This window comes from Absiella sp. AM29-15 (assembly GCF_003434225.1).
GTDB lineage: Bacteria > Bacillota_I > Bacilli_A > Erysipelotrichales > Erysipelotrichaceae > Hoskinsella > Hoskinsella hominis.
Genome location: NZ_QVFL01000023.1, coordinates 710 through 52,743, shown reverse-complemented (window position 1 = coordinate 52,743; position 52,034 = coordinate 710). Strand labels below are relative to the sequence as shown.

Annotated in this window: 46 protein-coding genes and 7 tRNA genes; 6 read left to right on the top strand and 47 right to left on the bottom strand. The window is 35.3% G+C overall.

The features are described 5' to 3' along the window. Positions 1-3: 3 nt before the first annotated feature. From DW761_RS19105 to DW761_RS19005, 21 genes are all read right to left on the bottom strand, one after another. Positions 4-798 carry a hypothetical protein gene (locus DW761_RS19105; RefSeq protein WP_117519061.1) on the bottom strand — a complete coding sequence of 265 codons (795 nt, stop codon included), beginning with the start codon at positions 796-798 and terminating at the stop codon, positions 4-6. 79 nt (positions 799-877) lie between these two features. Then, complete coding sequence (locus DW761_RS19100) at positions 878-1,999, bottom strand: glycosyltransferase (RefSeq protein WP_117519060.1); 1,122 nt, start codon at positions 1,997-1,999, stop codon at positions 878-880. 23 nt (positions 2,000-2,022) lie between these two features. Beyond that, entirely contained in the window at positions 2,023-2,976 is a 954-nt protein-coding gene (locus DW761_RS19095) for an EpsG family protein (protein ID WP_233513133.1), read from the bottom strand. 61 nt (positions 2,977-3,037) lie between these two features. Beyond that, the gene (locus DW761_RS19090) at positions 3,038-4,252 is read right to left on the bottom strand and encodes a glycosyltransferase (protein WP_117519058.1); all 1,215 of its coding nucleotides are present in this window, start codon (positions 4,250-4,252) and stop codon (positions 3,038-3,040) included. After that, on the bottom strand, positions 4,253-5,500 hold the full coding sequence (locus DW761_RS19085) for a glycosyltransferase (RefSeq protein ID WP_117519057.1): 1,248 nt from the start codon (positions 5,498-5,500) through the stop codon (positions 4,253-4,255). A 73-nt stretch (positions 5,501-5,573) separates the two neighbouring features. Then, on the bottom strand, positions 5,574-6,353 hold the full coding sequence (locus DW761_RS19080; protein WP_117519056.1) for a glycosyltransferase: 780 nt from the start codon (positions 6,351-6,353) through the stop codon (positions 5,574-5,576). Next, the gene (locus DW761_RS19075; protein ID WP_233513132.1) at positions 6,341-7,648 is read right to left on the bottom strand and encodes a nucleotide sugar dehydrogenase; all 1,308 of its coding nucleotides are present in this window, start codon (positions 7,646-7,648) and stop codon (positions 6,341-6,343) included. The genes DW761_RS19080 and DW761_RS19075 overlap by 13 nt, the downstream gene beginning before the upstream one ends. A 2-nt stretch (positions 7,649-7,650) precedes the next feature. After that, on the bottom strand, positions 7,651-8,406 hold the full coding sequence (locus DW761_RS19070; protein WP_117519054.1) for a glycosyltransferase family 2 protein: 756 nt from the start codon (positions 8,404-8,406) through the stop codon (positions 7,651-7,653). After that, positions 8,403-9,740 carry an exopolysaccharide biosynthesis polyprenyl glycosylphosphotransferase gene (locus DW761_RS19065; RefSeq protein WP_158553853.1) on the bottom strand — a complete coding sequence of 446 codons (1,338 nt, stop codon included), beginning with the start codon at positions 9,738-9,740 and terminating at the stop codon, positions 8,403-8,405. Before DW761_RS19065 ends, DW761_RS19070 begins: the two co-directional genes overlap by 4 nt. A gap of 120 nt (positions 9,741-9,860) precedes the next feature. Further along, positions 9,861-10,397, bottom strand: coding sequence for a transcription termination/antitermination NusG family protein (locus DW761_RS19060; protein ID WP_117519052.1), 537 nt, complete (start codon positions 10,395-10,397; stop codon positions 9,861-9,863). Then, positions 10,384-11,115, bottom strand: a complete 732-nt coding sequence (locus DW761_RS19055; RefSeq protein ID WP_117519051.1) for a CpsD/CapB family tyrosine-protein kinase — start codon at positions 11,113-11,115, stop codon at positions 10,384-10,386. The genes DW761_RS19060 and DW761_RS19055 overlap by 14 nt, the downstream gene beginning before the upstream one ends. A gap of 1 nt (position 11,116) precedes the next feature. Next, the gene (locus tag DW761_RS19050) at positions 11,117-11,902 is read right to left on the bottom strand and encodes a tyrosine-protein phosphatase (protein WP_117519050.1); all 786 of its coding nucleotides are present in this window, start codon (positions 11,900-11,902) and stop codon (positions 11,117-11,119) included. Positions 11,903-11,908: 6 nt separating this feature from the next. Next, complete coding sequence (locus DW761_RS19045) at positions 11,909-12,586, bottom strand: YveK family protein (RefSeq protein WP_158552283.1); 678 nt, start codon at positions 12,584-12,586, stop codon at positions 11,909-11,911. A 492-nt stretch (positions 12,587-13,078) separates the two neighbouring features. After that, a complete protein-coding gene (locus tag DW761_RS19040; protein ID WP_117519049.1) occupies positions 13,079-14,284 on the bottom strand; it encodes an AI-2E family transporter in 1,206 nt (401 codons plus the stop codon). 66 nt (positions 14,285-14,350) lie between these two features. After that, on the bottom strand, positions 14,351-15,631 hold the full coding sequence (locus DW761_RS19035; RefSeq protein ID WP_117519048.1) for a patatin-like phospholipase family protein: 1,281 nt from the start codon (positions 15,629-15,631) through the stop codon (positions 14,351-14,353). Further along, positions 15,628-16,185 (bottom strand): glycerol-3-phosphate responsive antiterminator, encoded by a 558-nt coding sequence (locus DW761_RS19030; protein WP_117451867.1) that lies wholly within the window; start codon positions 16,183-16,185, stop codon positions 15,628-15,630. Before DW761_RS19030 ends, DW761_RS19035 begins: the two co-directional genes overlap by 4 nt. 4 nt (positions 16,186-16,189) lie before the next feature. Beyond that, the gene (locus DW761_RS19025) at positions 16,190-16,552 is read right to left on the bottom strand and encodes a DUF1667 domain-containing protein (RefSeq protein WP_117451865.1); all 363 of its coding nucleotides are present in this window, start codon (positions 16,550-16,552) and stop codon (positions 16,190-16,192) included. Continuing rightward, entirely contained in the window at positions 16,549-17,799 is a 1,251-nt protein-coding gene (locus DW761_RS19020; protein ID WP_117519047.1) for an NAD(P)/FAD-dependent oxidoreductase, read from the bottom strand. The genes DW761_RS19025 and DW761_RS19020 overlap by 4 nt, the downstream gene beginning before the upstream one ends. Then, entirely contained in the window at positions 17,799-19,223 is a 1,425-nt protein-coding gene (locus tag DW761_RS19015) for an NAD(P)/FAD-dependent oxidoreductase (protein ID WP_117519046.1), read from the bottom strand. Before DW761_RS19015 ends, DW761_RS19020 begins: the two co-directional genes overlap by 1 nt. Before the next feature lie 115 nt (positions 19,224-19,338). After that, complete coding sequence (locus tag DW761_RS19010) at positions 19,339-21,060, bottom strand: ABC transporter ATP-binding protein (RefSeq protein WP_117519045.1); 1,722 nt, start codon at positions 21,058-21,060, stop codon at positions 19,339-19,341. Continuing rightward, positions 21,057-22,778, bottom strand: coding sequence for an ABC transporter ATP-binding protein (locus DW761_RS19005; protein ID WP_117519044.1), 1,722 nt, complete (start codon positions 22,776-22,778; stop codon positions 21,057-21,059). The genes DW761_RS19010 and DW761_RS19005 overlap by 4 nt, the downstream gene beginning before the upstream one ends. A 101-nt stretch (positions 22,779-22,879) precedes the next feature. On the opposite strand from DW761_RS19005, the gene DW761_RS19000 reads away from it, so the two are divergent. Further along, a complete protein-coding gene (locus DW761_RS19000) occupies positions 22,880-23,740 on the top strand; it encodes a LysR family transcriptional regulator (RefSeq protein ID WP_158553852.1) in 861 nt (286 codons plus the stop codon). Between the two features lie 285 nt (positions 23,741-24,025). On the opposite strand, the gene DW761_RS18995 is transcribed toward DW761_RS19000, so the two are convergent. The 18 genes from DW761_RS18995 to DW761_RS18910 form a co-directional block, all read right to left on the bottom strand. Then, positions 24,026-24,101 (bottom strand) — tRNA-Phe (locus tag DW761_RS18995). Between the two features lie 3 nt (positions 24,102-24,104). Then, positions 24,105-24,181 (bottom strand) — tRNA-Met (locus DW761_RS18990). 37 nt (positions 24,182-24,218) lie between these two features. Further along, positions 24,219-24,309, bottom strand: a tRNA-Ser gene (locus tag DW761_RS18985). A gap of 16 nt (positions 24,310-24,325) precedes the next feature. After that, positions 24,326-24,402: transfer RNA gene (locus tag DW761_RS18980), tRNA-Ile, on the bottom strand. A gap of 12 nt (positions 24,403-24,414) precedes the next feature. Further along, positions 24,415-24,491: transfer RNA gene (locus DW761_RS18975), tRNA-Met, on the bottom strand. A 10-nt stretch (positions 24,492-24,501) separates the two neighbouring features. Continuing rightward, positions 24,502-24,578, bottom strand: a tRNA-Pro gene (locus DW761_RS18970). A gap of 8 nt (positions 24,579-24,586) precedes the next feature. Further along, positions 24,587-24,663: transfer RNA gene (locus DW761_RS18965), tRNA-Arg, on the bottom strand. A gap of 158 nt (positions 24,664-24,821) precedes the next feature. Further along, complete coding sequence (locus DW761_RS18960) at positions 24,822-25,457, bottom strand: V-type ATP synthase subunit D (protein WP_117451855.1); 636 nt, start codon at positions 25,455-25,457, stop codon at positions 24,822-24,824. Positions 25,458-25,459: 2 nt separating this feature from the next. Continuing rightward, complete coding sequence (locus DW761_RS18955; protein ID WP_117519042.1) at positions 25,460-26,902, bottom strand: V-type ATP synthase subunit B; 1,443 nt, start codon at positions 26,900-26,902, stop codon at positions 25,460-25,462. Between the two features lie 17 nt (positions 26,903-26,919). Continuing rightward, positions 26,920-28,677: a V-type ATP synthase subunit A gene (locus tag DW761_RS18950; protein WP_117451851.1), complete on the bottom strand. Its 1,758-nt coding sequence runs from the start codon at positions 28,675-28,677 to the stop codon at positions 26,920-26,922. A 40-nt stretch (positions 28,678-28,717) separates the two neighbouring features. After that, entirely contained in the window at positions 28,718-29,314 is a 597-nt protein-coding gene (locus DW761_RS18945) for a V-type ATP synthase subunit E (protein WP_117451849.1), read from the bottom strand. Positions 29,315-29,324: 10 nt separating this feature from the next. Continuing rightward, entirely contained in the window at positions 29,325-29,633 is a 309-nt protein-coding gene (locus DW761_RS18940; protein WP_117451847.1) for a V-type ATP synthase subunit F, read from the bottom strand. Positions 29,634-29,653: 20 nt separating this feature from the next. Further along, complete coding sequence (locus tag DW761_RS18935; protein WP_117451845.1) at positions 29,654-30,097, bottom strand: ATP synthase subunit C; 444 nt, start codon at positions 30,095-30,097, stop codon at positions 29,654-29,656. Between the two features lie 16 nt (positions 30,098-30,113). Then, on the bottom strand, positions 30,114-32,042 hold the full coding sequence (locus DW761_RS18930; protein ID WP_117519041.1) for a V-type ATP synthase subunit I: 1,929 nt from the start codon (positions 32,040-32,042) through the stop codon (positions 30,114-30,116). Positions 32,043-32,057: 15 nt separating this feature from the next. Then, positions 32,058-33,098 carry a V-type ATPase subunit gene (locus DW761_RS18925; RefSeq protein ID WP_117451841.1) on the bottom strand — a complete coding sequence of 347 codons (1,041 nt, stop codon included), beginning with the start codon at positions 33,096-33,098 and terminating at the stop codon, positions 32,058-32,060. A gap of 31 nt (positions 33,099-33,129) precedes the next feature. Further along, positions 33,130-33,441, bottom strand: coding sequence for a stress protein (locus DW761_RS18920; protein WP_117519040.1), 312 nt, complete (start codon positions 33,439-33,441; stop codon positions 33,130-33,132). 221 nt (positions 33,442-33,662) lie between these two features. After that, positions 33,663-34,940: a cation:proton antiporter gene (locus DW761_RS18915; RefSeq protein WP_117519039.1), complete on the bottom strand. Its 1,278-nt coding sequence runs from the start codon at positions 34,938-34,940 to the stop codon at positions 33,663-33,665. A 115-nt stretch (positions 34,941-35,055) separates the two neighbouring features. Continuing rightward, the gene (locus DW761_RS18910; RefSeq protein ID WP_117451835.1) at positions 35,056-35,985 is read right to left on the bottom strand and encodes an RluA family pseudouridine synthase; all 930 of its coding nucleotides are present in this window, start codon (positions 35,983-35,985) and stop codon (positions 35,056-35,058) included. A 142-nt stretch (positions 35,986-36,127) separates the two neighbouring features. Here DW761_RS18910 and DW761_RS18905 point away from each other — a divergent pair, with 142 nt between their 5' ends. Together DW761_RS18905 and DW761_RS18900 are read left to right on the top strand one after the other, a co-directional pair. Further along, positions 36,128-38,461, top strand: coding sequence for a helicase C-terminal domain-containing protein (locus DW761_RS18905; RefSeq protein WP_117519038.1), 2,334 nt, complete (start codon positions 36,128-36,130; stop codon positions 38,459-38,461). After that, positions 38,458-39,225 (top strand): YdcF family protein, encoded by a 768-nt coding sequence (locus tag DW761_RS18900; RefSeq protein WP_117519037.1) that lies wholly within the window; start codon positions 38,458-38,460, stop codon positions 39,223-39,225. Before DW761_RS18905 ends, DW761_RS18900 begins: the two co-directional genes overlap by 4 nt. Here the strand turns inward: DW761_RS18900 and DW761_RS18895 are convergent. Beyond that, positions 39,208-39,858, bottom strand: coding sequence for an HAD family hydrolase (locus DW761_RS18895; RefSeq protein WP_117519036.1), 651 nt, complete (start codon positions 39,856-39,858; stop codon positions 39,208-39,210). The genes DW761_RS18900 and DW761_RS18895 overlap by 18 nt on opposite strands. A 305-nt stretch (positions 39,859-40,163) precedes the next feature. Between DW761_RS18895 and DW761_RS18890 the strand changes: the two genes are divergently transcribed. Continuing rightward, on the top strand, positions 40,164-41,429 hold the full coding sequence (locus tag DW761_RS18890; RefSeq protein ID WP_117519035.1) for an IS110 family transposase: 1,266 nt from the start codon (positions 40,164-40,166) through the stop codon (positions 41,427-41,429). 139 nt (positions 41,430-41,568) lie between these two features. On the opposite strand, the gene DW761_RS18885 is transcribed toward DW761_RS18890, so the two are convergent. From DW761_RS18885 to DW761_RS18865, 5 genes are all read right to left on the bottom strand, one after another. After that, on the bottom strand, positions 41,569-42,102 hold the full coding sequence (locus DW761_RS18885) for a hypothetical protein (protein WP_117519034.1): 534 nt from the start codon (positions 42,100-42,102) through the stop codon (positions 41,569-41,571). Positions 42,103-42,177: 75 nt separating this feature from the next. Beyond that, the gene (locus tag DW761_RS18880) at positions 42,178-42,603 is read right to left on the bottom strand and encodes a hypothetical protein (RefSeq protein ID WP_117451825.1); all 426 of its coding nucleotides are present in this window, start codon (positions 42,601-42,603) and stop codon (positions 42,178-42,180) included. Positions 42,604-42,714: 111 nt separating this feature from the next. Beyond that, positions 42,715-43,515, bottom strand: coding sequence for an acyltransferase domain-containing protein (locus DW761_RS18875; RefSeq protein ID WP_117519033.1), 801 nt, complete (start codon positions 43,513-43,515; stop codon positions 42,715-42,717). Position 43,516: 1 nt separating this feature from the next. After that, positions 43,517-44,332, bottom strand: coding sequence for a polysaccharide deacetylase family protein (locus DW761_RS18870; RefSeq protein WP_233513131.1), 816 nt, complete (start codon positions 44,330-44,332; stop codon positions 43,517-43,519). Next, the gene (locus DW761_RS18865) at positions 44,296-45,666 is read right to left on the bottom strand and encodes an aldehyde dehydrogenase (protein WP_117519032.1); all 1,371 of its coding nucleotides are present in this window, start codon (positions 45,664-45,666) and stop codon (positions 44,296-44,298) included. The genes DW761_RS18870 and DW761_RS18865 overlap by 37 nt, the downstream gene beginning before the upstream one ends. A gap of 161 nt (positions 45,667-45,827) precedes the next feature. Between DW761_RS18865 and DW761_RS18860 the strand changes: the two genes are divergently transcribed. Both DW761_RS18860 and DW761_RS18855 read left to right on the top strand, forming a co-directional pair. Beyond that, positions 45,828-47,342, top strand: a complete 1,515-nt coding sequence (locus tag DW761_RS18860) for a 4Fe-4S dicluster domain-containing protein (protein WP_117519062.1) — start codon at positions 45,828-45,830, stop codon at positions 47,340-47,342. Between the two features lie 106 nt (positions 47,343-47,448). Further along, entirely contained in the window at positions 47,449-49,377 is a 1,929-nt protein-coding gene (locus DW761_RS18855; protein ID WP_117519031.1) for an NAD(+) synthase, read from the top strand. A 57-nt stretch (positions 49,378-49,434) separates the two neighbouring features. On the opposite strand, the gene DW761_RS18850 is transcribed toward DW761_RS18855, so the two are convergent. Together DW761_RS18850 and DW761_RS18845 are read right to left on the bottom strand one after the other, a co-directional pair. Further along, positions 49,435-51,663: an EAL domain-containing protein gene (locus DW761_RS18850; protein WP_117519030.1), complete on the bottom strand. Its 2,229-nt coding sequence runs from the start codon at positions 51,661-51,663 to the stop codon at positions 49,435-49,437. A gap of 160 nt (positions 51,664-51,823) precedes the next feature. Continuing rightward, positions 51,824-51,988 (bottom strand): diguanylate cyclase, encoded by a 165-nt coding sequence (locus DW761_RS18845; protein WP_117519029.1) that lies wholly within the window; start codon positions 51,986-51,988, stop codon positions 51,824-51,826. Positions 51,989-52,034 lie beyond the last annotated feature (46 nt).

Below are 52,034 nucleotides of genomic sequence, written 5' to 3'. Positions count from 1 at the left end.
TCACTAGATATCACTTTTCATTGTTGTCAATACCCTTAACTTATTGGCATTGCCAATACTTAATACTTTTTTAATATATGATGTATTTATATAAGCAAAACTTGGCTTACAATCTTTTAGGATAGTTTTAAAAATTACCAGCCCTCCTATTAAAATTGGTAAATTAGAAAATATAAAATAAGCGATTGACAAGAAAATTAATGATTTTTCATAAGTATTAAATCTAAAAAACAATATAAATAAAAGTTGTAAAACACTAACACATAAGGCTAATAAGTTATTTATTGCAGATTTCTGTAAGGCGTAAAAGATTGCACTTACTGAGGTTAACAAAAAGCGCAACATGATTGCTAGAAATATGAATAAAGCCGATATAAATAAGCTTTCAGGATTTATAATTTCCTTTGAAATATTAAAAATACTATTTAAATTCAAATTTTTCAGAAGTAAAATTCCTAAAAAAGTTAATATCAATGTCACTATAAAAGATGAAAAAAAGCCCGATGAAATAACAAATCTCGCTTCTTCTTTATCATGTTTTGCAATTGCAATAGTTAAATTATTCCTAATTCCATTTCCTATTCCTAAATCAAAATTTAAAAACCAAATCAAAATAGATAGCATCGTGTACCATACACCTAATAATGTATAATTGTTAAAATATTTAATAAATGCGGGTGTACTTAATAATGAAATAGCTAAAGCCCCACCTTTCACAAAAAAAGCCATAATAGTATTCTTCATTACTATTTTATTATTAGAATCCATGTTTTTAAATTTATTAACTATCTTATTCATCTAAATTTCCTCCATATTTTTTAATAAATACTCATTATATTTATTTAGACTTTTTAAAGATTTCATACTTTTCCTTTCATTAATCATCAATTAATAATTTTAAAACACTTTTTCTTAATCCTACATCTAATTCGTCCATAATCCTTTTAATATTCTTGCTTTTGTTGACATCGATAGACATTATGGCATCCGCAATTTCTTTAGGATCTTGATTCTTATAAAAAGCTATATATTTTCCGATTACTGAATTAGATATTACAGGAATATCAGCGCTTACTACGCTTAGGCCATTACACATATAAGACAATATTTTAGAGGGAAATGATGTATCGTTAAATGATGCGTCAGGATTCTGTGTACTTAGTCCTATATTACAATTTTTTATAAAATCGATATAGTCTTTTCCATTTTTTAATCCATCATAAGTTAATTTACATGTACATTTTTTTGAAGTGCTTTTTATTAATTTCTCTATTTCTAAAACTTGTTTTTCTGAACCAAACCCTATAATATGCAAATGATATTTTTCATTTAAAAACATTGAAGATAAGATTGCAGTTGACGCTCCTCCTTTTCTTGGATCGAATGTTCCTGCATAAACAACATGAATTAAATTATCATCAAATAATTTAGTATATTCTTCACTATTATATCTATAGTCACCCATACAAATTACGAACTCTTTGTTTTTTTTATTCAAAATTTCTTCTAGTCTATTTGTTGAAAATATGTATTTATCAGCTTGTTGAATACATTTAATTTCTTTTTCTTTAATTTTTTCATTTTCTAAAACATCAGCATATATCTCACAAACTTGCAATATCAATTTTACATTCTTTTTATTTTTTATATATCGTAAAAGATTGATAAATGCTAATGAATGATAAACAATTAGTATATCGCCATCCTCAAGTAAGTCATTTAGTTCATTGTACAAATCTCTCTTTCTTTTGTATCTATTTATTAATTTATTAAAAATACCGTCATTCTTGTAGGAAGGTAAATAAATTATTTTTTTATTATCTAAATTTGAGATTTCTTTAGATAAATTCTTATTTTTTTGTGCTATAGAGATAATATAAAGTTCTTGTGTTTGATTTTCAAGAACATTTATAACATAATTCATCATAGTATTTCCTGCCGGGGATACTTTTCTTTCATTATCTAAAGAATAATGTCCTAAGTATATTATTTTATTCATAAAATCCCTTCTCTCATATAATTTTACATAAAGCTAAATGGTAAAGTATTTAAATCTCCTATAAAATAAAAGAAACAAGCTATGCAAATAGTAAAACAAATGAATTCTTTTAGCATATTTGATGGTTTTATATTTATCTTTTCAACTATATCTGGAATTAAAATAGTCAAATATAAAGAAAGAGGAAATGATAACCTTATAAAAACATTAGATACTGAAGCTAAGGCATAAATGTAACATATTATTAACAGAATATTTCGCAAGCCAATGAAATCTGAATCATTAGAATTAAAATAGAAAGAAATGCATAATAATATTGTATACATGAAAAACATTGTAAAAGCATTAGTATTTACCAATTCCCTAGTTTCTCCATAATAAAGATAATTTGAAATTTGGACAATTTGACTTTTAAAAACAAAAATTATAAACAAGATACATATTGTCCATAGAAAATTTTTTTTATTTAATTTTAAATAATATACTGGATATATTATCAAACAAAACCAGGCAGATGCATGAAAAGTACTTGCAAAAAAGATAGTGATAATATAAAAGATTATTTTTTTTTCTTTTATAAATTTATATGCAAAAAAACAAATGCCCATAGCTATAGCTTGTCTTAAACCGCTAAAAGTGATAATAAAGTTGGAAAATGCAAAATAAACAAAAATACTTAACAATATTTTTTTTGAGTTCTTATAAATCATATAAAAAATCGGTATTTGTATAATTGAAGCTGTAACTATAAGAAATCCTCTTTCAGTAACACCAAAATCAAATAATAATTTATTATACAATACATAACCAGGTTCATAATTTAAAAAAGTTAAATTATGGAAATCCGTAACATAATATCCTATTTTACTGTAAGAAGGAAGATAGCTAATCAAATCTGTTCCTACATTAAATGATCTGAATCCCTGAAATAATACAACTATTAAACATATTATACAAGAAAAAAATTTTTTTGCCATATTCTTATTTTTGAATTTATCGAAAAAAAAATAAATAAGAGTAATTACAGCTATTAATATACTATAATAAATCATGATATAACTCCAAATATTTTTTTGTCATTTCTTTTTTAGCAAATTTATGTATTATAAAATTTTTTTTATTTTGACTTAACATTTCTATTACAGCATCATATAATGCATCAATATTTCCATAATCTACAAAACAACTATATTCCTTTATTGCTATCATTTCTGGAGCTCCTGCTTTAAAACCAACCACCGGAGTCCCACAACTTAAGCTTTCAGCTGTAACCATTGAAAATGTTTCTTTTTTGCTAGTTAGCAAAGTGATATCTGCCATGGAATAATATTTAGCCAATAATTTTTGATCAAATATATTACCTAACATTGTAATATTAGGTGGTACTTCGATATTTTTATCATATGATCCTACTACAATAAATACAACTTTTTCTGTAATCATTTTTTTAGCTAATTCAATTACATAGTTAGCTCCTTTATTATGATTAGGTTTAATATTAAATGTTGGAGTTACATAAAAAATAACCTTTTCATCTCTGATTTTATGTTTGTTTTTTAAACTATCAATTGTTTCAGAATCATAAGCATGAAATACATTTGTATCTAAACCATTTTCTACTGTAACATTTCTATAATCTTTAAATACATAGGATTGCTTAGCTCTATGCAATAACCATGGAGACACTGAAGAAACTATTAATTTTTTTTTATCAAAACCTTCAAAAGCTCTGATCATTTGGTTCCACATAAAATTTGTTCTATCAAAGAATTTGGAATGAAATTCTTGCTTAAATCTAATACAATTATGGCATCCTCTAGCCTCTAGCCATTTATTACAATCCAGTGCAAGTCCGCAACCTCCTGTATACATAAACTCTGCATGTAGTGTAAGAATAGTACTTATTCTATTGATTTTAAGCCATTTAATTAATTTATAAATATTAACATAATATCCATTTAGACAATGAATATGCACAATGTCAGGTTTTTCTTTTTTTATGATATTTATTATTTTTCTTGTAGAAAAGAAAAATCCATTGTATGGAATACCTGTAAATTCAGAAATAAAATGTTGAATATATGAATAAACTTCACTACAAACTTTAATAACATTTTCATCATTTGATTTTTTACCTCGGCCATAACAAATAATTGAGTCAATATTATTTTTTAATAAATCATTATGTATATCGAAAACTATCTTTCCTGTGCTACCCTTATTATAAACTGAATTAATCTGTATTATTTTCATTTAAATCACTCCTCGTATAATATCTATAATTTGATTAAAATTAGAAAAATAAAGTTTTTTTATTTTTTTTGCGTTATCAATTACTTTTTTTCTTTCTTCGTAATCAAAAACTTTATTTAATGCATTATTCAATTCTTCTTTTGAAGTAGCTATAAAAGCACATTGATGTTTCGATAAGAAATCTGTCTCAGCTAAATTTTTATTTGCATATAAAAGCAAAGGTGTTCCACTACAAATACTATCTGCAATTTTTGTAGAAAATGCATATTTCAAATCATTATTGTTATAATCAGTGCTATCCTCAACATGTATCAATAAAGCACTAGTATGCATTATCTTAATTACCTCTGAATATGATACAAATCCTAAATATCTTATGTACTTACATGAATTTAATTCTAATTTTATTAAATCATTTGGACAATTGCCATAAACATCTAATTTCAAATTTGGATAAATATTATTTAACTTTTCAGATAATTCTATCAATGCTTTATGTCTACCCAATCCTAAATTTCCTAGATATGAAACCACAATGTTTTCTTGATTGAACTTAGTATTATCTACAAAGTCTATTTTAGATGGGCTAAATATATAGTTACATGGAAATTTAAATTCACTTTGATAAAGTTCTGCTAAGAGGGGAGTATTCAAATAGGCTATTCTCACATAATTTTCAAGCTTCTTATAACTATGTTTAAGAAAACAATAAAAGACTTTATAAAAAATCGAAAAATTTCTAGATATATAATTATACTTTTTAAAATAATAATTTTCAGTAGAATAAACTATAATAGGAATTTGATATTTTTCAGAAATTTCCATGGCTAATCTATTCAAAAAAATACTATCTCCTAAAAATAAAAAAATAAGTTCTGGCTTAAACTTATCTATCCATTTTTTTAATTCATCCCCATCCCATTTTCCGTATTTCCAAACTAATTCGCGTAATAATTTATTTAAAGGCGTTTTTTTTCTCTTATTCTTTTTATTTGCCAATCCTATTCCTTCATTTAAACTTTCATAATTTATTTTTTCTCCATATGTTTTATTTTTTATTAATGATCTTAATGCATCAAAATCACTTACATTATAATAATTATCGCATATCGTGAAATCAGGCATTCCATATACAAAAAATTGGGCAATAAATTTTCTATCTAAACTTGAAAACAATTCAGCTAAAGTTCTACCGTTTGAATCGCTTTTTGAAAAACAAGCATTCGATAAAACCAATATTCTTTTCAAACAATCACATCCCTTCACAGATTCAACAATTAACTTATTTTAATTTCTAAAAGAAAATATTTCATTTTTAATTCTATTTGTTTTTCATAAATTGTAATATTTTATAAAATTTAAAAGAACATCTCTGTGAATATTTAATCGAAAATATAATATTCAAAAAAATGCTAAAAATTCCAAACATGTCGTTAAATAAATGCCCTTTATCTTTAAAATATTTTTCATTATATCCCTTAAACCAGGTCGAATCATATTGATATACTGTTGCTATCTCATAAGGATAAGTATATATTTTTAATCCTTTTTTTAAACAATTCATTAAAAAAAGTGTATCTTCTCCACAACTATATTTTGCACCCCCTCCATAAACTAAAGAAAAGTCAATATTTGCTTCTAATACTTTTTCTCTTTTAAACGAGATTCGAGCTGCTCCATAGTTTAAAACATTATAAAAATGAACACGCTTTATCTTTGTGTTCCTTCTTCTATTTACTTTTCCTTCTGGTATCGTGTTTATATTAAATATCAATACGTCTGCCTTAGATACCTTTTTAAAAGCTTTTTTCACTTCATCAGGATAAAAATCAGAAAATTTCATATCATCATCTGCAAGTATACATATCTCAGCCTCAGAAGCCATCAATCCTATATTCCTATTTCTCCCAACTCCTCTATAAGGTGTTGTTATCATTTTAACCTTTTTGTTTTTAATCATTTCTTCAATGTAATCATATTTATTGCTTTGATTGGCAAAAATAACATCAGATTGGATATTCATCTCTTTTACTTTATTCAAGTTTATTTGGTTCATAGTTGCTACTAAAACTTCAATTTTATCATTTCTTACAGTGACCAATATGTTAAATCCTCCATATCATTTAATTTTCCTAAATATTTTCCTTTTATATCTATTAAAATCTTTTTACTATTGTTTTTAAATAATGCCTTAATTTCATCCATTTTTAAGCTTGTGTATTTTTCGTGAGGAGTTGCTAATACTAAAACATCACATTTTTCTAAATTATTAAAATCAATTAAATCAATTCCATATACCTTTTTAGTTTCTTTTTTATTTGCATAATAATCATTTACTTGTATATCAAAATCATATTCTTTCAATTTATTTATAATATTAATCACTTTTGTATTTCTAATATCTGGACAATTTTCTTTAAAAGTCATGCCTAGCACTGTTATTTTAATATCTTTCAGATTTAATCTATTTTGTATTATTAATTTCACTATTGTATTTGCAATAAATTCTGGCATCTCATCATTTATTTTACGGCCTGTAGATATTATTGGAGAGTGGTATCCTAGCTGTTCTGCTTTATATATAAAATAATATGGATCAACACCAATACAATGCCCTCCAACAAGCCCTGGTGTAAATCCTAACGCATTCCACTTAGTATTCATTGCTTCTATAACTTCAAAAGTATTTATTCCCATTTTATCAAAAGCGATTGATAATTCATTCATAAAAGCGATATTTATATCTCTTTGAGAATTTTCAACAACTTTTGCAGCTTCAGCAACTTTTATACAGCTAGCTTTATGTATTCCAGCAGTAATTATCATTTCGTACACATCTGCAATTTCTTCCAAACTCTCTTCATCCATCCCTGACACAATTTTCTTTATCATTGGTAGTCTATGTAATTTATCACCTGGATTTATGCGTTCTGGAGAATAACCAACTTTAAAATCAATACCACCCTTTAATTCTGATTCCTTTTCTAAAAGAGGAACACATACTTCTTCTGTTACTCCAGGATAAACAGTTGATTCATATACAATGATAGAACCTTTCTTCATATTTCTTCCGACAATTTTAGTAGCTCCTTCAACAGGTGCTAAATCTGGCATTTTATCAAAAGTAATTGGTGTAGGTACTGCTATAATAAAAAAATCAGCTTCTGACAAATCATTTTCATCTGATGTAAAATATACTGAGCAGTCTTTTATTGAATCTCCAACTTCATTAGTTGGATCGATTCCTTTTTTATACTCTTCCACTTTTTCTTTATTGATATCAAACCCAATAACATCAACTTTTTTGGAAAATTCAACTGCTATAGGCATTCCAACATATCCTAACCCTACTACTGCCAGTTTCATTTCTTTATTTAATAATTTATCTCTATACATATTTATGCTTCCTTTCTTTTATTTATTACATATATAAAATGTAAAATTGTTAAATAAGCAGACTTTAATATATTAAATTTTTCTGCTTTTCTATAAATATCCCATGTTCTTGTTACTCTTCTTAATGGGCTGCTTGAAATTGAAGTTGGTACTTGACGATAAAATGATAATACCTCGTCAAATCCATATGCTGTTTGACCATCTTTTAATATTTTTAGCCATGCTGCTGTATCTTGTCCATGTCTAATATCTGGCATAATTACTTCAGGTATTTTCTCTCTATCTATAATAACCGTTATTATACTTATGATATGATTTGCTAATGCTTTCTTATAATCTATTGTTGTAGGAACATGTACTACTTTATTCATTAAAGTTCCATCTTCATTTACCAACTGATATGACGTAAATGTAAAACTATAACCATTTTTTTCCATGAATTCTAACTGCTTAGTTAATTTATTTTCTTTCCATAAATCATCTGAATCCAAAAATGATAAATATCTGCCTTTTGCTTGCTTTATACCAATATTTCTAGAAACCGCTGCTCCTCTATTTTCTTTTGATTTTATTAGTTTTATTCTACTATCATTATCTATAAACTGTTGAATAATTTTGCAACTAGAATCGGATGAATTATCATCAACCATTATCAATTCCCAGTTTTCATATGTTTGCTTTTGAATGCACAAAATCGTATTTTTGATATATTTTTCTACATTATATACAGGCATAATGATGGATACTAAATCACTCATAAGTTTTCCCCCTTTAATCTTTCAGAAACTGCCGTTTTCTGTCCTTCTTCAATACCTTCAGTACTTTCTGGCATAAACAAAATCTTTACTGTCAAAATAATCAATTTGATATCTAACAATAAAGAATAATTTTGAATGTACATGATATCCATTTTTACTTTATCTTCTGGTGTTGTATTGTATTTTCCAAATATCTGCGCATATCCAGTAAGTCCAGCTTTTACCTTTAATCTGTATTTAAATTCAGGATAATCTTTTACATAATCCTCAGCTATTTCTGGCCTTTCAGGTCTTGGTCCTACGATACTCATATCACCTTTTAAGATATTTAATATCTGTGGCAACTCATCAAATCTGATCTTCCTTATGACATTCCCTACTTTCGTGATTCGATTATCATTTTTAGAAGCTAATTGTGCTCCTGCTTTTTCTGCATTCACGATCATACTTCTAAACTTATATACATAGAAATGCTCACCATTCTTTGTCAATCTTTCTTGTTTATATAGTATTGGTCCTCTATCTTCTAACTTGATGCATAATGCTGTGATTGCCATAAATGGTAATGCAATAATCGTGATTGGAATAATGATGATCAAATCTAATATCCTTTTCAATAATTCCTGTTCATTGGAAAGTTTGAAGTTGTCCGCAACATAAAATGGTGTATCGATCAAATGGCTTTGTCTTGAACCATGTAAGATGATATCTGATACATTCGGTACGATGATGACTTTGATATCATTTTCAAAACAATAAGTTAATAACTTTTGTTTTAGATTTTCTTCTACATCATAGATCATCACTGCACCGATTTCTTCACTTTTTTGTTCCATTTGATGGATATCTTTGCTTTCCAGTGTTTCTATAATATCAAATCTTGATTCATGCTTTTTCATCTTTTGTATCAATGCATTAGGGTTACTTCCATAGATCAATAAGATCCTACAGGAATCATTCAGCTTATAATAGATCTGATGTCCTATCTTTGCCCATAGGATACTTAAGGCAATTTGTATGATCGTGATTCCAAGATACTGAATCGGATGATGGAATTCTCTGATCGTCACACATAATAAAAAGTAAAAGATGATATTTGTAATCACCATACTTAAACTTTCTGAATAGGCAATCTCTGTGATTCTTAGTATTCCGATTTTCAATGCGTTGAATATCACTGAGAACAATAATATCAATACAAGGTATATCCCTATAAGTAACATCTTGCTTGTATATTCGATTGGTATCGTTTTGATAAATAGATACTGTAATATCATGAACACGATGAATATCAATATCTTCCATATGCCCATGATCATATTCTTAAATTTCATTTTATTTCCCCTTTCTCTCTTTACGTAAATTAAAAAATGGATATAGTTCCCCCTACCCCATGACATGGATGTGGCTGTTCACTATATCCTGATTCGTTCCTTAAAGCGCTCTAGCGTCTATTAATTCTTCTCATCATTCGTTTTCTCTTTAATGATCATTCCTGCGATCACTTCTTTGTCTAAGACTTTCACATACAGATAGGCGATACATTTATGTCTGTCTACCTTGCGTATGTTTGCTTCCTGACCTATAAGTGGTCCATTTTCTATCATTAGGACATCATTGACGATTTTTCCCCCTGACATCCTTAATATATATTCTTCATCTAATATCGCATCCAGAAATTTTACTTCTTCCTTCTGTAATGCACTTGTGCCTTCTTCATCATATTTCAATAGTTTCCGAAAGCCTCTCAGCTTTAAGCGATACTCTTGAAACAGTGTTTCGATATATGCCTGTTCTTGATCTGTCTTGATGAACAGATAACCGGGAAACATCGGTTTAATCGCTTCCTTATATTCGCCTCTGATCTTGTATAATCGTTCCATCATTGGCACGAAAGCCACTACATCTCCTCGTTTATTGATCATGTCACGCAGGAATGTTTCTTTGCCTCCCTGCACATATAATACATACCAGTTTCTATTTGCCTTCATTGGAATAATAGTAGTTATAATAATGTTTTGCAGTTGCTTCTGTCATCGTCATAACACTGCCAAGTACATTGACACCGTTTCTTTGAAGTTCTGTCAACGCTGTTTTTGCTTCATTCTTATCCGTATCTTTTGCGGATATAACGAAGATCGTTCCATCACACACATGCGATACAGGTATCGCATCCGCTACGGCACTGATCGGTGGACAATCAATCACGATGAAATCAAATCGTGTCCTTAATTTTTCCATCAACTTCTTGAATTTTTCACTGGACAACAGTTCTCCAGGATTTGGTACCCTTGTACCACTTGTTAATAGAAACAATCTGCCTTCGCTGGTGTTATCCTTGAACTTCTGAAAATATGTATCATCATTCACATCGAAACTGTCAAAGTTTCTCATCAGATTACTTAAACCAGCTTTATTGGACACTTTGAATATCTTGTGCTGTACAGGTTTTCTCAAGTCACAATCGATCAAAAGGACATTACTGTATTTCGCTACACTGACCGTTGCTAGATTACTTGCCACTGAGCTTTTTCCTTCTGCTGGATTGGTACTTACGGTATTGACCACCTGAATGTTTTTCTCAAAGCTTGAATATTCTATATTCGTTCTAAGCTGGCGATAGATCTCTGTATACGCAAACTGATTCGTCTTGACATTTCGATGACCTTTATCGCTTTTCGCTCTTTTCGGTGCTATCTTTATATCCATGCTATTTCCTCCATAATTTTCTGAATATTGATTTCTTCTGCTCTATCTGGATATCTTCCAGTTCTTCATCATCAATGATATGTTTTGGATTTCGTTTCATTAAGATATCAGCGTTTTCTTCTCCATAAGTATCTTTCACATACTGATACACATCCGATAGTAGACAGATTCTGTTTCCACTAGGTCGGTGTGCATCACTTGCGATGATATGTGCCAGATTGGATTTAATCAGTTTATGTGCGTTCTTCTGTATCGTAGAACCATGCACGCCTAGAATACTGGTACGATTGATCTGCACCTTACAGCCCATATCGATCCAGCTTTGTACACGCTCGATATCGATACCATCATGGAAATATCGTTCCACATGGGCAATCACAGGAATCAAACCTTTTACTGTGATCTCATACAACATATCTTCTACTTCATCATTGTTTGTGATGTTCTTTCTTACATCAAATTCACATAACAGATACCTGCTTTTTGCCAGAGTATGATATTGACCACTATCCAGTACATCCAGATATTCATGATTTAAGAAAAGTTCACAACCTTCATATACCTTTACGTTATATGGTCTTGCGAGCATCCTTAGATCATTGATGCGCTCATCCATTACACGAATGACGTCATCATCTAACTGTCCCGGCACAAAGTGTGGTGTGGCGATCATTACTGTGATACCATCTTTTTCCATCACTCTTAACGCTGATTCACTATCTTCCATTTCCTGAAATCCATCATCAATCCCCCATGCCAGATGGCAATGGGTATCTATGAAACACATTTGGGATTACTCCTCGTAATATGGTATTTCCGCTAATACTGGAATACCTAAGAAATTCTCTGCTTCCTGTTTCGTTCTCAATCGTTTATCTAAGATAAATGTCAAGAACACATATCCACCAGAAGCTAATAATCCTAACAGAGCACCAATCAATGTATTCATTTTTTTACTTGGAGAAACAGGTACTTTATCTACTTCAGGATCGTTCATGACCATCATGTTCTCTACTTTTAAGTTTTCTTTTACTTCCTTAAAGAAGATAGACGTCAAAGTTTTAACGATCTGTTGTGATTTTACTGGATCATCTGTGGTTGCTTTCACATCCATGATCTCTGTTTCATTCTTATTCGTCACACTGATCGCACCCTGGACTTCTTTTACATCAATATTCAGTTCCTTTGCGACCTTGTTTAGAATATTTTTCCCTTTGATCATTTCCATGTAGTTGTTGACCTGTTTTGAGTTAGCACTTAATGCAGCCGCATCCACTGTCCCTGTTTCCGCATTTACCTTTGAAACAAGATAGATCGACGACTCACTTGCATATTTCTTAGGTAGTAAGAATGCAGTGATACTGAATGCAGCGATCGCACAAACGACCATGGACAGGATGATCAGACGAAGATTCTTTTTCAACAGCTTGAACAGCTGGGAAAGATCAATCGTCAATACATCTTCATTCATATTTTCTTCCATAAAAATTAACTATTCCCTCCTTATTTGCTAGACTTTCTAGATACATGTATACAAATGTATGCATTACTAGATAGTCTATGAATAAGTAAAAAACATATAAAAAAAGCCTTTTTAAGAGAAAAAGGCATAAAAAAACAGCTGAAATCGATAAAAATCAGCTGTATCAAATATTATACTATTCTGTACAAATCTAGACAAAATAAAAGAATGTAAACATATAACAGTTATTATTTTAATGCCTACCAGTATTTTTTGCAAGACATAAATAGACTTTTTTAAAAGTGATAACATTCACATGTGATAATTTTTTAATTCTTATCTTTTTGAAACGGTTACATCGACTTTTGTAAATAGAACTATAAATTCTTTATCCTCCTTCCTCAACTTACATGTGTTCTTTTATATTTCATTTTACATCGTACATTAATGTACAGGTCAATTGAAAAATAGATAAAAAAAAGTTGAGAAAATGATCTCAACTTAATCCTCTTGTTGTGGTATTTGCTTTATTTCCTGATCTGTCACAATCAGGTTCTGTTTCTTTAAACGCTTGTTCACAAACTCCGCAAAGAATGTATATACACAGGCGGTCGCAGGCACTGCCATAACCATACCAAAGATGCCAAAGACATTGCCTAGCACAAAGATTGACAATAATACCCAAAGTCCAGGCAATCCTACAGAGTTTCCTACAACTCTTGGATAAATGACATTGTCTTCAAATTGTGACATAATCTGATAGAAAATCATAAACCAGATACTCTTTAAAGGATCCACAGACAGCATCATAATTGCACCTACAACCATTGCCATCATTGGTCCAAATACCGGAATAAATGAGAATACTGCAATCAGGGTCGCAATCAATTCAGTATAAGGGAAGCCCAGCAGCTTCATGGATACATAATATAATACCCATAAAATACATGCTTCTACTAACTGTCCACTGATAAAGCTGTAAAAGATTTTATTAACACGGCTGGCATAATAGAATACACTGTTTGCTTTATTGTAACCAAGGCATGCCACCGTTACTTTACGCATCTGACGGATAAAAGATTCTTTGCCACTTAATAGATATAAGGAAAACATAAAACCAGTAAAACCTACCGCAAAGCTAGACAGGAATGCCCCTGCATTAGATAAGATACTATTGGCTCCACTGGAAACGATATTTAACGCATTTTCTACCACCTTTTCCCATGGCATATTCACAAATTCTCTTACCTGTTCGATATTTTCAATACGATAATCAATATGGAAGTATGCCAGAATCGCATCAATGTTTGCGACAATATTCATAAAGAACTTCGTTAAGTTATTGAATAAAGATACAAAACTGTCCACAATGCTTGGTAGTATGATACTACCTAATATGATAATCAAAATAATCGCCAATACGAAAGTAAGCGTCATGGAAATCGCACGTTTGCGTTTTCTTATAAAACCATTTTCTTTTGTATGTCTGATTAATAACTGCTCAATCTGTTTCATTGGTATATTTAAGATATACGCAAAGATAATGCCGATAATCAATGATTGAAACAAGCCAATCAGATAACCAACAAAGCCACTGATCTTACTGAAATTCCATAAACAGAAAACAAGTAAAATCAAATAAGTAGACAAAAATATCCAGGGTTTCATGGTTTTCCATGAACGTTCATCTATAAATTTTGGTTTCATTTACATCACATCCTTAAAGATGTGTTTATTATAACATGTCTTAACTAAAAAAGACAGGTTTCCCTGTCAGTTCTGCTGTTTGTACATCAAATATAATAGATAAGCAATCAAGAAAGAATCATTCGTCATGGTTGCTAAAAGCCATACTACGGCGATATTTTTTTCATCTTTCAATAGATAATAGAAATTTACACAAATAAGCTCTGCTAAATGTATATCCTTGATGTTATGTAATAAGCGTTTGATATTATCACTATCACTTAAACCACTTTGAATATCTGGTGTATAGGCTTGAACAACTTTTAACAGTTGATACTTGAAATCCTGAAAATCGTATACTTTATGATAATCAAAAGAGAATGCCTGCGCTGCTTTTTCCAGCATTGCGGTAAATGGCGCATCATAAATATGATATTTATTTAATCCAATCAATAAGGATAAGGAAGTAATCTTTTCTGTCAGTAAATGCATTTTATCTGTTTCTATTTCTTCTTTTAAATGGGCAAAGCCCTCCTGCATTTCTTCTTCAAAGTCAAGGATTGCTTCTTCATCATGTAATGGGAAGGTATAAACAGAACCTAATAAGCGATGAAATTTCTTCATCGTATCCAAATAACCCAGTTGCATATTTTGCATAATCCGTTCATGATCAAATAACAAAAAGCTTCCAAGAGATACCTGAGGTTCTATATAGATCAAATGCTCCATCGGTCCTTTTACAACATTGCGGCCAACACTTTTTAAATCAACTGCCACAATTTCTTCTGCGCCCATTTCCTGTGCAAGCTTAATTGGCACATTGTCCGCATAGCCGCCATCTACATATTTTTCTTCATTGATGATTTTCATGGGGAATGCTGGATAACAAGAGGCAGATGCCATCACATAGTCTAACACTGTATCCTTCTTCATGTCCTTTTTTAGAAAGGGCGCTGCACTGCGTTTAGAAACATTGACACACATACAGCCATAATCTATTGGCGAATTAAAGAATTTTTCTGGATCATATAAACGATGAATCATATTGTAGAACGGTGTAATATCTGCACCCTTATGTTCCACAAAGCTTTCAAGAAAGGCTTTGTATTTTCCTTTTTGTGACATGATCAATTCAATATCCATGTCCAGATCAATGCCATTCAACATCACATCATCAATCGTTAGATTTGACCATAATTCATATGCTTTATCATATTCCTGCTGCACATATAAGACACCTATCATTGCGCCAATACTGGTACCACATACGATATCAAAATGCTGATCCAATTCATCAAGTGCTTTCCATACCCCGATTTCATATGCGCCTTTACTACCGCCTCCCCCAAGTACCAAAGCTTTTTTCATGTCCTTGACCTCCATTCATCGCATAAGGTCAATCGACTGGTTGAAACGCCAACCATGCCTTGTGCTAAACATGCTTCTATATCCTCCACTGACTGAATAAGTCCTCCGCCAATCACATCCACCTGGGTATATTGATGAAGCTTTTCTACCGCAAAGGGAATGATAGCTGGTAATACTTCTACATAATCAGGAGAAAGCTTTTCTGCGAGTAATCCACTTTTTTCAATGGATCGTGAATCGATGAGGAACACACGTAAAACAGAAATACAGTGATTCTTTTTTGCGGCTTCAATGGCAGATGGCTTTGTGGATATAATCCCATCCACATGAAGATGCTGTGTCAGAAACTGGACACCATATAAATCATTCTGGATTCCCTTGATCAAATCCATATGCACAAAAGCTTTTTTCTTATGCAGATGAAGCTCTTTGATTACATCCTCTAATAAATTGATATGAAAATCCATTAGGATACACCATGTTTCCTCACGTTTTATAAAATGCTTTATCGCTGCCATGTCACGTAATACAGGAATCACCGGCTGTTTTAACATATGCCTACCTCCGATCCATAAAGCGGGAAGCAATTAAATCAGCACCACTATCAGCAATATTATGAACCAAAACATCATGTTCATGTATGGGTGCTTCTACTTCCAGCGTTTTACATACCTCCATTATATCAGATAATTTATCTCTTGGTACACTTTGTGAAGTAATGACCGGAAGTAATGGATGAATCGCATGATGAATGCGTACGGTAGTCGTTAACATACGCATGGGACAGACTACCTCCTGACGAACAAATTTCTCACCTCTTGGGCAGGTATTGCCTTTAACGGATATGATTTCATCATTTGCCATCATCACTTCAATATGACAGCTCATAGGACAGACAATACAATCAAATGCTTTTATCATAATGCTTGCACCTCCACAGACAGTTTCCCGCTTATATTCTGCAAATCGTCTTTCTTTAATTTGATACGTTCCATTTCCGCTGGTAAAAGATAACGTTTGGTTATCTTTTTTATGATATGTGTATCATCCTGTATGATGATTTGACATGCTTTAAATGGCTTGCTACAGCGAAAACTCAAGGTTACATCATGGTTGATCTCATCACTTAATACCTGAGGCAATACATATCCTACACCTTGTTTTGCGATGGTTTCATGTGTACGATTTCCCCGCTGTTGTTTTAAGATATCCATGGCAGCGAAATAACCGACATCCGCAGATTCTTGTGATACAAAATCTACGATATCATGAACATGCAGCGCATTGCCACAAGCATAGACATGAGGAACACTAGTTTCATAATATTCATTGACACTGGCACCTTTGGTATGTGCATCCAGCTGAATTCCCATTTGATATCCCAATTCATTTTCAGGTATCAATCCAACCGATAATAACAACGTATCGACATCAAAGGTTTTTTCTGTACCTGAGATAGGCTGTTTATGTTCATCCACCTGGGCAATGGTAACACCTTCTACATGGTTTGTGCCTTTAATATCCACAACTGTATGAGAAAGATATAAAGGAATATTGAAATCATGCAGGCATTGTACGATATTTCTGGTTAATCCATTGCTGTAAGGCATTAATTCTGCGACACCTTCCACTTTTGCCCCTTCAAGACTCATTCTTCTGGCCATAATCAAGCCAATATCCCCACTGCCAAGGATAAACACTTTTTTACCTACTAAAATATTTTCAAGATTTAAAAACCGCTGGGCACTACCGGCTGTATATACACCAGGAATCCGCTTGCCAGGTATGGATATCGCTCCACGATTTCGTTCGTAACAGCCACTGGCAAAAATAATGGTTTTTCCACTTATACTCTGATAGCCTTCTTGTTCATTGACATAAGTTACTATACGCTCTTCATTCACAGATACCACTGTTGTATTTAATTTATATTCAATTTTCATAGCGTCTACTTTTTCTTTATACGTTTGTGCATATAATGGACCGCTCATTTCTTCATGAAAAATCTGAAGTCCAAAGCCATTATGGATACACTGTTGAAGGATACCTCCCAGCTCTTCGCTACGTTCTAGAATCAAGATTTTGCGAATGCCCTGTGCTTTGGCAGATACTGCTGCACTCATGCCAGCACTTCCACCGCCGATAATGATCATATCATATGTTTTCATTATTTGCTTACCCCCTTATTTGTCATAAAATAACTGGTTTTATCATAACGAACCTCCGCTAATGGAATATGCAGTTCTCTAGCCAGAATCTTTGCGACTTCTATTTCACAAAAACCACCCTGGCATTTTCCCATTCCTGGTCGAATGCGTTTTTTAATTTCTTTAATCGTACGTGCACCACATGGCTCATGGATACAATCCACTACCTCTTGTTCGCTGATATTCTCACAACGGCAGATAATATGTCCAAAAGCTGATTGTTTTTTGATACGTTCTGCTTTTTGCTGGGAAGAAAGATCTTTCATTGGAGTAATACGTTTATAATGACGATATAATTCTTTTTGTTTCAGCACATGCTGTGGTAAAATCAATTGTTCAATGACATAAGCACTGATGGCAGGTGCACTGGCAAGACCTGGTGAATCGATACATCCCAGGTGAATAAAATTTTGAGATATCGGAGATGCCTGAATAAAGAAATCATTATGATTGCCACATGGTCGAAGTCCTGCATAGCTGTGTATAATTTCTCCATATGGAATATTTGTCACGGTTTTTTGCAGTTTTTCTCTAACTTCTTTCAGTCCTTGTGCACTTGTGCCATTATCTTGCTCTTCCAATATTTCACTGTTTGGGCCAAGCAGAATGTTGCCATGACAGGTTGGTACACATAATACTCCTTTTCCTGCTTTACCAGGTACTGGATATAAGACATGCTTCACAAAATCAGTCGCATGTTTGCTTAAGATAAAATATTGTCCACGCTTTGGAGTAATGTCAAATAATGGGGTATCTTCTATCATGTTCATAATCTTAGCACTGCCAAGTCCTGCGGCATTGATGACGATATCCGCATCATAGTGTGCTTTATCTGTGATGACATGAAACTGTTTCCCATTACGTTTGATATCCACCACATTTTCTTCCAGCTTTAAAGACAATCCATTACATACAGCCTCCTGTATCAGGGTAAGTCCCATTTCCCATGGTGTAATGATTGCGGTATCAGGTACAGATAATGCTTTCGTAATCTGCGCACTGATATTCGGTTCTTTTTCAAGCAGTTCATCCTTTGTGAGCCATTCCATGTGGATTCCTCGTTTTGTTCCTCTTTCATATAATATAGAAAGCGTTTCTTCTTCCTCTTCACCAGCTGCGACAACATAGGCACCTATACGCTTGTAGTCAACATTCAATTGTTCACATATTGCAGGATACATATCCGCACCTTTTTTATTCAATAGAGCCTTTAATGTATGTTCTTCAGGATCATATCCTGCATGAATAATTGCACTGTTTGCACTAGATACCTCATCACAAACATCACTCTCACGTTCAATCAATGTGATATCCACATCATATCGTGATAAATCATGTGCCAAAAAACATCCAATAATGCCTCCACCGATAATAACAATCTTCATAGTATTCCTTCCTTTCATCATAAAAAGCGAGCTAAAAAAACATGAAACATGTTTTGATAACTCGCTTTCTCTATCACAGATTAACTTTTACACCTCTAGTATAACACTCTCATCGCTAAGATGTAAACTGACTATTAAAAAGTGTATAATAGGCGCCTTGTTTTTTCATTAATTCCTCATGATTCCCAGTTTCTATAATATCTCCATGCTCCATAACCAGAATCTTATCCGCATCTAATATCGTAGATAAACGATGTGCAATCACAAAACTGGTCTTGCCTTCCATCAATAATTCCATTGCCTGATTCACATGTTGTTCACTCATGGTATCCATATTGCTGGTTGCTTCATCTAATATCAAAATTTTAGGATTCATCAATAAAACACGGGTAAGTGACAATAATTGCTTTTGACCGGATGATAAATGATTAGAATTGGTATGCAGAACGGTATCATATCCTTGCGTAAAACGACGGATGAATTCATGTGCACCACTTTTTTTGGCTGCGGCTATAATTTCTTCATCACTGGCTTCTGGCTTTCCATAAGCGATATTGTCACGAATGGTTCCCTCAAACAGATAGGTATCCTGTAATACGACACCAAAACTGCGTCTTAAATCATCCTTTGACATTTGTTCGATATCGACGCCATCCACATATATATGACCTTGATTAATTTCATAGAACCGCAATAATAAATTTACCAAGGTTGTTTTTCCAGCACCGGTTTTCCCTACGATTGCGACTTTTTCACCCGCTGGTATACATAAATTGATATCCTTCATTAAAAGCTTGTGTTTATCATATCCAAAGCTGACGTGAGAAAATTCAATGCTTCCTTTTGTTGGTGTAAACGAAGTCGTTCCACTGTCACGTTCTTCTTCCATATCCAAAATCGTAAAGATGCGTCGTGCACTTGCCATCGCTGTCTGTAACTGTGTCATAACACCTGTGATTTCCGTGAATGGTTTAGAAAATAAATTGGCATACATCAAAAAGCTGGATATGTTTCCAATGGTAATCATGGATTGAAGTGCTAAGAATGCTCCCGCTGCTCCTGTCAATGCGTAAGTAAAGTTTGTCACAAAACGGGTACTTGGATTTGCCAAAGAACCATAAAATTGTGATTTTACGCCGGCTTCATATAATGTTTGATTCATTTCCTGAAACGTATGGTTGGCAGATTCTTCATAATGATATGCTTTGATTGTTTTCATACCTGATAGCATTTCTTCACTAAAGCCATTCAAAGAACCAAGCGCATTTGCATTTTTGCGAAAATATTGTTGAGAACGTTTGGTAATAAAACTTGCCACAATATAAGTAAACGGTGCGGATAATATGACGATGATACTCATAATCCAATTGATGTTGATCATGAATACGATTGCTAAAACAATCGTTGTTACTCCACTCATCATGGTAGAAAGGCCCTGTAAAAAGCCATCACTGATATAATCAATATCGTTAACAAAGCGGGAAATTAAATCTCCACGAGGATTTGTATCATAAAAAGATATTGGTAAATGGGAAAGTTTTTCATATAGCTGTTTTCTTAATACACAACTGCTGGAAAAAGCAATCTTATTAGAGAAATACATCATTCCCCATTGGAATAAAGAATAGAGAAGATACACAACAACTAAATAACACAATAATTGAAAAGTTGTGGACAAAGGCTTTGAAGTAATCGCATCTAAGATATCTCCAATCAGTAAGGGCGCATATACGTTTAATGCGACAGATAAAATTGCACAGGCTAATGCCAGCAACAGATATAATTTAAACTGAAACAGGAAACGAAGCAGCTGTTTCATCACTTGTTTACCACTCATGCAATACCCCTTTCTACATGCTGACTCTCACAGATGGAATGATAGATTTCACATGTATCATATAATACTTTATGTGGCGCAAAGCCTGCCATCTCTCCATTATCTAATACGATAATACGATCACATGACGCAAGTGTACTAACTCGCTGAGATATCATGATTCTGCTCATCTGTGTATCCATCGCTTTCAGGGCTTTTCGCAAAGCCGCATCACTCTTGAAATCAAGTGCACTGCTGGCATCATCTAAAATCAATAGATCTGGCTTACGCAGAATGGCTCTGGCGATACATAAGCGCTGCTTTTGTCCACCAGACAAATTTGCTCCCCCACGTTCGATTTTGGTATGCATTCCTTTCGGTAGCTCATCCACAAACTCTTTGGCTTGAGAAATGCTTAATGCCTGTTCAATATCCTCTTTGGATACATTAGATAGTCCAAAGCAGATATTTTCTTCAATGGTACCAGAGAATAACTCATTCACCTGTGGCACAAGCACGACATGGGATAATAGATCAGATGATGTCAGTGTAGTAATATCCTGTCCATATAATAAAATCCTGCCTTCTGTAGGCACATAAAAATGACATAATAAAGAAATCAAAGTAGTTTTACCAGCACCGGTTCCACCGATGATACCTATACTTTCTCCTTTTCGAATAGAAAAGGACAGATCACTTAATGCAGCATCACCCTTACCATAAGAAAAAGATACATGATCAAAACATACAATTGGCTCATCCTTTTCCTGAAGAGAAGCATTTCCGCAAACCAGACCTGGTGAATAACGCAAGACTTCACTCACACGTTTCCCACTGGCAAATGCTTTGGTAAATATGACAATCAGATTACTGATGGCGATTAATGCTAATAAGATACTGGAAGCATAATTGATAAATGCAACAATTGTTCCAGGCTGTAAATCACCTATTTGTATTTTTAAAATTCCCTGATACATTAAAATCACAACCGCACCATTTACAACAATTGCCGTACTTGGATTCAATAAGGCAGAAAGACGCGCTACCTTCATCATCTGTACCTGTAGTTCATCTACATTTTCTTGAAATCGCTTTTGTTCCCGTTTCTTAGAAACAAAGGTACGGATCACACGGATACCCGCAAAATTATCATCAAGAATAGAAGAAAATTTATCCAGCAGCTTTTGATATTGTTGATACATTGGTGTCGTAAACCGTATAAACACATAAAGAATCAGGATAATAAAAGGTACACTCGCAATTAAAATCCATGCTAAACGCATATCCAGAAACATTGCCATAATAATCGCCCCAATACAAATAAAGGGAGAGCGAACCACTAAACGAATCAACATTGCAACGGCAACCTGTAGTTGATTCACATCATTACTCAGTCGATTGACTAATGTAGGTGTTCCAAAGTAATCTAAATCCTGATAAGAAAATGCAGTAATATGTGAGAACAATGCATTTCTTAAATCTGTGCCAAAGCCTTGTGATGCTTTTGCGGCTTGATATTGGCAGGTAATAGAAAAACCAAAACCAATCATAACCATAAAAATCATGATAAAGCTATAACGATATACCAGTTGTTGATCCTGTGCCATGATTCCATCATTGATCATATATGCCATAAGTGTTGGCAGAAGCAGTTCTAATATGGCTTCCATCAACTTACAAAATGGTCCAATGATACATTGTTTTCGATATGGTTTTAAATATTTTAACAATTCTTTCATTTTCATCATCCTTTTCGCCTTTATTATTATACCCAAGGGGTTGATATATGTATAATATTGGTTTAATATTTAAAATATATATAAAAAGTATGGTGATAAAAATGGATATTAAACAGTTACAATATTTCCTCACGATTTGTGAGGAAGGACAGATCACAGCAGCAGCAAGACGTTTACATATGGCACAGCCTCCCCTTTCTTATCAATTAAAGATGTTGGAAGAAGAACTTGGTGTAGCGTTGGTACTGCGTGGCAAGCATCATATACAATTAACAGATGCCGGAGAGTTATTAAGAGAAAAAGCCGAACAGATTTGCCGGCTTTGTGAGGATACAAAAAAAGAGGTACAGGATGCGAAAACACAAGTTGCCCATGAACTTCGTATTGGCATTGTATCAAGTTCCCATCATGCGTTTTTGGAAAATGGCATTCGTAAATTCCATGAAGATTTCCCTAAGGTTTCTTTTGTGTTAAAAGAAGGAAATACTTTTCAGATCCTGGAGCTATTAGAGAAAGGCCTGATTGAAATCGGCGTTGTCCGCACACCATATCCACAAAAGAATATAAAAGCAATCCCCTTTTGGGAAGAAGGAATGGTGGCGGTATGTGATAGAAGCCAATGTTTATCAAAAGATAATCGTTTAAAACTGCAGGATTTAACTAATGTGCCATTAATATATTATGAGCGCTATGCTTCCTTATTGGAGGATTGTTTTCTTCAATCTGGTCTGTTGCCTACATGTTTTTGTATCAATCAGGATGCCAGAACTTCCCTGTTATGGGCAAAAGCAGGATTAGGTGTTGCGATTGTTCCTAAAAGCGCAATTGCTCTTATCGAACATGAAAATTTAAAAATCTATGATATTGACCATCCACGTTTAACCACTTCCATTCATATTATTTGTATGAAGGATCGATATCTTTCAGAAACTGCACAGACTTTTATCGATTATTATAAATGAAATCTGCGAATATGCAGATTTTATTTTATTCCATATAATGTATATAGAAACGAGCCTTTCTAATCACAGCAAGGGAAAGGAAACCTTATACCTATCAAATCCTGAGGCACGTTTTTTGCCTGGGTAGACGTTCTATATACTCGCCCCCGCCAATTGGAGGCATACCCATGAACTTAAAAACCGTTAGGTCTTATCCCAGTTTCTTAAACCGCAGCCTGAGGACGTTTGAGTCCCCCGCATATAGAAAAAAACCTATCTCTTACGAAATAGGTTTCACGTTCCAAATGGTGGTCCCGGTCGGAATCGAACCAACGACACAAGGATTTTCAGTCCTTTGCTCTACCGACTGAGCTACGGGACCATTTGGTTGCGGGGGAAGGATTTGAACCAACGACCTCCGGGTTATGAGCCCGACGAGCTACCAGGCTGCTCTACCCCGCGATAAATGAGCAATAAATTTTAAACGCCTTAAACTTTTTGGCGGAGGAACTGGGATTCGAACCCAGGCGCCAGTTTCCCGACCTACCGGTTTTCAAGACCGGACCCTTCAACCACTTGGGTATTCCTCCAATTTTGTTATGAAATTGGTGGACCCTGTAGGACTCGAACCTACGACCCACCGGTTATGAGCCGGATGCTCTGACCAACTGAGCTAAGGGTCCAAATTAGTCAATTGGTGGCGGGGGCGAGACTCGAACTCGCGACCTTCCGGGTATGAACCGGATGCTCTAGCCAACTAAGCTACCCAGCCAAAAATATCATGGTCGGGATGACAGGATTTGAACCTGCGACCCCTTGATCCCAAATCAAGTGCACTACCAAGCTGTGCTACATCCCGATATTTTATGGCGCGCCCAGTAGGAATCGAACCCGCAACCTTTTGATCCGTAGTCAAACGCTCTATCCAGTTGAGCTATGGGCGCATATTTTTTTCTTTAGCACTGTTTGCCTCAGTGCCCTAATATAATACCAAACATATCCATAAGTGTCAACAACTTTTTTCAATTTTTTTTACTTTTTTTGAAGAAATTTTATTAACACCTTTTTCCCCCTTTAAATAAGGCCTAAATAAGGAGCACAACTAAATGTGCTCCTGGTTTTGTTTTCGATCTTTTGTAGCCTTTATGACCTTTTGCCTTGAAAATTCCTCACGTTCCTTCTCTTCCAAAGCATCACTAATAAACTTAATGTTACCTTCAAATTCCGGAATAACGATATTCTTCAAAGCATTTGCACGCTTCTGCGCTTTACGAATCGCATTGGCAAGACGATACACACTGTTCTCTACTTCCGCCAGTATAACAGTCATTTCTTTTACCTTATAAAAACACTTATACGCATAATCCAGTTTTGAATTGGCATGCTCCAATCCATAAGTTAATTCCAGACTCTGCTTATCATAATGAATTTTAGGTATCTCCACGCCCATTACACTACGATAGCTCACATGAACACCTGTATCAACAGGTACAGCCTCTACCAAGTCACTAATAACACCCAATGACATATTCGCCTGCTGTAACGCATAATAAGCCTTCTGGTACGTGATTGTAATTTCATCACGCAATAATCTTACACTATCCAATAAGCTCATCATTTCTCTTGTCAATATATTACGCTTACGATCCATCAGTTCATAGCCCATTTGTGCCAGCTGATTAGATTTCTTTGTCGCAATCAGATTTCCTTTTGTAGGAAACACCTGTTTATTTGCCATAACTATTCACCTGGATTCTCTAATTCTTTGATAATCGGTCCGGCTTTGATTTGAAAACGCTGAACAGCACGTTCATGGTCATAATACTGATCAAGGACTTCATTATCTACACGATCCAATTCACCACGTGGAAGAACGCTTAGTAAATCCCATCCAAGATCCAGTGTTTCTTCAATTGTTCTGTTTACATCAAATCCTTGATTTAAGAAATGCTCTTCAAATAATGTTCCAAAAGACATATATTGTTTATCAACATCACTTAATTCATCCTCACCAATAACACTGGCTAGACTTCTGGCATCCTGCACTTTCGCATATGCCGCAAACAACTGGTTACTGACATCAGAATGGTCTTTTCTTGTATATCCTTCACCAATACCATCTTTCATCAAACGTGAAAGGGATGGAAGTACTCCAACTGGTGGATAAACACCCATTTGATTCAAATTACGATCTAATACAATCTGTCCTTCTGTAATATAACCAGTAAGGTCAGGAATTGGATGTGTAATATCATCATTTGGCATGGTTAGAATAGGAATCTGTGTCACAGAGCCATTCGCCCCTTTGACGATCCCTGCTCTTTCATATAAGGAAGCAAGGTCAGAATATAAATATCCAGGATATCCTTTACGACCTGGAATTTCACCTTTACTACTTGAGAATTCACGTAGTGCCTCACAATAGGATGTGATATCCGTCAAAATAACCAATACATGCATATCATGTTCATATGCTAAATATTCTGCGGCAGTTAAAGCACAACGTGGTGTTAATGTACGTTCAATGATAGGGTCATTGGATAAATTGATAAACATAACAACTTTCTCCATAACGCCTGCTTCTTCAAAGGAACGTTTAAAATAATCCGCAACGTCATTTTTTACACCCATGGCCGCAAATACGATACAGAAATTTTTGCCATCTCCATCAGAAATCTTAGCCTGTTTTACCAGCTGTACTGCCAAGTCGTTATGAGGCATACCTGATCCTGAGAAAATAGGAAGTTTCTGTCCACGAATCAATGTCGTCAATGCATCAATACTGGAGATACCGGTATTGATATAGTTACGGGGATATACACGGGAAACCGGATTTAATGGCTGTCCATTGATATCTGCGCTTTTTTCAGCATAGATTTCACCTAATCCATCAATTGGTTTTCCACTGCCGTTAAATACACGGCCTAATAATTCTTTTGATAAAGGAAGCTCCATTGGCTTTCCTGTAAATTTTGTTTTTGTATTTTTTAAGCTTAATCCATTAGTACCTTCAAACACCTGAATTGCGGCACGTTTGCCATCCAGCTGTACAACTCTTCCCAAACGTGTGGAACCATCTCCACATTTTATTTCCACCATTTCTTCATAGCTGGCGTTTTCTACGTTGTCTAGGTAAACCAAAGGCCCATTGATTTCACTCAATCCTAAATATTGAAGACTCATATAAGCACTCCTCCTTCTTACGCATTCAAACTTTCGTTCACAGCTTTATCGATCATAGGGAAATAATCATCAAATGCTTCGATATGGTCGTTTGGCACATCATATTTCATCTTCGTGACATTATCAAAGATACCAGAAGCAATAATCTGACTCAATGATTTTCCTTCACTGACGATTTCTTTACAACGTTTATATAAATATAGGATAACATCCATCATTTTCAACTGTTTTTCCAATGGTACATACGTATCATCTTTATGGAATGCATTTTGTTGCAGGTATCCTACACGAATGACTTTACAGATTTCAATAACCAATTTTTGATCTTCCGGCAATACATCACTACCAATCAATTTTACAATTTCCATCAATTTTGCTTCTTCAGCCAACAGACTCATCAGCTCCTGACGATTACGCAAGAAACGAATATCTACATTTTTGTTATACCATTTGGTTAAATCACCAACATATTCTGAATAGCTTTCTGTCCAGTTGATCGCAAAGTAGTGTCTTGCATAAGCCAGTGATTTATCTAATGCCCAGAAACATCTTACAAATCGTTTTGTATTCTGGGTAACTGGTTCTGAGAAGTCATTTCCCTGTGGAGATACGGCACCAATGATAGATACACTGCCTTCCTGACCATTTAATGTTTCCATATATCCAGCACGTTCATAGAATTGTGAAATTCTTGATGGCAGATATGCTGGGAACCCTTCTTCTGCAGGCATTTCTTCCAAACGTCCACTGATTTCTCGAAGTGCTTCTGCCCAACGAGAAGTAGAATCGGCCATGATTGCGACATGATAACCCATATCACGATAATATTCTGCAAGTGTTAAACCTGTATAAATACTAGCTTCACGAGCAGCTACTGGCATATTTGACGTATTGGCGATCAATACAGTACGATCAGTCAAAGGACGATTACTCTTTGGGTCAATCAGTTCTGAGAATTCTTCCAGAACCTGTGTCATTTCGTTACCACGTTCTCCACAACCTACATATACGATGATATCAGCATCACACCATTTGGCAAGCTGATGCTGCGTCATGGTTTTTCCTGTACCAAAACCTCCAGGTATAGCTGCTGTTCCACCTTTTGCGATTGGAAACAGTGTATCAAAAATACGCTGTCCAGTAATCAATGGAACACTAATTGGCAAACGCTGAGCGACAGGTCTTGCCTGTTTGATTGGCCATTTCTGACATAATGTCAGTGTATGAATTTCATCTTTATCATCTTTTACCTTGATAATTTCATGATTGATATTGTAGCTTCCATCACTTACAACTTCAACTACTTCACCATACAGCGTTGGTGGAATCATACAGCGGTGTTCAATCAAATCCGTTTCTGGCAAAGTCGCAAAAATCTGGCCAGGCACGACTTGATCTCCTACTTTTACTTTCACACTGACATTCCATAATGCTTCTTCATCTAATGGTGCTACATTGCTTCCGGTCGCAATAAATGCGCCGGATTCTTTTGCTATTTCTTTTAATGGACGTTCAATTCCATCAAATATATTTCTTAAAATACCAGGCCCCAGTGTTACGGAAATTGGACTTCCTGTTGGTTCTACAGGTTCACCAGGCTTTAATGAAGTCGTAGATTCATATACCTGAATCGTTGTGACTTCTTTACTGATGCTGATGACCTCTCCCATCAGTTTCTTATCTCCGACAAACACTTTCTCCATCATAGAGAAATCTGTTGCATTTCTTACCTTTACAACTGGACCGTTTATGGAATAAATTACATTTTCACTCACATTATCACCTCTAGCGCATGGAATCCACGCATCATTTGGATTATTTAATAAACAATCCAGAATTTGTATAGAACCATTCTTTCTGTTCTTCAATCGCTGTATCGAAGGTTTCGTCTACGACAATTCCCATCTCAACGCATTCTAAACGAAAACCGCCAAGTACGATATCTGTATCTATCTGTACTTCGCAATCTTTTCCATAGGCCTTCTTGATATCATCCTGATAAGATGCATCTTCTTTACCTATTAAGAAAACAGCATGTGCAAAGTTGTTTTTACCCAGCTCTTGTGCTTTCTTTTTCAGATAATCACGATAATCACCCTGCTTCGTAAACGATTTGATTTTGTCTTTTGCTTCTTTAAACACAAGATCAGCCAGTTCTTTACGCTTGGCCATCAGTTTACGACTGGTTTCTTCATGCGCTTTACTTAAGCGGATTGCATGTTCGCTTTGCAGTTCTTTTAATTCCTGCTCACGAACCATGCCAGCTTCTCTTTGCGCATCAGCTTCTAATCCCTGAAGAGCTTTTTCACGAATATCTGCTATCTCGTCGTCGATCTGCTTGATTTCAATACCGCTAACACGATCGATTTCATCTTTAAAATATTGCTCAAGCTTCATTTTGTCATCTAACATAGCAAACACCTCATAGTTTTACCCCAATTGCTTCACTTACGTATCGATCGATTGTTTCACCAATTTTGGCAGAACCATGACGATCCGGTATTTCCACAATCAACGGTTTTTTCAATTTTAATTTTAATTCAGAAATAACATCTGGGCAAGTCTGAATCAATTTTGTTGTCATTAAAATGATGGCGACATCTTCCATGTGCATCGCTTTTTCCAATTCTTCCAGGACTTCCTGGCGTTCATGTACGACAACTCCTTCGATTCCTGCCAAACGCATTCCCATCTGCGTATCGATATTATCACTGAGCAGGAAAAATCTCATAGGAATTCTCCTTTCTGATTTTATAATTTCATGAAGATAATGAAGATAGAGATCAACAGACCATAAATAGCAACACCTTCACCTAATGCAACGAAGATCATAGATTTACCGAAGTTTTCTTTGTTTTCAGAGAAAGCACCAATAGCAGCAGGAGCTGCAGCAGCTACGGCAATACCAGCACCTAATGCTGATAAACCAGTTGATAATGCAGCAGCGATAAAGCCTAATCCCTGACCAATAGATCCAGCCATCTTATCCGCAACATCTGCAGTTTCTGCAGCATATGCTTTTGTAGCAGAGAAGAATACTGTTCCCAATACTAATGCGAAGAATAAGCAGATATGTGAAACCATACGTACTTTTGCACTCTTTACACTTGTTTTACCTCTGAATACATTGACTAATGGCAATGAGATCAATACTAAAATAATAAATGGTATTAATAATTCTAATGGACTTAACATAATTTGTTCCTCCTGTTTAATTTAGTTCCTTTAATGATTGAAATGCTACACCGTTTCCATTGAAGTAACGTGAGAACATTTCATAAAATTCTAGACGCAGTACCTGAATACCAACGATCATGCCTTCCAGACACATAACCAGAATGTTTCCGAAAATTCCAACAAGCAGTCCACCTGCACTACCGACCATTCCCATAATCAAGGTTACGGCCATCATCATTCCGGCATGTGATAAAACGAATCCGCCAACACGCAAATAAGAAATCGTATTGGTGATATAGGATAAGCATACCTCTAGCAGTTCAAAGATACTTTCGATACAGAATGCCCCAAAACCTTCTGGGTACATTGCTTTGTTTTCTAATTTATTTGTGAATGGTTCTTTCATAAAGATCAATACCAATGGAAGAATCAGACAAACAAGTACAAATGGAATTGTGAACAGATTGTTTCCACTTAATAAGGTATAAGCAAGACCACCTACTAAAGATGTGTAGAATACAAGTCCTGCAACACCGTTTTGTGAAAAGAACAGTTCTCCCATATTTTTGTTTTTGATTTGTAGGAAAATATTTACACACATACTGAATATAATCAGAAATGCGCCAATACCAACAGATAAAACCAGAAGAATTGGAATGAATTCACTCGTCATAACTTCAATTGGTTTTTCACTTAATCCAAATACCGTTTGATATACAGGATTCAATAAGGTTTCATTTCCAAATACTGAGCCATAAATAAATCCAAAAATCGTAGAAGAGATTCCAATACGTACGCCTACATCGCCCAGCTGCATGCCTTTATATTTATAGGCTAAATATCCTACCAATATTAATACAAGCCCCTGGCCAACATCGCCAAACATCATACCAAACAATAAGGTATACGTAACTGCGACAATTGGTGTTGGATCAATTGCTTCATATTCTGGAGTACCATACATCTCTACAAACATTGAGAACGGCCTGGCAAACCACCCATTCTTTAGTTTTGTCGGAGGCGCGAGTCGCTTGTCACTGTGAGCAGGACGCACTTCGATTTCCACCTCCTTCAAGTCTTCAAATGTACGTTTCAATTTATCCACGTCATCTTCGACTATAAAGCCTATAATAGAGAATCTTTCTCCCAAACCAACAACATATTTTCTAGCTTCATATGTGTGATTCAAAAAATCTAATTCGCCTTTGATTTCCGCAAAACGTTCTCTGCATTCATCTTTTAATTTCGCAAGCACTTCATTTACATGCTGCAGCTGTTTGTAATCGTTGTCGATTTCTTCCTGCAGCGTTTCTTTTGCACGTTCTGGCGTTCCATGAACAAACTCTGGGATACGGATACGTTCAAAGTATAGACTAGAGAAAATGTTATCTACATCTCCTTCATATTTTTCCGTTGTCAGATATACACACCAGCTATAGGTATCATCCTGACTGAAGGATTTAAATACAAATGGACGGTTACGATAATATTGCAGTTTCTCTACACTATCCAAAGGCAGTCGTCCAAAACGAATCTTGATATATTTACATTCAAATAAATCATCAAGGTTTAAATCAATGCTTTCGATATTTCTTACCTGTATCAAAGCATCTTTGTTTTCTTGTATTACCGTTTCCAAATCTTTTTGAACAATCGCACCATCCAGATATCTTTTATGGATATCATCGATATATGCTTTGATTTCATCCAGATCATAATCAGGACTTCGCATTTCTTTTTCCGGCACATCTAATTCCATATCGGAAACGACTTCTTTAAAGTGATTTAACACTTCAACGATGGGGTTTTCTTCTACCAGCGTTGTTAATCCATGAACACTGTCCACAAATTTTGTTGCTGGTTCTGGATGAAAGTAATCCAGGTCTACAAATTTCAGAAGCACATCATTCAGGTACTCATTGTCCCCGGTAATATTGATCAGCTTCATCTTTGCAATTGCCATCACACATTCTCCTTTCTAATAAATCAACATCTTGGCGATATCTTCACTATCCACCTGATAGCGAACTCCTTCAATAATGTTGATGATGTTGTCTAATTCCAGTTTCTGCAGATATAAGTAGGAACTGAATACCAACGGTGCACTTTGGGAATAGTATATATTCTTTCTTGCCCGTTTATAACGGTATTTATCCATATACCATTCGATATACAGATGTTTACTGTCATCTGTTTTCAGATGATACCAGCAATTTTCCAGTTTCTTTAGGAAACCTTTTGTTGTTGGCTCTGCCAGTAATTCTTCTACCTGACTCGCACTAATGTGATCATATACAGGAAATAAAGAATCACGGATAATGTCTTCTCGTGCATGGAAGTAACGTTTAAAACGATATATCTTCGTTAAATTGGATAACTCCACATCTACACTAAAAAACTCTTTTACTTCTTTTTTGGTTTTACCCTTCATGACATGATCGATTACATCAAACACATGTCCATAGTACCATTTGTTTAATGCAGTTTCACACGCCGTATAGGCGATCTCGCCTTCTTTTCCTTTGGCGACACGATAAGGCAGCAAAACATTGTAATACATTGTCTTTTTCAGTACATCCAACAATTCATCATACGTATGGACATTTCCAAGACGCAATAAATCAAAACTCGTATATCCTTTTAAGAAAATTGGAAGTTCTGCGATTGCATCCTCATATTCTTCACTGATCAGAACACGGATACGCTGAAGGATCAAATCCATCTCAATTTGTTGCATATGCAACTGATAGTAATCCTTGTATGATGATTCTGCATAACGATACAGCTTCATTGTTTGTCTGAATCCATCACGTCGTAACATAGATTCCAGCTGACCTCGATGAATGTTGTTTTCACGTACATCTTTCAAGGCATCTGCATATTGTGTTTCATTCTTCAGATAACCTGCGATTTCTGAAACACTGCGTTTATGAAGCAGCTCGTTATAATCTTCTTCATTCAGCTGTTTGCCATGCATACTTTTTGCTTTGGAGACAATGACACCTGTTGCCATATTCATAAGGTCTCACCTCCTTGATGATACTGCCGGGCTACGAATTTAAGCAATGCTCTACAATTCTTTCCACCCATGTTTCCCTGTTTGTGTCATACTTCTGCTGCAGGTCCAAAAGTGCTTCCTTAAACAAAGATTCTTCCTGTTCAATTGATTCCGCAAGTTCTTTGTCCATTTCGGCTCGCTTTTCCAAGATACAGCGTTTTGTTTCTTCCTGATACTTGGCTTTGATCTCATCTTTTTGTTCCTGTATCAGATCTTGGACGCTGTTTTTTTCCTGCTTTTTCAATGCGACATTGTTTCTGGCCTTTTTATCTGCCTCTACAATATTTCTGATTAGCTCTTCCAAAAAACGATACCTCCTTTGCCTTTATTATAGCACTGTTCGGTTTATGGTGTTACCTAAAACCTTTTAAAAGTATAAACCTTTTACATATGGCTTGCAAGCAAAATATATAATTATTTTCGCATTTATTAACCTAGGTTAAATTTTAGAATTTTTTTCTTTTTTGGAATATAAAAAAAGTTGCAAAAGCCTTTATTAAAGGGCTTTCACAACTTTTACCTTACTTAAGAAGCACGGCTTTCTTTTTTACTTTCTCCAAAGATCTGATGAGATTTTTTCTCTAGTTCTTCTGTTTCGCTGTAATCATCAACAAGATCACTTTCTGTATAAACATCAGGATCATTTGCACGATCAGCAAATGCGAATTTCAACAATACTGGCGTAACCACAGTAGTCAATACAACCATGATGATGATTGGTCCAAAGAAATCTGGATTCATTAGTCCCACTGCCATACCTTTGCTTGCAACAATCAATGCGACCTCACCACGAGAAATCATACCAATACCAATACGTAAACTCTGAATATTTTCATAATGGCAGATTTTCGCACCCAGACCACATCCAACAATTTTGGTTAGAATTGCGATAATCATCAATAAAACAGAGAAGATCACAATACTGCTTGTCATTTCAGGCAATACGACCTTTAAACCAATACTTGCGAAGAATACTGGTGAAATCAACAAGTAAGACAATGTTTCAATACGCATGGTCACATAGGTTGCTTTGCTTGTACCTGAGATAATCAAACCGGCAATAAAGGCACCTGTGATATCTGCGACACCAAAGAATTCTTCTGCACAATAGGCAAACAATAAACAGAAGGCAAATGAGATGATAGAGAATCTTCTTCTCACCTTATCATCACGATCAAACCATTTTTCAATCAGTTTTCTTGCGATCAGTCCAATAATGACACTGCATACAAAGAAGGCAACGATCTTCATCAATACAACGGCAAGATTTACACTTGTATCCGCCATACCTGTAATAATTGTTAATGCAACAATACCTAGAATATCATCAATTAAGGCAGCTCCTAAAATGGCATTTCCACTAGGTGTGCTTAATTTACCCATTTCTTTCAATGTTTCTACACTGATACTAACGGATGTTGCTGTTAAGATAACGCCAATGAACATGTTTTGTAAGAATGCATTATCGCCTGTGTTATAGAAACTTGCCAGGAAATATCCTGCCACAAGAGGCACCAATACCCCAATCAAGGCGATCACAAAACTGCTCTTTCCACTTTTCTTCAATTCACTGATATCTGTTTCCAGACCTGCCGAGAACATCAATACGATGACACCGATTTCTGCTATCTGATCGGTAAAGGCAGATTCGTGAACGAAGTCCAATACTGCTGGTCCTAAGATAATTCCAGCCACCAATGCTCCAACGACCTGTGGCATTTCAATCTTTCTGGTCAATAAACCGAAAAACTTTGTGCTCAACAGAATCAATGCAACATCTAATAAATATCTGTAAGATTCCATGCTATACTCCACTCTCTTTCAACTTAGCCTTGATTATTATACATCGCTTTTTTGAAAATGCAATTCTTTTTGTGAAAAAAATCGAATTTTTCACTATACTATTTTTGCATAACATCTAAAAATATCGATATAATGCTACATCTTCGAGTGTAAACGTTTTTTGATCTAATTGTTTTATAGATGGATAATCCTTTGTAAAGTGAAAGCTTACCTGATATGCGCATAATGCCTGATAAGTAATGACATCCTTTTTCCCGCCATATTTCACATCTCCTAACAATGGATGCTTTAAATATGCCATAACTGCACGTATCTGATGGCTCTTCCCTGTCAATAATGAAACCTCCACAAGACTTTTTCCATCTTTTTCTTTTAAGACACGATACCCTGTTTCAATACGTTGATAGCCTTCTTTCGCATAAGGTATGATATCTGCTTTGTTATGCTCCATCTTTTTATGATATAACACCAAATGATCCTGTTTTTTCTTTAAACTGCCTTCCACAATACATAAATATCGTTTATCTAGCTCTCTTTCACGTATTACCTCATTCATCTGGCGCAGCGCTTCACTGGTTTTAGCACAGATGACGATTCCCTGAGTATTGCGATCGATGCGATGACATAAGGCTGGCGCAAAGCTTTGTTCCTTATCGGGATCATACTCCCCTTTTCTATATAAATAATGCAAAAGACGATCTGCCAGATTATCCTGCAGTTGACTGGTATCACTGTGTGCAAGCAAGCCAACCGGCTTATTCACAATGATAAGGGCTTCATCTTCATATATAACATCTAAGTCTGATGGCAGCTTGGTAAACGCCCGTTCTTTTTTGGACTCAAAAAATTCCTCTGGGATAAAGCACTGCATCACATCTCCCTCTTGCAGCCGCTGGGATATTTCACAACGTTTCCGATTCACTTTGATTTTTTTATTTCTTATATATTTATACATCAGACTTTTTGGCATATCTTTCATTGTTTTCATGATAAATTTATCTACACGCTGATCTGCATCATTTTTTCCGATAACGATTTCTCTCATTTATACCACTCACTTTCTCAAGTACCTTAAAAGTATACCACAAAACTTACCATATGCTTTTGTTTCTTACGAATTCCTTATCTCCTCTTTGTTTTTTTCTTTAAATCATATACAATGTAGGAAGTGTGAAAGGGTGTCGCTCATGTATCAAATACAATTATCCGTTAGAAATCTGGTGGAGGCGCTATATCTTGGTGGTGATTTAGTGTCTACATCACAAAGTATGGAACGTGCCAATTTAGGAGCCAGGATTCATCGACAGATCCAGTCAAAATATGGAGAACATTATCAAAGTGAAGTCTATTTAAAAATCACAAGTGAGCTGGAAGATTTCTGTTTTACCATCGATGGACGTGCCGATGGCATCTGTATAAATGATGACAAGGTATTGATTGATGAAATCAAAACCACCTATGTGCCTTATGATGAAATCGATGAATCACATTTTGTCCACTTTGCGCAGGCCTATATTTATGCTTATATCTATGCACTTGATCATGATATCAAAGAGCTGGATGTACAGATCACATATTATCAATTAGAAATCAATGAAGTGAAATGCTTCCTGCATCATAAGACTTTTGATGAACTGGAAAGCTTTTATTTTGATACCCTTAAACAATATTTAAAATGGGCGAACCTGAAAAAAGATGTGATAGAAACATCACAAGCTTCCTTAAAGCAGTTACATTTCCCCTTTTCTGATTATCGCAAAGGACAGCGCCAGTTTGCTGTTGCGGTATACAAAACCATTCTAGATAAAGATATCCTGTTTGCACAGGCACCCACCGGTATAGGAAAAACGATTTCTACCTTATTTCCAGCATTAAAAGCCATCGGAGAAAAGAAATGTGAAAAGATATTTTACTTATGTGCCAAAAATATAACCGCATCTGTGGCTTATGATACCATCTCCTTGATTTATGATCAGGGTGTTCGCTTTAAAACCGTTGCCATCACCGCAAAGGATAAAATCTGTTTTTTAGAAGAACGCAATTGTGATCCTAAACACTGTCCATATGCGAAGGGATATTTTGATCGCTGTCAAGATGCATTATATGAACTAGTTTCACAAAATGATTTTATTGAAAAGGATATTGTGTGCAACGTTGCACAGGATCATATGGTCTGTCCATTTGAATTAAGTCTGGATGCTTCTTTATATGCGGATGTGATCGTATGTGATTATAATTATGTTTTTGATCCAAGGGTTTATTTAAAGCGTTTCTTTACAGAAAAAGGAAATTATGTCTTTTTGGTGGATGAGGCGCATAATCTTGTGGAGCGTGCAAGAGAAATGTATAGTGCTTCCTTATATTTATCTAATTTTGAAGATGCGAAAAAGCTGTTGCCAAAAGATCGTAAACTGGTATATAACAGCATACAAAATATCATCCGACTCTTAAAGAAAATACGCAAAAGCTGTGAAGAAGAAGATAATTTCCAATATTATCCAGTTCTGGATGAAACCTTATTATCCACGATCAGTAACTTTTGTGAGCATCTGGATGCATATTTTCAAAGTGAACATGATGAACAACATGATGATACGTTAAAACAATTATATTTTGATTGTATCAATTTTGGGAAAATTGCTGATTTCTTTGATGAACACTTTGTTTATTATATCGCAGTGGAAGGCAAGGACTGCATGGTGAAACAGTTTTGTATGAACCCGGTTCATCCAATATCTGATATATTAAAGAAAGGGCGTTCTACGATTTTCTTTAGCGCTACCTTATCTCCCATCGATTACTATTTAACTTTATTGGGTGGAGATGAAAACACCAAACGATTATCACTGCCTTCTCCATTTGATGCGAAGAATTGTTGTTGTATGATTGCCAATCAGATTTCAACCAAATATGCCAGACGACAGGCCTCTTTGCCAGCGCTTGTTTCCATGATTTATGCCAGTGTATCTATGAAAGCCGGCAACTATATTGTATTTGCGCCAAGTTATGCCTATATGCATCAGATCTATGAGGCTTTTGTGAAATGTTATCCCCATATCAAAACAACCATACAAGCACAAAATATGAGTGAAAAAATGAAAGAAGAATTTTTATCTTCTTTTGATCAAAGTGATTCCCTGCATGTTTATTTCTGTGTCATTGGTGGTATGTTTTCTGAAGGAATCGACTTGAAACAGGAACGTTTGATTGGTGCGATCATCGTAGGTGTTGGCCTTGCGCAAATCAATCCCCAACAGGATTTGATCATGCACCATTTTGATGAAATCAATCACATGGGATTTTCTTATGCCTATCAATTTCCCGGTATGAACAAGGTCTTACAATCAGCAGGCAGAGTCATTCGTTCTAGTGCTGATAAAGGTATGATTTTATTGATTGATGAACGTTATACAACCAATCGTTATTTATCCTTATTGCCACCGCATTACCGTCATTTTAAAACCGTATCTAGGCCAGAAGATGCGATGCATATCTTACAAGATTTTTGGAGGTCCATATGAAATATCATAAATCAATTCCCATCGTTTTTCTTAGCCTGTCTATGCTTTTTATAGGATATTATGCCCTGTTATCCATTAGTTATGGAATCAATGGCATTACCTTTTCCTGGACATGGCTTTGTATGGGCATCCTGTTATTCGGGATTGCTATCTTTGAAATAATCAAAAAGCGCCATCTGTTATCGTATTTTCCTAAAGTTCTTCGTATCCTGTGTATCATCTTTATGGTAACTTCCCTTGGTATATTCACAATCAAGGTGGGGGCGATTGTAAAGTGTGGTCAACATGTATCCAAAACCCAGTATGATACAGTGATTGTATTGGGTGCTCAGTTAAAAGGCGAACAGATATCACGTTTACTGCGCTATCGTTTGGAAGCAGCTTTAAAATTCCATGAACAATATCCAAATGCGACCATCATTGTCAGTGGAAGCCAGGGGCCATTAGAATCACGAAGTGAAGCAAGCGCCATGAAGGCATGGCTGATGCAGCATGGTATTGAAGAATCACAGATTCTTATGGAAGATCAAAGCCGTAATACAAATGAAAACTTTGCGTTTAGTAAAAAGCTGTTAAAAAAAGACACTCCCGTGAGTGTCATATCCAATGATTTCCACATGTATCGTGCCAATGTACTGTGTAAACAAAATGGCATGCAATGTGCATTATACCCTGCGAAAAGTGATTTTGATTTATCTTTTAATTTTTATTTCCGTGAATTCTTTGGTGTGATCAAAGATCAATATCTAACAAAACTGCAGTAGCCATTCCTGGGCTTGTTTCATCGTATCTACGCTTGGACACCCGGTATTCTGCAGTTTTTCTTTATGTTCATGACCATCCGCAATCAACAAACAATGACATCCTGCATAAGCTGCGACTTCACTATCATGTACACTATCACCGATAAAGATGGTTTCTGCTTTACATAAGCCTGCCTTTTCCACAAAGTTCTTTGCTAATTCTGCCTTTGAATGCGCATGAATATTATCTAGTCCCTTGATATCCTCAAAATAAGGAGTGATATCGTATTGTGCCAGCTGTTCCTTTAAAAAGCTGATATCACTTGCACTCAATAAATACTGGTGAACACCTCGTGCCTTCATCATCTCTAGTGTTTCCATTACATCACGATGCAGCTCACAATCAAGTGAATGTGGCTGATAATAATCCATATATTGTTTTGCCAATTGTGAAAATGGCGTTTTATCAAAATCAAATCCTACTTTTTTGTAATATTCAATGACCGGGAATTGAAAATACCGGCGATATTCTTCTTTTTCAAGAACTAATGGCAAATGCTGTGCTTCTAACAGCTGGTTTAATGCTTCCATACTGATATCGATATCATCTAACAGCGTTCCATTCCAGTCCCAGATTATATTTGTAATCTTCATAAATGCCTCCATTCTCTCGCTACGTGCGAGCACAAATTTTAATGAAACACCAATGCAGTCCACAAAGCGCTATAATAGACTTAGAGAAGAAGTACACTACAGAGCACGTGGAGGTGAGTGATGTTTTCTGTTCCTTAGTTTAACTCGTATAAATATCTGTGCAGTCTCCTGTCCATGCACAAACTTTTGTTCCCTTTGAGGACGTACACTTACCAATGAAGTAATCTTGTTATTTAACTCGATATACTTGAGAGCACAGGAGACAGTCAATGCTTCTTCTTCCTCTTTTTAAGGAGGTGATCATCATGCGTCGCGTGATGTATCCCATTGCTTGTGGTATTGATGTCCATAAGAAGAAATTAGCTTGCACAATCGTTATCGCCAAAAGTATTCAGGATGAACCTGTTTACCATCATCGCAATTTTTCTACTCACAATTATGACCTTGTGAAACTCGCTGATTGGCTTACTCATTTTGACTGTCACTGTGTCTGTATGGAATCCACTGGCAAGTACTGGACCCCTGTATTTAACTACCTTGAAGATCGTGATTTTGATATTACTATCACTCATCCAAAGTATGTTAAATCTCCTAAAGGTAAGAAAACTGATTTTCTTGATTCCATCCATATTGCCGATTTATTTCAAATGGGTGAAGTTCAGCCTTCTTATATACCTGATAAAGAATTTCGTCAACTTCGTGATCTTTCTCGCTATCGTTATAAAATCACAAATTTTATCTCTTCTGAAAAAAATCGTATTCAAAATTGTCAGACGATGTCCAATATCACTTTGGCTTCCGTTGTTTCTGACCCTTTTGGTGTTAGTGCTTCCGCTGTTTTTTCTGAATTGCTGATTTCTCCTGATTTTGATGATGCTCATATCAGATCCTTGCTACGTGGCTCATTGAAGAAGAAAAGCGAGGAAGTTCTCAATTCTATCAGAGGATTTCATCTTGGTGATGATCAATCATTCAAAGCACTTCTTGCTCTTGCTCATAAACAGTTCCTCGCTGAAATGAAAACAGATATTAGTTCAGAAATCTCAAAAAGGTTATCTAAATATCAACCCTTTATCGATCTTGCACTTCAAGTGCCAGGAATCGGTTATGATTCTGCTACAACGATAATTGCAGAAGTTGGCGTGGATATGAGTGTCTTTCCTGATGCTGAGAACTTCACTTCCTGGATTGGCCTTACCCCTACCAATAATGAGAGTGCCGATAAAAAGAAATCTGTTCGTACATCGCATGCTGGCACTTATCTGAAACCTACCCTTATACAATGTGCACTTGCCGCACTCAAAGTTAAAAAGTGTCCGTATTTCAAAATCAAATATGATAAGATAAAAAAGCGCAGAGGTCATAAACATGCTATCATCGCTATTGCCAGAATGATGGCTGCCTGCCTTTATCATATGTTCAAAGATCTAAAGGATTTTCACCCATCCGATTACGAGGAATTAATGAATCCACATCCACCTAAACCTCGTAAACAGGATGTTCAAGCAGCTTTAGAACTTTTACAATCTGCAGGAGGATATACTATCACTCCTATTACTGCCGCAAGCTAATTTGTAATTTGTATTCTATTTTTTTAACTGTTCACTTTTGTGTTTTTTTTAAGTTACCCTTTTCTCATTTTGTTGTTTCACACTTTCACCTCACTCATGTTATTATACCATGTGCAAAGGAAAATATGATAATGAATTCTTAGTGTTTTATTTGTGAAACTGGTGAGTATGTAGATGTCAGCCAGCCATTCATTAAATGATTTACTTCTTCCATGGTTTCCAATTCATCGTCATTGATTCCCAAACCATGCAGATAGATACCATCATGTATCTGTTGTTTTAAATGGCCCTCATATACATCCTGATGCATAGCATCTAAATAATAAGAGGATACTTGTTTGCCTTTAAAATCATACCAGCTTAAAAACTGTTTCATAGATTCAGAGGTATCATCCTGATGTGCAATATCACCTAATAATATCAGATCAAAATTGTCCGCATCCGGTACCTGCGCATGATCAATGTCATAAAGTGAGATATCCATTTTTTGATTGATACGCTCTGTAAGAATATGTAGACGCTTTATTTCATCATGATAAAGCACCAATATTTTCTTATCATGGTTTATATTTGTGCGTGTGATTTCTAAATGCCGGGGTTCTTGTTTGGGAATCATTTGAAAAATCCCTGAAGATACACAAATAATCACCCATATTTGTAGTAAAAGTTTCATATTATCCCTCCATCAAGCTGTATCATATCAGATCAATCCCTCATATTTTGTCAAAGAAAAAGACCTTGCGGTCTTTTATTCATCATAATCAAAGTCAAAATCATATGCATCTCTTTGGTTATCTTCCTCTTCATCATAACGACAGTTTCTTAAACACTGACGATATTGTGCACGACAGCGGTCCTCACATGTTGGACGTTTTGGTGGACATGGTCTTGGTGGGCAAGGTCTAGGTGGACATGGTTTTGGACGACAGTTGCACGCATTGTTTCCACATCCACAACTACACTGGCTGCCACAGCCACAATTTGAAGAATTACCACAGTTTGGTTTCTGATTACAGCAGTGATTATTTCCACAGCCTGGACGGAATGTATTCTGGCACGCACAACGTCTGCGAGAATTGTTACAGCCACACCCCTGATTTACTAAAATACGTTCCCCATTACGATTACAGCTATTCATGTTATCATTTGAACAGTTACATCTTGAACTATACACGAAAGATTCCTCCTTTATCAATGAGATTTTCTATCCATCTCAATTTACTATATGCAAACCCGGTAATTTGCCTTAGGCATATCTCATTCATCAAAAGAAAAAGAGGTACATTTACCTGTGATAGTAAAAAATACCTCTTGCCATACCTAATGTATTGCCTTTTAATAGATATTGTTTCAGATTTCGCTGAAGACTGGTAGTTTCAGGATAATCTGCGATATCCATTACATCGCCAAAGATGCGTTCTTCGCCCTGATGACAGGATTCATCAATTTCATAAATATGAAATAATGATTGAAAACGTAAGATATTACAATCCTTTGTCAACATTTTTTGTAAGGCAGGATGTAGTAACCAGCTTTCACCCCAAAACCATGCGCCTTCCATATGATAAAAGGACAACGCCTGATTTAAAGATCTGATACAATCTTCATACACCAGTGCTTCTCCTTGTGCTACATGAATTTCAATTACCTCATCCCCCTGTTTTTTATGATAAGCAGGGATATCTTTAGTCAAATGAATCTTTTGAAAAGCCAATCTTCCCAAACGGAAAACCTCCATACAAATATGAAACCTTAACCAGATAACTTCATCAATTCCCCATTCATGAAATGTAGCATAACAGTTTTGACACCATAGGGTGATATCATAAAATGTATCCTTATAAACACGTTCCTCGATTCCTAACGCATCATAATCATCTTTGATATCAGCGGCTAATTCCAATATTAGACGTAAAGAAAACAAACGGTGTTGATGTTGTTTTCTACAGAAATCCAGAAATAAAGCTTCTTGTGTACATAGCCTTTTTCCCTCTTTCTTCATCTGTTCCGTAAAAGGATAGGCAAGCGCTGCTTCATAAGCTTCCAAAGGCAGGCTGATTAATTTTGCCAATGTTGAAATCTTCATATCATTCCTCCAGCATAGCCGCAAACACATCTAGTTTTGTATAACGGTTCACACAGAATCTAGGTAATGCGTAATCATCATCTGATATGACTGCTTTTCGATTTTCATTAAACCCAAATGCTAATTTTACACCCTTCTTCTTTAACACCTTTTTCGCAAGTGGATTGCTGTGTCCATAAGGATAGGCAAGGTATGTTCCATCCACAAGTGCATTACTTTGTGTAATATCTTTGATTAATTCTTTTTCACTTTTTTGATCAATCGCAAATCCTTTATCTTTATGATGTAAATCATATGTATGAGAATAGAAATCAAGGGAAGATGCTTTGATATCAGCTAAGGAAGCGTGCTGACGTTTGGTATGATCATATGGCCCATGTTCTTTGATATCGGAAGCAATCGCAAAAACAGTACCATGAAACCCATAGCGCTTAAGTATTGGCTCTGCATAATGAATGGTTGATAAAAAGCCATCATCAAATGTCAATACCACACTTTTGTCAGGGATTTTTTTACCTTCTTTTTTCCATGCATAGACCTCATCCAGGGTTAAGCTCTGATATCCATGATCATATAAATACTTCATCTCTTCTTCAAAAGTGGAAAGTTTTGTGACCCACATATTGCCTTTAAAATGGGTTTCAGCCTCATGATCTGGTGCTATATGATGAAAGCCAAGAATCGCAAGCCTTGTATTATCTTTATGCATTCCCGCATAAAATAAATACAATAATAGTGCAGCGCAAATAATGATACAGGTCATACGTCTTTGTTTTGACATCATCGCATAACCTTTCTCATCAGCTGTTCTTTCCATTTTTTATATGGATAATAGCGAAATGGCAGATCGATCAGATTTGATTTTTTCACAATGGAGCGCATATGGGAGAACGTTAAAAAAGAATCATATCCATGGTATGCCCCCATGCCACTTTTTCCAACACCACCAAAGCCCATATAGCTGCTGGCAAGATGAATGATCGTATCATTGATACAGCCACCGCCAAAACTGCATTCTTTTAAGACTTTTTTCTCGTGTTCTCTGTTTGTGGTAAACAGATATAATGCCAATGGATGCTCCTTTGAATGGATGAAGTGGATAGCCTCTTGCAAGCTGTCATAAGTAACTACAGGCAGAATGGGCCCAAAGATTTCTTCCTGCATGATCTTTGCGTGCAGATTAGATACTTCCATAATGGTTGGTTCTATTTGTAGACGTTCTCGATTCATACGACCACCACAACAGATGGTTCCCTGATGTAGATAAGCGCATAACCGATCAAAATGTTTTTCATTTATGATACGTGGATAATCTGGATGATGAATAGGATCATCTCCTAGTGCTTTTTGTATTTCATCATGCATATAACAGATGAGTTCATCTTTGATGGAGCGATGAACCAATATATAATCAGGAGCGACACATGTTTGTCCGGCATTTAACAATTTTCCAAACACAATACGCTTTGCGGCCCGTTTGATATTTGCGCTTTCATCTACGATACAAGGACTTTTTCCACCTAATTCAAGGGATACCGGTGTTAGGTTTTGACTGGCTTTTTCAAGTACCAGTTTTCCCACCTGTGTTCCTCCAGTAAAGAAGATATAATCAAAACGCTGATTTAGCAGTTGAAGATTTTCTTCCCGTCCTCCTTCCACCACCGTGATATATTCTGAAGGAAAGTATGCTTCTATCATTTCTTTAATGACATGTGCAGTATGTGGAGCATATGCACTTGGTTTGATGACGACAGTATTACCTGCCGCAATTGCGCCAATCGTCGGCTCCAAACAAAGCTGGAATGGATAATTCCATGGTGCCATTATCAAAACCACACCATAAGGCTGTGGCACAACAAAACTAACCGATGGAAAATGTACCAATGGTGTTTTTCTTCTGCATGGTTTTGAAAAATCATCTATATGACGCAGCTGAAAGGTTAACTCCTCCAACACCAAACCGATTTCACTCATAAAAGCCTCTGTGGAGGATTTATGTAAATCTTTGTATAACGCTTCTTCAATAGCCTTTTGATAGTTTCTAATTGCTTTGCGAAGTGTACGCAGGGCTTGTTTTCGATATGCGATATCCTTTGTTTGATGACTTTGGTAAAATGTACGCTGATTTGCGATCGTTGTTTCTATATTCATAAATATTCACCTGTATTCTATAAAAAATAACACATCTAAGTATATCATATTTATAGACCTTTGAACGTAAAGATTTATGTACGTGTGAAAGAAGTTGAATTTTTTACTTACAAACACGAAGAATTAAAGTATAATGAAAGCAAGAGGTGATACAAATGAGTATGAGAGGAATTTATAGTTCTGTAACAGATATCAGAAGAAAGGTCTTTACAGAAATTGCCCGTTTGGCATATGAAGGCGGCGATTATGCGACGAAAATCGAACAACTGCCTTATAAAATTTTACCTGGAGAACGCGCAACTTATCGTGACTCTATATTTCTGGAACGAGCAATCGTTGGGGAACGTTTACGTTTAGGTATCGGTCTGCCATTAAGAAGAATGGATGAACATGCGCCCCTTTCTGAAGGTATTGAAGAAAGTGCAATCGCAGAAAAATACTATGATGATCCATTGATCAATATTATTAAATTCGCATGTAATGCCTGTCCTGACAACAAGGTCATTGTGACAGATATGTGCCAGGGATGTCTTGCACATCCTTGTAAAGAGGTTTGTCCAAAAGATGCCATTTCTATCGTGAATGGAAAATCTGTGATTGATCAGGATAAATGTATCAAATGTGGACGTTGTATCAATGTATGTCCATATAGTGCCATTCATAAATTAGAACGCCCATGTGCGAGAAGCTGTGGTATGGATGCCATAGGTTCTGATGAATTTGGACGTGCAGAAATCGATCATGATAAATGTGTATCCTGCGGTATGTGTCTTGTGAATTGTCCATTTGGGGCAATCGTTGATAAAGGACAGATTTTCCAAACAATTCATGCCATCAAAGAAGGCATTGATGTATATGCAGCGATTGCGCCAGCATTTGTTGGTCAATTTGGTGCCGGTGTTACACCAGAAAAAGTAAAGGGTGCTTTAAAAGAACTGGGCTTTAAGGATGTTGTGGAAGTTGCGATCGGTGCCGATTTGTGTACAGTAGAAGAAGCAGAAGACTTCTTAAATAAAGTACCAAATGAACAGCCGTTTATGGCAACCAGCTGTTGTCCTGCCTGGTCTGTAATGGCTAAAAAACTCTTCCCGGATTTCAAGCCTTATATTTCCATGGCTTTAACACCTATGGTATTGACCGGCCGTTTGATTAAAAAAGAACATCCAAATGCGAAAGTTGTCTTTATCGGTCCTTGTGCAGCGAAAAAACTGGAAGCCAGTCGAAAGAGTGTACGAAGCGATATTGACTTTGTACTGACTTTTGAAGAAGTTATGGGTATGTTTGAAGCAAAAGGTGTAGACCTTGCGATGGCACCTGTGGAGGCTCCATTTGAAGAAGGTACTGCCAATGGACGTGGATTTGCAATCAGTGGTGGTGTCGCAGGTGCTGTAAAACAATGTATCCAAAAAGAACATCCAGAGAAAGAAGTTCTGATTGATAGCGCTGAAGGATTGAAAAACTGTCGTACAATGTTAATGATGGCAAAAGCCGGTAAACGTAATGGTTATCTATTAGAAGGTATGGCATGTCCTGGTGGATGTGTTGCTGGTGCTGGTACATTACAGCCGGTAATAAAATCCAGTGCATTAGTTAAAAAATATACCAGTGAAGCAGAAAAGAAACTGGCATTTGAAAGTGAACATTTAGATAACTTGGAATTATTGACAAAAGAGTAAAATGAAAAGAAAGTGATATTTCCGTGTTAAATATCACTTTTCCTTTTTTATGATATGATAAGAAAAGATTGTTCATACTATTACATGAAAAGTGAGGTTATTTCCTATGCAGAATTATGGTTATTTTAAAGTTGCCTGTGCAACTCCTGCTTTAACAATTGGTGATGTACATGCCAATACACAAGAAATATTACATATTATTTCCACATGTGATCAGGATGTCCGCCTCATTGTATTCCCGGAATTGAGTCTTTGTGGATATACCTGTCAGGATTTACTGTATGAAAATATTCTGATGGACAGTATGGAAGAAGCGATTTTTAAAATCTGCCAGGAAAATACATCAGATGCCATCATTGTGATTGGCTGTGCTCTTCGTCAGTATAATCATTTATATAACTGTGCTGTTTTCATACATCAACATTCAATATTAGGTATCATTCCTAAGACATATCTGCCTAATTACAACGAATTCTATGAAAAACGCTGGTTTTCAAGTGCAGATTCCTGTATTGATGATGATATCTATCTACATGGACAGCGCATTCCTTTTTCCTCCAGGATTCTGATTCACGATGAAACAAGTGGTGCGATTATTGGCGCAGATATCTGTGAAGATTTATGGGTACCCATTCCTCCAAGCACCTACCATACATTACATGGAGCCAATGTGATTGTGAATTTAAGTGCCAGCAATGAAACGATCGGTAAAAAAGAATACCGCAGAAATATGATTTTATCACACAGTACAAAATGCATGTGTGGCTACGTGTATGCATCTGCCGGCATTGATGAAAGTACCAGTGATCTGGTTTTCAGTGGTCATGCGATTATCGCAGACAACGGCTATTTGGTTCATGAATCAGAAATATTCCATCGTAATAAACTAACCTATGGTGAAATTGATTTAGAAAAGCTGAAAAATGACCGGTTGCGTTTTTCTACCTATATGGAGCTTTCTGAAAAAAAGGACTATCAATTTATCACTTGCCAAACAAAACCTGTTACACAAAAGCTGGAACTTATACGTACCATTGATCCCTATCCTTTCGTTCCAAAAGATGAAGCAGTTAGAAAAGATCGCTGTATGGATATTTTACATATGCAGGCTACCGGATTGGCTCAGCGTCTGAAGAAAATCAACTGCAGCCAGTTGATTATAGGTATTAGCGGTGGTTTAGACAGCACCTTAGCTTTGATTGTCGCAAAAATCGCATTTGATATGAATGGTTTTGACACAAAAGGAATTCTAGCTGTTACCATGCCAGGCTTTGGCACCAGCGAGCGTACATTACATAATGCCCAAGCATTAATGGAGGCTTTACATACCACCCAAAAGAACATTGATATTCGTAAAGCATGCGAACTTCATTATAAAGATATTGAGCATGATGCCACATCTTTGGATATCACTTTTGAAAATGTACAGGCAAGAGAGCGTACACAGATATTAATGGATCTAGCGAATCAACATCATGGTATCGTCTTAGGTACAGGTGATTTAAGTGAATTAGCACTTGGATGGTGTACTTATAATGGTGATCATATGTCCATGTATGCAGTCAATGCTTCCATCCCTAAAACACTGATTCGCTATCTGCTGGTTACATATGCACATTACTGTCGTATGCAAAGTGATCAAAAACTTGCGGATATTTTAGATGATATCTGTGATACTCCGGTTTCACCTGAATTATTGCCACCAAAAGAGAATGGTGAAATTGCGCAGATCACAGAAGATGCTATTGGTTCCTATACATATCATGATTTCTTTTTATACCATATGCTGCGAAATCATTTTTCGCCTGATAAGATTTATCAGTTGGCTTTACTTGCTTTTGGTGAAACCCATAAAGCAGATATCAAAAGTACCCTTAAAACTTTTTATCACCGCTTTTTCACCCAGCAGTTTAAACGAAACTGTATGCCTGATGGTGTAAAAGTAGGAAGTGTATGCCTTTCCCCAAGAGGTGACTGGCGTATGCCAAGTGATGCCAGCGCAGATTTATGGCTAAAAGAAGTTGATCAGTTATAAAAAAAAAGAGATTTCTAAAATGACTGTATTTTCCTCAATCATTTAAGAAATCTCTTTTTATAATGAAACATCTTCTTCTTGAAACGTATGATAAAACTTCATAAAATCTTTTATGCATAATGGTTTAGCATAATAATATCCCTGAATTTCATCACAGCCTGCTTCTTTTAGGAAAGCTACTTCCTTTTCTGTTTCCACACCTTCTGCCACCGTATGGATGTGCAAACTTTTCGCCATAGAAAGAACTCCTTTGATAATTTCAAAGCTTCGTTCTTTGTTTTCCTTTTCTGCACGGAAGAATACCTGATCCACTTTCATTTCATCAATTGGAATATCCTTCAACATATTTAAAGAAGAATAACCGCTGCCAAAGTCATCCATCGCAATCAAAAAGCCATGATGCTGCAGTTCTTTGATAATCGAACGCAGTTCTTCACTATGATCATAAATAACATTTTCTGTGATTTCAAATTCAATCATAGAATGTTCTATATGATGACGATTTACCAGTTCTACAATTTTATTGGCAAAACCTGGTTTAAAGATATACATACGGGAAAGATTGACAGATATACGAATTGGCATTTTTTCTTGTTTCTGCCAGTTCTCTAGCACCCGACAAACCTCTTCTATCATATACATATCCAGTTTTTCAAGAAAGCCGTTTCGTTCAAATAATGGAATAAAGCGATAAGGTGGAATCAATCCATACACTGGAGAATTCCAGCGAACCAATGCTTCTGCCGCATGTATTTTCTTATCTTTCAACGTTACTTTTGGTTGTAGATAAATTTCAAATTCACTTGCTTCCAATGCACTTTCCATTAAACTTTCCATCCGTTTTTCATCAAGCTGCATTTCATACATTTCATGAGAGAAGAAACTAAAGGTTTCTGGTGTATCTTTGATACGTTTTTTCGCATACGCACAACGATCATGACATTTACCAATATCTTTATCACTTTCTTCAATCATATAGATTCCAATCTTATACTCTAAATTAAACATACTGAACATACCTTTGCTGGCATACTTGATAGCTTCAATAATATGATTTATACGTTTGATGATTTCTTCTTCAGTTTTTGTATGCAGTAAAAGAATATAGCGATCCCCAGATATGCGTGAACATGCCTCTTCTTTTGTACATTGTTCCTCACAGGCATTCATGATGATACATAAAAGTTTATCACCACCCTGATAGCCATAAATTTCATTAAATAATTTAAAATCTCTGACATCTGCTTCAATCAGGGTATATTCATTGCCAACACCTTGATCTAATAACGCCTGAACTTTTAAACGGAAACGATTATAATTGTAATGTCCTGTTAATTCATCATAGAACACCAACTCTTCCATTTTTTTATCAGCTTTATTTCGTGATATATAAATATATATGATAATTGCGATAAACAATACTGCCAATAACAGCCATGTTACAATCGCCATCTTCAGAAAATAATTGATTTGCGTTGATACCACATTACTTGGCACAATGGATAAAATATACCAGTTATTGATATCTAAGCGATGAAATGCAAGATAACGATGTTCTTTATCAGGTGTAATAAATTCTTCTACACCGGTTTTTTCGTTTTTCATCTGACTTACATCAAAGTTATCCACAAAATTCAATCTTGTGATAGAATCAATACTCTGCTTACGGTTTTTACTATGACTGGATATAACAATTTTACCCTCTTCATTTGCGACATCACTGAATCCCTGATCATTAAACGTTTCATTCAATAATTTCTCTGACAAAGTTTCTGTTTCCATGGACGCAAACAAAACATTGGTGATCTTGCCATCATGATAGATTGGTGAAGCAAATACATTGATATCTTTTTTTCCTATAACATCCGTAAAAGTATTTGAAAACATGGAAACCCCTTGAATGGCTGATTGAAAATACTCACGATCTGCGATATTAAACTTCTGTCCATCGGTTGTATAACAGTTTCCATCTAATCCAGAAATACCAAAACGCAGAAAATCAGAATTTTCTTTGGCATCTTTCACATCTTTTATCAGAACTTTTGCATCTGTTGATGGATTATTTGACAACATACTAGCTATAGAATCGATGGTTTTTATTTCATTATGGATATCTTCTTCGATAATCCGTGCATTCGCTTCCGCTGTCTGCATAAGATTAGTTCTTAATTCACTTAACAACGTCGTTCTTAATTGAGATACATAAAAGATAGCACCGCCAACAAATACACTCAGGCTTATGACAACAATCAAAAGTCGCCTTATCAATGTCTTATGTTTCTGCATAGCGTCCCTCCGTTCGTATTTCTATCTAACATATGTTTTAATCTCTTTCAGGTAAAGGCTTTTTTTCTTTTTATTACAAATTTACATACTTATAAAATAACATAACATTTATTTCATGAAAATATGTAATTTCAAATTTTACCATTACAAACAGTATTTTTTACTCATCCTCCAGAATAATGCGGTCCCTTCCTTCTTTTTTACCAATATATAAATGATCATCCGCAATTTCTATCAGTTTATTCAAATCATTTTCATTATCAGAATCACTTATGCCAAATGTAATGGATACATGAATGATTTCACCATTTAGTACGATATCCATACCCGTGTTTAGAAGTTAGCACCATGAATTTTAGAGGTTCCCAATA

Excerpts from the sequence above, each read along its gene's own strand:
- DW761_RS19105 (WP_117519061.1), bottom strand. The coding sequence starts at position 798 with ATGAATAAGATAGTTAATAAATTTAAAAACATGGATTCTAATAATAAA.
- DW761_RS19100 (WP_117519060.1), bottom strand. The coding sequence starts at position 1,999 with ATGAATAAAATAATATACTTAGGACATTATTCTTTAGATAATGAAAGA.
- DW761_RS19095 (WP_233513133.1), bottom strand. The coding sequence starts at position 2,976 with ATGGCAAAAAAATTTTTTTCTTGTATAATATGTTTAATAGTTGTATTA.
- DW761_RS19090 (WP_117519058.1), bottom strand. The coding sequence starts at position 4,252 with ATGAAAATAATACAGATTAATTCAGTTTATAATAAGGGTAGCACAGGA.
- DW761_RS19075 (WP_233513132.1), bottom strand. The coding sequence starts at position 7,648 with ATGTATAGAGATAAATTATTAAATAAAGAAATGAAACTGGCAGTAGTA.
- DW761_RS19070 (WP_117519054.1), bottom strand. The coding sequence starts at position 8,406 with ATGAGTGATTTAGTATCCATCATTATGCCTGTATATAATGTAGAAAAA.
- DW761_RS19065 (WP_158553853.1), bottom strand. The coding sequence starts at position 9,740 with ATGAAATTTAAGAATATGATCATGGGCATATGGAAGATATTGATATTC.
- DW761_RS19060 (WP_117519052.1), bottom strand. The coding sequence starts at position 10,397 with ATGAAGGCAAATAGAAACTGGTATGTATTATATGTGCAGGGAGGCAAA.
- DW761_RS19055 (WP_117519051.1), bottom strand. The coding sequence starts at position 11,115 with ATGGATATAAAGATAGCACCGAAAAGAGCGAAAAGCGATAAAGGTCAT.
- DW761_RS19050 (WP_117519050.1), bottom strand. The coding sequence starts at position 11,902 with ATGTGTTTCATAGATACCCATTGCCATCTGGCATGGGGGATTGATGAT.
- DW761_RS19045 (WP_158552283.1), bottom strand. The coding sequence starts at position 12,586 with ATGAATGAAGATGTATTGACGATTGATCTTTCCCAGCTGTTCAAGCTG.
- DW761_RS19040 (WP_117519049.1), bottom strand. The coding sequence starts at position 14,284 with ATGAAACCAAAATTTATAGATGAACGTTCATGGAAAACCATGAAACCC.
- DW761_RS19035 (WP_117519048.1), bottom strand. The coding sequence starts at position 15,631 with ATGAAAAAAGCTTTGGTACTTGGGGGAGGCGGTAGTAAAGGCGCATAT.
- DW761_RS19030 (WP_117451867.1), bottom strand. The coding sequence starts at position 16,185 with ATGTTAAAACAGCCGGTGATTCCTGTATTACGTGACATGGCAGCGATA.
- DW761_RS19025 (WP_117451865.1), bottom strand. The coding sequence starts at position 16,552 with ATGATAAAAGCATTTGATTGTATTGTCTGTCCTATGAGCTGTCATATT.
- DW761_RS19020 (WP_117519047.1), bottom strand. The coding sequence starts at position 17,799 with ATGAAAACATATGATATGATCATTATCGGCGGTGGAAGTGCTGGCATG.
- DW761_RS19015 (WP_117519046.1), bottom strand. The coding sequence starts at position 19,223 with ATGAAGATTGTTATTATCGGTGGAGGCATTATTGGATGTTTTTTGGCA.
- DW761_RS19010 (WP_117519045.1), bottom strand. The coding sequence starts at position 21,060 with ATGAGTGGTAAACAAGTGATGAAACAGCTGCTTCGTTTCCTGTTTCAG.
- DW761_RS19005 (WP_117519044.1), bottom strand. The coding sequence starts at position 22,778 with ATGAAAGAATTGTTAAAATATTTAAAACCATATCGAAAACAATGTATC.
- DW761_RS19000 (WP_158553852.1), top strand. The coding sequence starts at position 22,880 with ATGGATATTAAACAGTTACAATATTTCCTCACGATTTGTGAGGAAGGA.
- DW761_RS18960 (WP_117451855.1), bottom strand. The coding sequence starts at position 25,457 with ATGGCAAATAAACAGGTGTTTCCTACAAAAGGAAATCTGATTGCGACA.
- DW761_RS18955 (WP_117519042.1), bottom strand. The coding sequence starts at position 26,902 with ATGAGTCTTCAATATTTAGGATTGAGTGAAATCAATGGGCCTTTGGTT.
- DW761_RS18945 (WP_117451849.1), bottom strand. The coding sequence starts at position 29,314 with ATGTTAGATGACAAAATGAAGCTTGAGCAATATTTTAAAGATGAAATC.
- DW761_RS18940 (WP_117451847.1), bottom strand. The coding sequence starts at position 29,633 with ATGAGATTTTTCCTGCTCAGTGATAATATCGATACGCAGATGGGAATG.
- DW761_RS18935 (WP_117451845.1), bottom strand. The coding sequence starts at position 30,097 with ATGTTAAGTCCATTAGAATTATTAATACCATTTATTATTTTAGTATTG.
- DW761_RS18930 (WP_117519041.1), bottom strand. The coding sequence starts at position 32,042 with ATGGCAATTGCAAAGATGAAGCTGATCAATATTACCGGGGACAATGAG.
- DW761_RS18925 (WP_117451841.1), bottom strand. The coding sequence starts at position 33,098 with ATGAATATGGCAACAGGTGTCATTGTCTCCAAAGCAAAAAGTATGCAT.
- DW761_RS18915 (WP_117519039.1), bottom strand. The coding sequence starts at position 34,940 with ATGGAATCTTACAGATATTTATTAGATGTTGCATTGATTCTGTTGAGC.
- DW761_RS18910 (WP_117451835.1), bottom strand. The coding sequence starts at position 35,985 with ATGAGAGAAATCGTTATCGGAAAAAATGATGCAGATCAGCGTGTAGAT.
- DW761_RS18905 (WP_117519038.1), top strand. The coding sequence starts at position 36,128 with ATGTATCAAATACAATTATCCGTTAGAAATCTGGTGGAGGCGCTATAT.
- DW761_RS18900 (WP_117519037.1), top strand. The coding sequence starts at position 38,458 with ATGAAATATCATAAATCAATTCCCATCGTTTTTCTTAGCCTGTCTATG.
- DW761_RS18895 (WP_117519036.1), bottom strand. The coding sequence starts at position 39,858 with ATGAAGATTACAAATATAATCTGGGACTGGAATGGAACGCTGTTAGAT.
- DW761_RS18890 (WP_117519035.1), top strand. The coding sequence starts at position 40,164 with ATGCGTCGCGTGATGTATCCCATTGCTTGTGGTATTGATGTCCATAAG.
- DW761_RS18885 (WP_117519034.1), bottom strand. The coding sequence starts at position 42,102 with ATGAAACTTTTACTACAAATATGGGTGATTATTTGTGTATCTTCAGGG.
- DW761_RS18875 (WP_117519033.1), bottom strand. The coding sequence starts at position 43,515 with ATGAAGATTTCAACATTGGCAAAATTAATCAGCCTGCCTTTGGAAGCT.
- DW761_RS18870 (WP_233513131.1), bottom strand. The coding sequence starts at position 44,332 with ATGGAAAGAACAGCTGATGAGAAAGGTTATGCGATGATGTCAAAACAA.
- DW761_RS18865 (WP_117519032.1), bottom strand. The coding sequence starts at position 45,666 with ATGAATATAGAAACAACGATCGCAAATCAGCGTACATTTTACCAAAGT.
- DW761_RS18860 (WP_117519062.1), top strand. The coding sequence starts at position 45,828 with ATGAGAGGAATTTATAGTTCTGTAACAGATATCAGAAGAAAGGTCTTT.
- DW761_RS18855 (WP_117519031.1), top strand. The coding sequence starts at position 47,449 with ATGCAGAATTATGGTTATTTTAAAGTTGCCTGTGCAACTCCTGCTTTA.
- DW761_RS18850 (WP_117519030.1), bottom strand. The coding sequence starts at position 51,663 with ATGCAGAAACATAAGACATTGATAAGGCGACTTTTGATTGTTGTCATA.
- DW761_RS18845 (WP_117519029.1), bottom strand. The coding sequence starts at position 51,988 with ATGGATATCGTACTAAATGGTGAAATCATTCATGTATCCATTACATTT.